The sequence below is a fragment of the Arthrobacter sp. AZCC_0090 genome (genome assembly GCF_014207375.1).
Classification (GTDB): domain Bacteria; phylum Actinomycetota; class Actinomycetes; order Actinomycetales; family Micrococcaceae; genus Arthrobacter.
Genome location: NZ_JACHEE010000005.1, coordinates 282,973 through 339,830, shown reverse-complemented (window position 1 = coordinate 339,830; position 56,858 = coordinate 282,973). Strand labels below are relative to the sequence as shown.

At 63.7% G+C, this 56,858-nt stretch carries 50 protein-coding genes and 1 tRNA gene (2 of these 51 only partly in view); 24 read left to right on the top strand and 27 right to left on the bottom strand.

The window, feature by feature from the left end; genetic code table 11:
• Positions 1–788 carry the 3' portion of a cation:dicarboxylate symporter family transporter gene (locus HNP00_RS10810; protein WP_184738825.1) on the top strand. Its footprint begins 703 nt before the window's first position, so only the last 788 of its 1,491 coding nucleotides appear in the window; its start codon lies off the left edge, out of view; it ends in the stop codon at positions 786–788.
• Between the two features lie 93 nt (positions 789–881).
• Here the strand turns inward: HNP00_RS10810 and HNP00_RS10805 are convergent, their stop codons facing one another.
• Both HNP00_RS10805 and HNP00_RS10800 read right to left on the bottom strand, forming a co-directional pair.
• Complete coding sequence (locus HNP00_RS10805; RefSeq protein ID WP_184738823.1) at positions 882–1,283, bottom strand: sterol carrier family protein; 402 nt, start codon at positions 1,281–1,283, stop codon at positions 882–884.
• Between the two features lie 15 nt (positions 1,284–1,298).
• The gene (locus HNP00_RS10800) at positions 1,299–2,315 is read right to left on the bottom strand and encodes an asparaginase (RefSeq protein WP_184738821.1); all 1,017 of its coding nucleotides are present in this window, start codon (positions 2,313–2,315) and stop codon (positions 1,299–1,301) included.
• A gap of 416 nt (positions 2,316–2,731) precedes the next feature.
• On the opposite strand from HNP00_RS10800, the gene purD reads away from it, so the two are divergent.
• Together purD and HNP00_RS10790 are read left to right on the top strand one after the other, a co-directional pair.
• Positions 2,732–4,042, top strand: a complete 1,311-nt coding sequence (gene purD / locus HNP00_RS10795) for a phosphoribosylamine--glycine ligase (RefSeq protein ID WP_184738889.1) — start codon at positions 2,732–2,734, stop codon at positions 4,040–4,042.
• Between the two features lie 3 nt (positions 4,043–4,045).
• Complete coding sequence (locus HNP00_RS10790) at positions 4,046–4,975, top strand: phosphoribosylaminoimidazolesuccinocarboxamide synthase (RefSeq protein ID WP_184738819.1); 930 nt, start codon at positions 4,046–4,048, stop codon at positions 4,973–4,975.
• A 90-nt stretch (positions 4,976–5,065) separates the two neighbouring features.
• On the opposite strand, the gene HNP00_RS10785 is transcribed toward HNP00_RS10790, so the two are convergent.
• Complete coding sequence (locus HNP00_RS10785) at positions 5,066–6,352, bottom strand: helix-turn-helix domain-containing protein (RefSeq protein WP_184738817.1); 1,287 nt, start codon at positions 6,350–6,352, stop codon at positions 5,066–5,068.
• A 138-nt stretch (positions 6,353–6,490) separates the two neighbouring features.
• On the opposite strand from HNP00_RS10785, the gene HNP00_RS10780 reads away from it, so the two are divergent.
• The gene (locus tag HNP00_RS10780) at positions 6,491–6,751 is read left to right on the top strand and encodes a hypothetical protein (protein ID WP_184738815.1); all 261 of its coding nucleotides are present in this window, start codon (positions 6,491–6,493) and stop codon (positions 6,749–6,751) included.
• A gap of 295 nt (positions 6,752–7,046) precedes the next feature.
• On the opposite strand, the gene HNP00_RS10775 is transcribed toward HNP00_RS10780, so the two are convergent.
• The 5 genes from HNP00_RS10775 to HNP00_RS10755 form a co-directional block, all read right to left on the bottom strand.
• Positions 7,047–7,123 (bottom strand) — tRNA-Pro (locus HNP00_RS10775).
• Between the two features lie 72 nt (positions 7,124–7,195).
• Complete coding sequence (locus HNP00_RS10770) at positions 7,196–9,013, bottom strand: ABC transporter ATP-binding protein (RefSeq protein ID WP_184738813.1); 1,818 nt, start codon at positions 9,011–9,013, stop codon at positions 7,196–7,198.
• Entirely contained in the window at positions 9,010–10,839 is a 1,830-nt protein-coding gene (locus HNP00_RS10765; protein ID WP_184738811.1) for an ABC transporter ATP-binding protein, read from the bottom strand. The genes HNP00_RS10770 and HNP00_RS10765 overlap by 4 nt, the downstream gene beginning before the upstream one ends.
• A gap of 376 nt (positions 10,840–11,215) precedes the next feature.
• Positions 11,216–12,178, bottom strand: coding sequence for a metallophosphoesterase (locus tag HNP00_RS10760; protein ID WP_184738809.1), 963 nt, complete (start codon positions 12,176–12,178; stop codon positions 11,216–11,218).
• Positions 12,171–14,480, bottom strand: a complete 2,310-nt coding sequence (locus tag HNP00_RS10755; protein WP_260404894.1) for a transglycosylase domain-containing protein — start codon at positions 14,478–14,480, stop codon at positions 12,171–12,173. Before HNP00_RS10755 ends, HNP00_RS10760 begins: the two co-directional genes overlap by 8 nt.
• On the opposite strand from HNP00_RS10755, the gene HNP00_RS10750 reads away from it, so the two are divergent.
• Genes HNP00_RS10750 through HNP00_RS10740 form a run of 3 tightly spaced genes read left to right on the top strand, consistent with a single transcriptional unit; the run spans position 14,479 to position 16,102 of the window.
• Positions 14,479–14,634, top strand: a complete 156-nt coding sequence (locus HNP00_RS10750) for a DUF4177 domain-containing protein (protein ID WP_009359196.1) — start codon at positions 14,479–14,481, stop codon at positions 14,632–14,634. The genes HNP00_RS10755 and HNP00_RS10750 overlap by 2 nt on opposite strands.
• Positions 14,635–14,636: 2 nt before the next feature.
• Positions 14,637–15,173: a RidA family protein gene (locus HNP00_RS10745; RefSeq protein WP_184738807.1), complete on the top strand. Its 537-nt coding sequence runs from the start codon at positions 14,637–14,639 to the stop codon at positions 15,171–15,173.
• Positions 15,174–15,190: 17 nt separating this feature from the next.
• Positions 15,191–16,102, top strand: coding sequence for an NUDIX hydrolase (locus tag HNP00_RS10740; protein WP_184738805.1), 912 nt, complete (start codon positions 15,191–15,193; stop codon positions 16,100–16,102).
• A gap of 102 nt (positions 16,103–16,204) precedes the next feature.
• On the opposite strand, the gene HNP00_RS10735 is transcribed toward HNP00_RS10740, so the two are convergent.
• Positions 16,205–16,882 carry a Crp/Fnr family transcriptional regulator gene (locus HNP00_RS10735; protein ID WP_011775987.1) on the bottom strand — a complete coding sequence of 226 codons (678 nt, stop codon included), beginning with the start codon at positions 16,880–16,882 and terminating at the stop codon, positions 16,205–16,207.
• Between the two features lie 247 nt (positions 16,883–17,129).
• On the opposite strand from HNP00_RS10735, the gene HNP00_RS10730 reads away from it, so the two are divergent.
• Positions 17,130–18,314, top strand: coding sequence for a MarP family serine protease (locus HNP00_RS10730; protein WP_184738803.1), 1,185 nt, complete (start codon positions 17,130–17,132; stop codon positions 18,312–18,314).
• A 330-nt stretch (positions 18,315–18,644) separates the two neighbouring features.
• Here the strand turns inward: HNP00_RS10730 and aroQ are convergent, their stop codons facing one another.
• The 5 genes from aroQ to HNP00_RS10705 form a co-directional block, all read right to left on the bottom strand.
• The gene (aroQ, locus tag HNP00_RS10725) at positions 18,645–19,109 is read right to left on the bottom strand and encodes a type II 3-dehydroquinate dehydratase (protein WP_184738800.1); all 465 of its coding nucleotides are present in this window, start codon (positions 19,107–19,109) and stop codon (positions 18,645–18,647) included.
• 80 nt (positions 19,110–19,189) lie between these two features.
• Complete coding sequence (locus HNP00_RS10720) at positions 19,190–21,379, bottom strand: alpha-galactosidase (protein WP_184738885.1); 2,190 nt, start codon at positions 21,377–21,379, stop codon at positions 19,190–19,192.
• 108 nt (positions 21,380–21,487) lie between these two features.
• Positions 21,488–22,840 (bottom strand): sugar ABC transporter substrate-binding protein, encoded by a 1,353-nt coding sequence (locus tag HNP00_RS10715; protein ID WP_184738797.1) that lies wholly within the window; start codon positions 22,838–22,840, stop codon positions 21,488–21,490.
• A gap of 54 nt (positions 22,841–22,894) precedes the next feature.
• The gene (locus tag HNP00_RS10710) at positions 22,895–23,854 is read right to left on the bottom strand and encodes a carbohydrate ABC transporter permease (RefSeq protein ID WP_184738795.1); all 960 of its coding nucleotides are present in this window, start codon (positions 23,852–23,854) and stop codon (positions 22,895–22,897) included.
• Between the two features lie 12 nt (positions 23,855–23,866).
• Positions 23,867–24,808 carry a carbohydrate ABC transporter permease gene (locus tag HNP00_RS10705; protein ID WP_184738793.1) on the bottom strand — a complete coding sequence of 314 codons (942 nt, stop codon included), beginning with the start codon at positions 24,806–24,808 and terminating at the stop codon, positions 23,867–23,869.
• A gap of 218 nt (positions 24,809–25,026) precedes the next feature.
• On the opposite strand from HNP00_RS10705, the gene HNP00_RS10700 reads away from it, so the two are divergent.
• Together HNP00_RS10700 and HNP00_RS10695 are read left to right on the top strand one after the other, a co-directional pair.
• Positions 25,027–26,229, top strand: a complete 1,203-nt coding sequence (locus HNP00_RS10700) for a Gfo/Idh/MocA family protein (RefSeq protein WP_184738791.1) — start codon at positions 25,027–25,029, stop codon at positions 26,227–26,229.
• A 14-nt stretch (positions 26,230–26,243) separates the two neighbouring features.
• Positions 26,244–27,263: a LacI family DNA-binding transcriptional regulator gene (locus tag HNP00_RS10695; RefSeq protein WP_184738789.1), complete on the top strand. Its 1,020-nt coding sequence runs from the start codon at positions 26,244–26,246 to the stop codon at positions 27,261–27,263.
• A gap of 105 nt (positions 27,264–27,368) precedes the next feature.
• Here HNP00_RS10695 and HNP00_RS10690 read toward each other — a convergent pair whose 3' ends face one another.
• The 6 genes from HNP00_RS10690 to acs form a co-directional block, all read right to left on the bottom strand.
• Positions 27,369–28,148, bottom strand: coding sequence for a DeoR/GlpR family DNA-binding transcription regulator (locus HNP00_RS10690; RefSeq protein WP_184738787.1), 780 nt, complete (start codon positions 28,146–28,148; stop codon positions 27,369–27,371).
• A 29-nt stretch (positions 28,149–28,177) separates the two neighbouring features.
• Positions 28,178–30,271, bottom strand: a complete 2,094-nt coding sequence (locus tag HNP00_RS10685) for a beta-galactosidase (RefSeq protein WP_184738785.1) — start codon at positions 30,269–30,271, stop codon at positions 28,178–28,180.
• A 6-nt stretch (positions 30,272–30,277) separates the two neighbouring features.
• Positions 30,278–31,189: a carbohydrate ABC transporter permease gene (locus tag HNP00_RS10680; protein WP_184738783.1), complete on the bottom strand. Its 912-nt coding sequence runs from the start codon at positions 31,187–31,189 to the stop codon at positions 30,278–30,280.
• Entirely contained in the window at positions 31,186–32,190 is a 1,005-nt protein-coding gene (locus tag HNP00_RS10675; protein ID WP_184738781.1) for a carbohydrate ABC transporter permease, read from the bottom strand. The genes HNP00_RS10680 and HNP00_RS10675 overlap by 4 nt, the downstream gene beginning before the upstream one ends.
• Positions 32,191–32,313: 123 nt before the next feature.
• Positions 32,314–33,630, bottom strand: coding sequence for an ABC transporter substrate-binding protein (locus tag HNP00_RS10670; protein WP_184738779.1), 1,317 nt, complete (start codon positions 33,628–33,630; stop codon positions 32,314–32,316).
• 198 nt (positions 33,631–33,828) lie between these two features.
• Positions 33,829–35,865: an acetate--CoA ligase gene (acs, locus tag HNP00_RS10665; RefSeq protein WP_184738883.1), complete on the bottom strand. Its 2,037-nt coding sequence runs from the start codon at positions 35,863–35,865 to the stop codon at positions 33,829–33,831.
• 424 nt (positions 35,866–36,289) lie between these two features.
• On the opposite strand from acs, the gene HNP00_RS10660 reads away from it, so the two are divergent.
• The 3 genes from HNP00_RS10660 to HNP00_RS10650 are packed head-to-tail and all read left to right on the top strand — an operon-like array spanning position 36,290 to position 38,981.
• Positions 36,290–37,501: a hypothetical protein gene (locus tag HNP00_RS10660; RefSeq protein WP_184738777.1), complete on the top strand. Its 1,212-nt coding sequence runs from the start codon at positions 36,290–36,292 to the stop codon at positions 37,499–37,501.
• Positions 37,502–37,512: 11 nt separating this feature from the next.
• Positions 37,513–38,304, top strand: coding sequence for an endonuclease III (nth, locus tag HNP00_RS10655; protein ID WP_184738775.1), 792 nt, complete (start codon positions 37,513–37,515; stop codon positions 38,302–38,304).
• Positions 38,301–38,981, top strand: a complete 681-nt coding sequence (locus tag HNP00_RS10650) for a CoA pyrophosphatase (RefSeq protein ID WP_184738773.1) — start codon at positions 38,301–38,303, stop codon at positions 38,979–38,981. Before nth ends, HNP00_RS10650 begins: the two co-directional genes overlap by 4 nt.
• Positions 38,982–39,053: 72 nt before the next feature.
• Here the strand turns inward: HNP00_RS10650 and HNP00_RS10645 are convergent, their stop codons facing one another.
• The 3 genes from HNP00_RS10645 to HNP00_RS10635 form a co-directional block, all read right to left on the bottom strand.
• Positions 39,054–39,254, bottom strand: coding sequence for a DUF1508 domain-containing protein (locus tag HNP00_RS10645; RefSeq protein ID WP_184738771.1), 201 nt, complete (start codon positions 39,252–39,254; stop codon positions 39,054–39,056).
• Between the two features lie 210 nt (positions 39,255–39,464).
• Positions 39,465–40,328 carry a CHAD domain-containing protein gene (locus tag HNP00_RS10640; protein WP_184738769.1) on the bottom strand — a complete coding sequence of 288 codons (864 nt, stop codon included), beginning with the start codon at positions 40,326–40,328 and terminating at the stop codon, positions 39,465–39,467.
• A 44-nt stretch (positions 40,329–40,372) separates the two neighbouring features.
• Positions 40,373–42,058: a bifunctional 3'-5' exonuclease/DNA polymerase gene (locus HNP00_RS10635; protein WP_184738881.1), complete on the bottom strand. Its 1,686-nt coding sequence runs from the start codon at positions 42,056–42,058 to the stop codon at positions 40,373–40,375.
• A 217-nt stretch (positions 42,059–42,275) separates the two neighbouring features.
• Between HNP00_RS10635 and ssd the strand changes: the two genes are divergently transcribed.
• The 7 genes from ssd to HNP00_RS10600 all read left to right on the top strand — a co-directional run bounded on the left by ssd (position 42,276) and on the right by HNP00_RS10600 (position 47,774).
• The gene (ssd, locus tag HNP00_RS10630) at positions 42,276–43,442 is read left to right on the top strand and encodes a septum site-determining protein Ssd (protein WP_184738767.1); all 1,167 of its coding nucleotides are present in this window, start codon (positions 42,276–42,278) and stop codon (positions 43,440–43,442) included.
• Entirely contained in the window at positions 43,439–44,719 is a 1,281-nt protein-coding gene (locus tag HNP00_RS10625) for a TadA family conjugal transfer-associated ATPase (RefSeq protein WP_184738765.1), read from the top strand. Before ssd ends, HNP00_RS10625 begins: the two co-directional genes overlap by 4 nt.
• Entirely contained in the window at positions 44,716–45,507 is a 792-nt protein-coding gene (locus tag HNP00_RS10620; RefSeq protein ID WP_311770554.1) for a hypothetical protein, read from the top strand. The genes HNP00_RS10625 and HNP00_RS10620 overlap by 4 nt, the downstream gene beginning before the upstream one ends.
• A complete protein-coding gene (locus HNP00_RS10615; protein ID WP_260404893.1) occupies positions 45,507–46,154 on the top strand; it encodes a type II secretion system F family protein in 648 nt (215 codons plus the stop codon). Before HNP00_RS10620 ends, HNP00_RS10615 begins: the two co-directional genes overlap by 1 nt.
• A 161-nt stretch (positions 46,155–46,315) precedes the next feature.
• Positions 46,316–46,660: a DUF4244 domain-containing protein gene (locus HNP00_RS10610; protein WP_184738763.1), complete on the top strand. Its 345-nt coding sequence runs from the start codon at positions 46,316–46,318 to the stop codon at positions 46,658–46,660.
• Positions 46,657–47,292 (top strand): TadE family type IV pilus minor pilin, encoded by a 636-nt coding sequence (locus HNP00_RS10605; RefSeq protein ID WP_184738761.1) that lies wholly within the window; start codon positions 46,657–46,659, stop codon positions 47,290–47,292. The genes HNP00_RS10610 and HNP00_RS10605 overlap by 4 nt, the downstream gene beginning before the upstream one ends.
• Before the next feature lie 104 nt (positions 47,293–47,396).
• Positions 47,397–47,774: an Rv3654c family TadE-like protein gene (locus HNP00_RS10600; RefSeq protein ID WP_311770553.1), complete on the top strand. Its 378-nt coding sequence runs from the start codon at positions 47,397–47,399 to the stop codon at positions 47,772–47,774.
• Between the two features lie 64 nt (positions 47,775–47,838).
• On the opposite strand, the gene HNP00_RS10595 is transcribed toward HNP00_RS10600, so the two are convergent.
• Together HNP00_RS10595 and HNP00_RS10590 are read right to left on the bottom strand one after the other, a co-directional pair.
• Positions 47,839–50,163 (bottom strand): DEAD/DEAH box helicase, encoded by a 2,325-nt coding sequence (locus HNP00_RS10595; protein ID WP_221451408.1) that lies wholly within the window; start codon positions 50,161–50,163, stop codon positions 47,839–47,841.
• A 127-nt stretch (positions 50,164–50,290) separates the two neighbouring features.
• Positions 50,291–50,986 (bottom strand): GNAT family N-acetyltransferase, encoded by a 696-nt coding sequence (locus HNP00_RS10590; RefSeq protein WP_184738757.1) that lies wholly within the window; start codon positions 50,984–50,986, stop codon positions 50,291–50,293.
• Between the two features lie 123 nt (positions 50,987–51,109).
• Here HNP00_RS10590 and HNP00_RS10585 point away from each other — a divergent pair, with 123 nt between their 5' ends.
• Positions 51,110–52,003 carry a rhodanese-related sulfurtransferase gene (locus HNP00_RS10585; RefSeq protein WP_184738755.1) on the top strand — a complete coding sequence of 298 codons (894 nt, stop codon included), beginning with the start codon at positions 51,110–51,112 and terminating at the stop codon, positions 52,001–52,003.
• Here HNP00_RS10585 and HNP00_RS10580 read toward each other — a convergent pair.
• Together HNP00_RS10580 and HNP00_RS10575 are read right to left on the bottom strand one after the other, a co-directional pair.
• Entirely contained in the window at positions 52,000–52,536 is a 537-nt protein-coding gene (locus tag HNP00_RS10580) for a hypothetical protein (protein WP_184738753.1), read from the bottom strand. The genes HNP00_RS10585 and HNP00_RS10580 overlap by 4 nt on opposite strands.
• A 45-nt stretch (positions 52,537–52,581) precedes the next feature.
• Positions 52,582–52,998 carry a hypothetical protein gene (locus HNP00_RS10575; RefSeq protein WP_184738751.1) on the bottom strand — a complete coding sequence of 139 codons (417 nt, stop codon included), beginning with the start codon at positions 52,996–52,998 and terminating at the stop codon, positions 52,582–52,584.
• A gap of 116 nt (positions 52,999–53,114) precedes the next feature.
• Here HNP00_RS10575 and HNP00_RS10570 point away from each other — a divergent pair, with 116 nt between their 5' ends.
• The 3 genes from HNP00_RS10570 to topA all read left to right on the top strand — a co-directional run.
• The gene (locus HNP00_RS10570) at positions 53,115–54,821 is read left to right on the top strand and encodes a methyltransferase (protein ID WP_395893809.1); all 1,707 of its coding nucleotides are present in this window, start codon (positions 53,115–53,117) and stop codon (positions 54,819–54,821) included.
• Between the two features lie 9 nt (positions 54,822–54,830).
• A complete protein-coding gene (locus tag HNP00_RS10565; protein ID WP_184738749.1) occupies positions 54,831–55,472 on the top strand; it encodes a helix-turn-helix transcriptional regulator in 642 nt (213 codons plus the stop codon).
• 141 nt (positions 55,473–55,613) lie between these two features.
• On the top strand, positions 55,614–56,858 hold the 5' portion of the coding sequence (gene topA, locus HNP00_RS10560; protein ID WP_184738747.1) for a type I DNA topoisomerase. It continues 1,482 nt past the right edge of the window; the window shows 1,245 of its 2,727 coding nt (coding positions 1–1,245); its start codon is at positions 55,614–55,616; its stop codon lies off the right edge, out of view.

The following is a 56,858-nucleotide window of genomic DNA, read 5'->3' as shown; positions in this document are numbered from 1 at the left end:
CCTACGCGCTCCTGATCGCCTCCTGTTACGGCGCGGCCATCGTCTTCATCGGCCTGCTGTTCCTCGTCGCCTGGAGCTTTGCCCGGGTGCCCCTGTGGCAGTTCCTCAAATACACACGCGAGGAATTCCTCCTCGCCCTCGGCACGGCATCCACCGAGGCTGTCATGCCCCGCATCATGACCAAGCTGACCAATGCCGGCTGCTCCCGCGCCACCACGGGCCTGGTTGTCCCCACGGGCTACTCCTTCAACCTCGACGGCGCCGCGATCTACCTTTCGATCTCGCTGTTGTTCCTAGCCCAGGCCTTCGGACACCACCTTGATCTCGGGCAGCAGTTGGCAGCCCTGGGCGTCCTGCTCCTGACATCCAAAGGCATGGCAGGCGTACCGGGTTCGTCGTTCCTGGCTCTCTCCGCCACGGCCGCCGCCCTTGGCATCTTCCCCGTTGCCGGCGTCGCCCTGCTCCTGGGTGCCGACCGCCTCATGGACTCCATGCGCGTCGTCGTCAACCTTCTCGGCAACTGCGTGGCCACGTTTGTGGTCGCGAAATGGGAGGGCCAGTTCGACCGTTCCGTCATGGTTCGCGCCTTCCGCGGCGAAATCACCAATGAGGACTCCGCCATCATGCTCGGAGCCGAGGCCGTCTTCGAAGAACAGGAAATCGAGCGCCTCAGCGGCGGGCAGGAGCCGTCTCCGAAATTCCGCGGCGGGCCCAGCTCGGATGCGATCCCGCAGTTCGAGATGACCAAGCCGGGCCAACACCGGAGCCCCTCGGTCAGTCCCGACTAGCTCAGTCCCGACTAAGGCACCACGTTCCAATGCAAGTTGAGCGCTCCACGACACCGTCGTGGGGCGCTCAACTCTGTGTGGATCGCGTGGGGCTTAGAAAAGCGGAAGTAGCTCAGACAGGTCGGCGCGCAGACCCGATGCGGCTACCCGGCCGGCGTCGACGGCTGCGGACCACGCCAAGCGGCCGGTGACCAACTCCAGCCAGGTGGCGGCGTCGCACTCGACGACATTCGGGGGAGTGCCGCGCGTGTGCCGGGGACCTTCCACGCACTGGGTGACACCGAACGGCGGCACCCGGACTTCAACCGAGTTCCCGGGGGCGCGGGCCGTGAGTTCCTCGAGCGAGTAACGCACCGCGGTTGCCAGCACAGTGCGCGACGGCGGCGTCCCCGGCACTGCTTCCTGCCCTGCGGAGGACTGTCCGACGGCGGCCTGCCAGGCGGTCAGTGCCGCGCGGCCCTGCTCAAGGTCGATCCGGCGTCGTGCAATTGCCATTTTTCGGGGCTCCAATCAGTCCAGCAGCGCCGAAACGGCGTGGCCGAGGCGGATTCTGCCGACCGAGTGGCCACCGCCGAGGACGGGCTCCACGACCTTTTCGAGCACGCTGGAGACGCCGGGAATATCCACGGCGCCCGCGACAGCGAGGAGCGTCAAACCAACGAGGGTAGCTGCACGGGGATTCCCGTCCAGGATCTTTACTGCAACGGAGGCACCAGTGGGTGTTGCCAAGACCAAGACACCTTCCGCCCCGCCCTTGGCAAGCACTTCGAGCTCATCCATCACGATGGTGTTCGCCTCGCCGCGGCCCTGCACTGCCCAGGGGTAGTCCAACATGGAGGTGGCAATGGTTGCCGCGCGGGCATTGGAGCTCTGGTCCCGCGGGGCCTGCGCCAGGCGCGAGTAGGCCCGCGCCAGGCCAGTCAGGGAAAGTGCGGCCACGGGTGCTCCGCAGCCATCAATGCCGAGGTGCGCGATCTTCTCGCCGCTGTATTCCTCGATCACGGACCGCACGCGCTGTTGTAGGGGATGGTTGGGCTCCAAGTAGCTGTGCGTGTCCCAGCCGTTCTCGGTGCACGCCCAGAGGAACGCCGCATGCTTTCCTGAACAATTGGAAGCTAACTTCGACTTGCCGTGCTCGGAACGGATCAACCAATTACGGGCAACTTCGTCCTGTGGCCACACAGAGGGGCATTGCAGCTGTTCTTCCCGGACGCCGGCGGCTTTGAGCATTCCTTCCACCACGTCCATGTGGTCCAGGGAGCCCACATGGCTGGCGCAGGCCAAAGCGACTTGGGCGCCTCGCAAGGGCACGCCCGACTGCATCGACGCGAGCGCCTGGAAAGGCTTGAGCGCAGAGCGGGCATAGATAGGGGTCGTGATGTCGCCGAGCTGGGTCACCACGGAGCCGTCACCGGAAAGGACGACCGCGGAACCGATGTGGCGCGATTCGATGAACCCGCTGCGTTCAATCACTGCCAGCTCGACGGCGGAATCAACGCTGAAGGTTTCATGCGAACTCAAGGGCATGATGCAAGTCTAGGGTGCAGGAACCGTCTTCCCGGGCTACTCCACGGTCACCATAACGGAGTGCCAGTGGCGGAGTGGGACATGCCCTGCGTTAGTTCTCAGGGATGGGCATATTGCTGCTATGTCCATTGCTCATCGCCAAGGCTGGGCATGCTCCTCCTCGGCGGTGGCTCCCAGCTTGGTCATGCCCCCTGTTGGCGTTGAGGGATGGGCATGTCAGTGCTATGTCCATTGCTCGTGGCCAAGGCTGGGCATGCTCCTCCTCGGCGGTGGCTCCCAGCTTGGTCATGCCCCCTGTTGGCGCTGAGGGATGGGCATGTCAGTGCTATGTCCATTGCTCGTGGCCACGGCGGGACATGTCCAGTGGTGGAGACAGCTTAGGAGTCCGGCCCTCGCACAAAGTACCCTTGAAGACTGTGAAGGTACTCGTCATTGGCCCCGGGGGCCGCGAACACGCCATTGTCCGCTCTCTGCTCAAAGATCCCAACGTTTCCGAGGTCCATGCGGCTCCGGGAAACGCCGGCATCGCCAAGCTGGTCCCCACGCACGCGATCGACGGAAACGATCCCGCCGCCGTCGCAGCGCTTGCGACGAAACTGGCCGTTGACCTGGTAGTCGTCGGCCCCGAAGCCCCGCTCGCCGCAGGCGTTTCCGATGCTGTTCGCGAAGCCGGCATTCCGGTCTTTGGCCCCAGTAAGGCCGCCGCCCAGCTCGAGGCTTCCAAAGCGTTCGCCAAGGAAGTCATGGCTGAGGCCGGAGTACCCACCGCCATGGCCCGCGTGGCAACAAATGCCGCAGAAGCCGCTGACGCCTTGGATACCTTCGGCGCTCCGCACGTTGTCAAGGACGACGGACTTGCCGCCGGCAAGGGCGTCGTGGTCACGAACGATCGCGAGGAAGCCCTCGCCCACGCGCAGACCTGTTTCGACGCCGGTGGAACCGTTGTGATCGAGGAGTTCCTGGACGGACCCGAGGTCTCCCTGTTCGTGCTGTGCGACGGCCGCACCACGGTGCCGCTGTCCCCGGCGCAGGACTTCAAACGAATTTTTGACAATGACGAGGGCCCCAACACGGGGGGCATGGGCGCTTACACGCCGCTCGACTGGGCACCCGAAGGACTGGTGCAGGAAGTCATCGACCGCGTGGCCCAGCCGACCGTGGACGAGATGGCCAGCCGTGGCACACCGTTCGTCGGCGTCCTCTACTGTGGCTTGGCCCTGACCTCCCGCGGCACGCGAGTCATCGAGTTCAACGCCCGCTTTGGCGATCCCGAAACCCAGGCCGTCCTGGCCCGGCTCAAGACCCCGCTCGGCGCCCTCATGTTGGCAGCCGCCAAGGGCGAACTGGACCAGGCAGAAGAGCTGCGCTGGTCCAAGGAGTCGGCCGTCGCCGTCGTCGTTGCCGCCGAAAACTACCCGGACACGCCCCGTACGGGGGATCGCATCCGTGGACTGAACAAGGTGGACGCGCTTGAAGGCGTGCACGTCATCCACGCCGGCACCAAACTTGACGACGAAGGCAGGGTGGTTTCCGCCGGCGGCCGCGTGCTGGCCGTTGTGGCGTTGGGGACAGATCTCGTGGAGGCCCGCGAGCGGGCTTACGACGGCGTGGAACTGGTCCAGCTCGACGGCGGGCAGTTCCGTACCGATATCGCCGGCAAGGCAGCTCGCGGCGAGATCCACGTGGTCTCCTCGGCCACCGGCTCCATTCCGAACGTGAAGGCCTGAACCATGCCTGAAAACAACACAAACGGCCTGCAAACCGAAACCCTCGACCTCCCGGGGTGGGAGCACTTCTACTCGGGCAAGGTGCGCGATCTCTACGTCCCGGCAGAGGACGCTAGCGGCGCCAGCCAGGACCGCGTCCTGGTGGTGGCCAGCGACCGCATCAGCGCCTACGACCACGTCTTGAGCAGCGAGATCCCGGACAAGGGCAGGATCCTGACGCAGCTGAGCCTGTGGTGGTTCGAGCAGCTCGGCGTGGAACACCACATCCTGGCCTCCACTGCCGCCGAGGGAGTGCCCGCAGAGGTCGAAGGCCGCGCGATGATCTGCAAGCGCTTGGAGATGTTCCCCGTGGAATGCATTGCTCGCGGGTATCTCACGGGTTCGGGCCTCGCCGAGTACCGGAATTCAGGCACGGTCTGCGACATCCCGCTGCCGGAGGGCTTGGTTGACGGCTCGCGGCTGGAACACGCCATCTTCACGCCTTCCGCCAAGGCCGAAGTCGGCGAGCACGACGAGAACATCACCTACGACGACGTCGTCGCGATGGTGGGCGACGACATCGCCGCACGCTTGAGCGAACTGACGTTGAAGATCTACACCCGCGCGGAAGAAATCGCCCGCGGGCGCGGCATTATCCTGGCCGACACAAAGGTGGAGTTCGGCCTGGACACCGCAACCGGTGTCATCACCTTGGGCGATGAGGTCCTGACTCCGGATTCCTCGCGGTTCTGGGACGCCACCACTTACGAGCCGGGCAAGGCCCAGCCTTCGTATGACAAGCAGTTTGTGCGTGACTGGCTGACGTCAGCGGAATCGGGCTGGGACCGCTCAAGCGACACCCCGCCGCCGGCACTGCCGGCCGACGTCGTGGAGAAGACGCGTGCCCGCTACGTGGAAGCCTACGAAAAGCTGACCGGACGTACCTTCGTCTAGCCTGCGATGCTCAGCCTGCAGCTACCAGGCAACAAGCATGGGAAGAGCCCCGGACCGTCTGGTCCGGGGCTCTAGCCGTGTATAGGGCTCTTAGCTTGCGCGGGAAGACTGCGCGCTGCCACCTTGGCCTGCTGCCGCCCGACGTTCCGCCAGCCTTATTTCCAGCACGGAGTCGAGTGCCTGTTGGACCCGGTCTGCCGCTCCCGCGGCGGTGAAGTCACGTTGCGCTTCTTCGAGATGGACCAGGGCATCGGCGTTTTCCCCGGCCGCTTTGAGGGCCTTGCCAAGGAGGAAGGCGACTTCGCCTGCGGTGTGGCGGGCAAGGACGTCGCGGTCTGCGTGGATTTCGCGCAACTTGGCGATGGCGGCCGGAATGTCGCCTGTCAGGTAGAGCCAGCGGGCGCGGATAAAGGCAACCTCCAGCTGGTCCGTCTTGTTTCCCCCCACGATCGACAGAGCCAGTTCAGCCCGTTCGATGGCAGAGAGCGTCTCCGGCTCCACGATTCCCGAGGAGAGGCGTACAGCCGCAGATGCCTTGTTGAAGCGGGCCCACAGCTCAATGTCATTGGCGGGGGAGAGCAGCTTGGCGGCACGCTCGTGGTGCTTGATGCCCTCGATGTAGTCATGCCGCATGAAGGCCACGTTTCCCACCACCCAGGCCACCTCGCCTGCGAGCTGCGACATCGAATGGTCGTCCATCTGGCTGTTCATGGCCTGGCAATACGTCCAGGCTTCATCCAACCTGCCGCTCTCGGCCAGTGCTCCGATCAGCGCCCGATGCGCACCGATGATCAACGTTGAGCCTTTGGGCAACTGCTCGGAAAGCCTCACGGCTTCCTTTGCGTGTTCGACGGCGGTGGCCAGTTGGCCCTGGCCGTGGCAGACTGCGGCAAGCATTTGCCGGGCACGGACTCCCAAGCCCGCGGACTCTGTGGCCATGGGGTGTTCCAGGAGATGCTGGATGATCTGCTGGCATTCCTTCAATTGCCCCTGCTTCATGAGGCACTCGGCCTGCATGTACGTCATGTTCCACCACGCGCTGGTGTTCTTTGCTTCAAGCGCGATTTGGGCTGCGGTCAATGCGTGGCTCGCTGCGAGGGGGTAGTCCCTCAGGTCCCAGGCCTGCCTGGCATACAGCCCCGCGAGCACGTATTCGGCGTCACTGAGCGATACCGGCTGGCTCCAGGCCTCCAGTGCTTTTGGTGCCAACTCGAGGCGCCGGGCGAGTTCTTCAATGACCTCGGCAGTGGGTTCCCGCCGGCCAGTTTCAAGAAGTGAAATGTAGCTTGGAGAGTAAAGGTCCCTGCCCAATTCCGCCTGGGTCAGCCCACGTTCGAGCCGTTCGGCACGGAGCTTTTCTCCGAATCCGTTCCCCACAGGTTCCTCCTAGAGGCTTGTCTTTGCGCTGTCTTTACGCGTAAACCTTGACAGTCGCTGTGGAAAACATTTTACAATGAATGTCAACAGGGACCGCGTAATTTCCGTAACGAATCCGACTCGCATTGAGGAAAAATTATGTTGAAGAAGATTGCTGCAGCAGTCGCCTTGGCCGGCGCTCTTGCATGCTCTGCCGCGGCGCCAGCCGTCGTTTCCGCAGCCCCTGTGGCAGACACCGTCAGCACGGTGCTCAGCATTGGCAACTGGCCTGACCCGATGAGGGTCGCCCAGGCTATCGGCAACTGGCCCGATCCCATGCGGGCCTCGCAGGCTATCGGCAACTGGCCCGATCCCATGGTGGTGAGGCCGATGATCGGTAACTGGCCTGACCCTATGTAGGCAAAGACTGGTGGCGGCTCCCGGGGAACCGGGCAGACGAGGAATAATTCAAATGAAGTGATGAATCCCCGGGGTGTATAAATCGACACGCCGGGGATTTTTTTTGCGCCATGATCCGCCTGCTGTCATGGCCCCGTTCCCCCCATTGCTTCGGGTTGTTAACAACACTTGTCTCTAAACCTCGGGCAGGCTCGGGAAAACCGGTCATAGGAATGTTTTTGAGATTTTACTGGCTCCGCCTAAACCTCGTTAAATAAAGATAGAAGGCCTTCCGACTGGAAGGCCTTCTATCAATTGGTCGGGATGACAGGATTTGAACCTGCGACCTCTTCGTCCCGAACGAAGCGCGCTACCAAGCTGCGCTACATCCCGATCCGCTGCGAAAGCAACTGTTCAAGAATAGCCGATGCCCGCCCGGATGCGAAATCGAACGGGGCGCCGGCGTCAGACAAGCGAGTCCTTCCAAGCGCCGTGCAAGCGAGCGAAGCGCCCTCCGCCGCTGATGAGTTCGGCCGGTGTGCCGTCTTCCACGATGCGTCCCTCGTGCACCACCAGTACCCGGTCTGCGGTCTCTACCGTAGAGAGCCGGTGGGCGATGATGATGGCGGTCCGCTCGGAATCCGATCCCGACAGGAGCCGGGACAACCCGGCCTGGACCAGTCGTTCGGAGGGAATGTCCAACGACGAGGTCGCCTCGTCCAGGATGAGTACCGCAGGGGCGGCAATGAACGCTCGGGCGAAGCCGATCAGTTGCCGTTGGCCTGCCGACACCCGTCCGCCGCGCTTGTTGACGTCGGTATCGTAGCCGTCGGGCAACGCGGAGATGAAGTCGTGCGCACCAACAGCCTTCGCAGCGGCTTCGATCTCCGCACGGGAGGCCTCCGGCCGCCCCAGGGCGATATTGTCCGCCACGGAGCCGCTGAAGAGGAATGCCTCCTGGGTGACCATCACGACGGCGCGGCGCAGGTCCGCCGTCGAGAGTTCCCGTAAGTCAACGCCGTCGAGGGTCAAGGAACCCTCGGTGACGTCGTAGAAGCGCGCGATCAGCTTGGCGAAAGTCGATTTCCCGGCGCCGGTCTGTCCCACAAGCGCAACGGTTTGCCCGGCGGGGATGTGTAGGTCCAACTCGGGGACCACCACAGTCCCGTTGCCGTAGCCGAACTCCACGCCGAGGAAGTCGATTTGGCCGCGGGCATGGGGCAAAGGCACGGGGTTCTTGGGAGGTCGGACGGTGGGGATCTCCTGCAGCAGGCCGGACACCTTCTCCAATGCGGCCTGGGCGCTCTGGAAGGAGTTGTAGAACATGGCCATCTGGTCCACGGGCTGGAAGAAACGCTTCGTGGAAAGGATCAATGCCAGGAGGACGCCCACTGCCAGCTCCCCGGAGAGTACCCGGAAGCCGCCGAACAGCAGGACTACCGCCACGCACACATTGCCGATCAGGACCAGGCCTGGTTGGAAGATGCCGTTGAGGTTGATGGAGCGGACGGTGACCTTGCGGTAGTCCTCGGACAGCTCGGCATAGCGCTCGGCGTTCTCCGGTTCCTTGCGGAATGCCTTGATGGCCCGGATGCCGGTCATGGTCTCCACGAAATGCACGATCAGCCGGGCAGAGACCACTCTGGATTCGCGGAAGGCGATCTGGGAATGCTTCTGGTACCAGCGGGCCAGGAAGAACATGGGCACGCCGGTGGCGAGCATGATGAGCCCACTGCGCCAATCGAGGACGAACACGGTGAATGCCGTAAAGAGCATGAACAGCAGCCCGGAAGCCAGGGAACTAACGCCCGAATCGAGCAATTCGCGCAGTGCCTCAAGGTCCGATGTCTGCCGGGCGATAATGCGGCCCGAGGTGTACTTCTCGTGGAACTCCAAGCTGAGCCGCTGCGTGTGCCGGAACACCCGCAGCCGCAAGTCAAGGAGCATGGCCTGGCTCAGGTTCGCCGTGGACGTGACATAGAGGGCCGTCAGTACAGCTGTTGCGATGGCCGCCGTCAGGTACAGGACTCCGGCAAGGAGCAGTGGCATGTTGTTCCCGGCGAGCAGTGAGGGCAGTGCATGGTCAATGCCGAAAGCGATGATCGCCGGCCCCGCCACGCGGGTGGCCTGCGAGAGCACCACCATTCCCAGCGTCAGCCAAAACCGCAGCCGCACCGGGCGGATGAGCGAGCCCAACAAGGCGACCGACCGCCGTCGTACTGCTTTGCTGTCGCTCCGGCTCAGGTGGGCATTGTCTTCATTGGCGGTTCCGAAATTGCTCATCGGCGGCCCTCCCCGGCTTGGTCCATGTGCTGCTCCGCATCCAGCTCGTGTTCCAGTTCGTCCAGCTCGCGGTCGAGGTCCTTCGGACCCGCGTCCAGGCTCGCGATCACATAGCGGTAGTGCGCATTGTGGGCCAAGAGTTCCGTATGGGTCCCGACGGCGGTGATGCTTCCGTTTTCGAGCAGCGCGACGCGATCGGCCAAGGCCACGGTCGAGGGCCGGTGGGCGACGATAAGGGTGGTGGTGTCCCGGAGGACTTCGCGGAGCCTGGCCTCGACGAGTTCCTCGGTGTTCACGTCCAGGGCCGACAGCGGATCATCCAACACCAAGACTTTCGGCTTGGCTGCGATGGCGCGGGCAAGGGCAATGCGCTGCCGCTGGCCGCCGGAAAGGCTCAGTCCTTCTTCTCCGATGAGGGTCTCGACGCCGTCGGGCAGCGAGTACGCGAAGTGCGCCTGCGCGACGTCGAGGGATTCGTCGAGGGCTTCCTCGGAAGCGTCGGGCGCGCCGAGCAGCACGTTGTCCCGGACAGAGCTGGAGAACAGCGTGGTGTCCTCGAAAGCAACCGCTACAACAGTCCGAAGCTGCTCCACGTTGAAGTCGCGCACATCCACGCCGTCGATGCTCACGGAACCTTCAGTGACGTCGTAGAGCCGCGGGACCAGCTGAAGCAAAGCACTCTTTCCGCTGCCGGTGATGCCCACGAGTGCCATGGTTTCGCCGGGCTCGATGTCCAGGGAGATGTCGTGCAGGAGCCGGGCGCCGTCGTCGAAGCCGAAAGCGGCAGCGTTGAAGCTCAAGGCCCCACGCAGTTCAGCTGGTGTCGTCGGGTTCGCGGGGTCCGTGATGGTGTTGGGCGTATCCATGACCTCGAAATGCCGGTCCAACGCCGTCTTGGCAGTCAGTGCCATGGCCAGGAGCATCCCCGAGAATTCCACGGGCGACGCCACCACCGCCGCGGTGGCGAAGAACGCAACGAGCGAGCCGATGCTGAGTTCGTGCGTCGACACCAGCAGGATGCCCGTCACGAGCCCGATTCCGAGTGCCAGTTCCGGCAACAGGGTGACCACCAGGGTGAACGTCGCCTGATGCTTGGCCTTGGCGATCTCGGTCTGCCTCAGCTCCTCGGCCTGCTCATTGAAGTTCTCCAGTGCTTCGCGGCTCCGGCCGAACGCCTTCAGAACGCGGATACCATGGACGGATTCCTCCACGGTGGTGGCGAGATCGCCGGCCTGGTCCTGGCTGAGCCGGGTCACCAGGCTGAAGCGGCGACGGAAACGGAACGAAAAGACCATGATGGGCACTGCGGCGGCCAGGAAGATCAAAGCCAGCTGCCAGCTCATCGAGAACATCACGACGACGCCGATCACCACTGTCAGCGTGGTCACCACCAGCATGATCGCGCCGAACGCCATCCAACGCCGCAGGAAATTCAAATCGGTCATGGCGCGCGACAGCAACTGTCCGGAACCCCAGCGATCGTGGAAGGACACCGTGAGATCCTGCAGATGCCCATAGAGCAACACCCGCATCCTGGTTTCCACCGTGGTCGCCGGATTGATGACGAACTGGCGCCTTAGCGCCACTAGCCCCGCCTCTGCGATGCCAAGGGCAAGAACCACGACGGCGGCGATCCAGACGGCGCTGCTGGGGCCGCCAGGGTGCAGGGAACCGTTGATCAAAACCCGCAGTACCTGTGGGATGGCAAGAGCTACGATGCTGGCCATCAACGCGCTGAGCAGCCCCATGAAAAGCCGGGGGAGGATCGGTTTGACGTGCGGATAGAGACGTTTGACGGAGGTGAAGAATGAAGTCTGTTTGGCCATGCCCACTTCTCAACAGCTTTGTCCCAGTGTTCCGCGCCAACCCGGCGCGACGCTCGGATGTAGTTTCCTGTAGCAACTACCCTATGCCATCGCGTGACGGGATTCACAGCAGCATTGCGGTGCGTGATGGGAGGTATTGAGAACCTAGTTTACTGAGGACTTGGTTTCCCTGCGGGACCTGTTTTCCCGAGGGACATGTCCAGCTTTGGTAGCCAAGGATGGACATAGTGCTGTCATGCCCATCCTTGGCTCGGTGCGAAGGACATGCTCAGTGGTCAAGGATGGACATGTCCAACCTTGGTCTGGCTGAATGTGCATGCTCAGGGGCGGGGGCGAACTGTGTGCCGCGCTGCTGCTCGCGGGCTCGGCAGAAGGGCTACTGGCGGGCCGTGAGTGTCAGCAACACCGCTTCTGGCTTGCAGGCGATCCGTACGGGGGCGAAGCGGGAGGTGCCGATGCCCCCTGAGACGTTGACCGGCGTCGTGCGTCCGTTGTTTTCCCAGTCATGCAAGCCCTTGGCCCGCCACGTGGGGAGGTCGCAATTGGCAACGAGGGCGCCATAGCCGGGGATGCAGATCTGGCCGCCGTGGGTGTGCCCGGCGAGGATGAGGTCTGCGGAATCGTCCGTGAAATGGTCCAGGACGCGTTGGTAGGGCGCATGAATGACGGCTAGGCGCAGGTGCGGGCGGGAGTCCTGGCCTACCGTGCCGCGAGGCCAGCCGGCATAGCGTTCCCTCTTCAGATGGGGATCATCGACGCCGGAGAAATCGAAGCGGATCCCGTTGATGGGCAGGGATTGATGCCTGTTGGTGAGATCGATCCAGCCGGACATCCCGAAACCCGAACGCAGGCGCGGCCAATCAAGCTCGACGGGATCGTTCTTAACGCGCGAGGGGCCGAGGAAATAGCTGGCCGGATTCTTGAACCGAGGAGCGTAGTAGTCGTTAGAACCAGGGACGAAGACGCCTGGGAACTTCAACAGCGGCTGCAGTGCATCCAATAGCGGTACGACGGCGTGAGGGTGGCTGAGGTTGTCGCCAGTGTTAACCACGAGGTCTGGTTCGAGCGCCGCGAGCGAACGTAGCCATTCGGCTTTCTTCCGTTGGCTCGGGACGAAGTGGATGTCGCTCACATGCAGGACCCGCAGGGGAGCCGAGCCTTCGGGGAGGATGGGAAGGGTTTCCTCACGGAGCACGAACTGGTTCTTTTCCCACAGGCCATAGGCAAGACCCGCCACTCCAGCGGTTGCGCCTGCACCTGCAGCGACGGCGAAGCCGCGCCCGATGCTTCGAACGCGGCTTGCCAGCGATTCAACGGCGGGCTTAGAGCCGTTAGCCATTCTTTTTCCCATTGTCATTTCCGTTGCCGTTGCCGCTCGGCTGGGTGCTTGGCGACGTGTTGCTCGGCGTCGGGGCTCGGAACGAGGGTGCATCCAGAAGGTTGGACGGCGGTGCCGGGAACGGGTTGGTTCCATAGGCGGGCGCAACCTGGGACATGTAGTTCGAGAACTGCGGACCGGCGATCATGTACCCGTCGACGTTCGGATAGAACTTGCCGTTGACGGTGATGTTGCGCCCGAAGCGGTTCTGGCCGCCCAAGGGATCGCCGAACCAGCTGGCCGTTGCGAGTCCCGAAGTGTAGCCAACAACCCAGGTGGAGCCATTGTTGTCATTGGTTCCGGTCTTGGCCGCGATGGGGAAACTCGTCTTGGTGGAGATCCGGGGCTGGATCAGCGAACCAGAACCCTGGTTAAGAACCTCTTGCATGGCGTACGCAACACCATGGGCAACCTCCGGAGTAACTGCGTCACGGCAGTTCGGAGACTGTGCAGGCAGCTTGGCGCCCGCCTGGTCCGTCACGGACGTAATGGCGATGGGCTCGCAGTACTTGCCGTTGTTGGAGAACGTTGCCATCGCACTCGCCATGGTGAGCGGGGCGGTCTGGGTGGAACCAATCAGGTTGGCCAGCGTGGTCATGGGAACCTTGGGATTGGGATCCGTGATTGTCCCGGCCTTGTCACGGATGGGGTTTCCGCCGTGGATGCCCACCGCATCCACTATTTTTTGGATGCCGCACAGGTCCACCTTGGATGCCGAGGCGAAGGTAGCTGTGTTGATGGAGTTCATGAGGCCATACAAGACCGACATAGAGCGGTAGTGAACATCGTCCGAGTTCTGGAGGTCGAAAGTTCCGTTGGTGCTGTCATACCAGCCATCGGTGGGCGTGGGACAGGTGTTGATCCACGGGAAATTCTGCGGGTAGCGCCGGACCGCCGCGTTGATGGTGGTATTCATTGACTTGCCCTCATTGAGCCATTCAGCAAAGGTGAACGGCTTCATGGTGGAGCCGGGCTGGAAACCGCCCAAACCGTTGAGGTCGTTGCCCTTGGAGTCAACCACATCCACATTGAAGTTCTGTGTCTGATCGAACTTCCCGGCGGCGGGCAGCCACACGGTGTTCTGGGCCATGGAAACGATCTTTCCGTTGCCCGGCTGGACCGAGACGATGGTGGCGCCCCACTTATCCGGGTTGGCGCCGGTAGTGGCGTCCACCTGGGCTTGCGCCGCGTTCTGGGCCTTGGGATCGAGAGTGGTCTGGATGGTGAGGCCGCCGCGCGAGACGCGATTGATGCGTTCGTCCTGGGTGGCGCCGTAGGCCGGGTTGTTGTAGAGAAGATGCAACACGTAGTCACAGAAATACGGTGCCGTAGCAGCGTACGCACAGCCTTGGCGAGGCTGCGTCACTTTGGTGGTCACCGGCGCCGCGATGGCGGCGTCGTAATCCGCCTTCTTGATTTTGCCCTGGTCCAACATGAGGCCGAGTACCAGGTCGCGACGCTGCTTCGCGTGGTCCGGGTTCGCAACGGGATCATAGTAGGACGGGCTGTTGACGACGCCAGCCAGCAAGGCGGCCTGCGGCAAGGTGAGATCCTTGGCACTAGTGCTGAAGAAGAGCCTCGATGCGGCCTCGATGCCGTAAGCGTCTTTGTTGAAGAAGACGATGTTGAGGTAACCCTCAAGGATCTGCTGCTTGGAGAACTTCTTCTCCAAGGCGATGGCCAGCTTCATTTCCCGGAGTTTGTCGCCCACGCCCTTGTTGACGCCATTGAGCTTGACGTCGGCCGCCTTGTCCTGGGACACGAGAGACTCGTTGATGACGTTGTTCACGTACTGCTGGGTGATGGTGGAAGCACCCTGCTTCTGGCCGCGCGCCGTGCTGACGATGGCGCGCATGATGCCAGTGGCGTCAACGCCACCGTGCTCGTAGAAGCGGCTATCCTCGACCGCGACGATCGCGTCCTTAATGTATGGGCTCATCTGGTCAAGGGGGACCCGTGTGCGGTTCTCCGAATAGATGGAGGCGATCTGGCTGCCGTCCGCTGCCAAGATGGTGGTCGCCTGGCTGGGCGGGTTCACCTGGAGCTCCGCCGGCAGCGTGTCAAAGAATTGAATGGACCCACTGGCTGCACTGCCCGAAACAGCGGCGGCGGGGACGAGCAAGCCCGCCACCAGAACACCACAAATAGCGCTCACACCAAGGAATCCGAGGATCTTTCCAAGAGTGGTGGCAGTGTCGAATAGAGGGTTCCTACGAGTCACCATGTTCTCCACTTTACCGGCAAGGGCTAGTCTTTCTTTCATGACCAAATGGGAGTACGCGACAATTCCGCTCATCATTCACGCCACAAAGCAGATTCTGGACCAGTGGGGAGAGGACGGCTGGGAGCTCGTCCAGGTTGTTCCCGGACCCGATGGAAACGGACTCGTTGCATACTTGAAGAGGGAGAAGCAGTAACAATGACAACCCCCGCAGAAGCCACCGTTGGCGCGGATTCCACAGCTCCGGCATCCGCCGTTGAGCAGCGCCTTGCCGAACTCGGATTGACCCTACCGGCAGTTGCCGCTCCGGTTGCGGCGTACGTCCCGGCCGTCGTCTCCGGCAACCATGTGTACACCTCCGGACAGCTGCCCTTTATTAACGGCAAACTTGAAGCTACGGGCAAAGTCTCCAGCGGCGAAGAAGGCCTTTCGGATGAGCCGACAGTATCTCCGGAGGACGCTCACAAGTACGCAGCCGTCTGCGCAGTCAATGCCTTGGCTGCCGTCAAGAGTGTCATCGGAGACCTCGACCGCATCACGCGCATCGTGAAGGTGGTCGGCTTCGTGGCCTCCGATACCTCCTTCACCGGCCAGCCCGGTGTAATTAATGGTGCGTCCGAGCTCCTCGGGCGTGTCTTCGGCGACAAAGGGCAGCACGCGCGTTCCGCCGTCGGCGTTGCGGTCCTTCCACTCGACTCTCCTGTCGAGGTCGAGTTGATCGCTGAATTCAGCTAAGGAACCGGTTCACTCAATTGCCACAACTAGCCCGACGCCTGTTTGCGTTGCCCCCCGAACTCGAAGGGGCGGCACGGAACTGGCTTCAGCTCGGCGAACCGACCCCCCGCGCCGCGCGTTACGCATCATCCGTTGTTCTGCTCCGCGATTCACCCACCGGCCTGGAGACATGGATGGGTTACCGTCCCGGCTCTTCGCCGCTGGGAGTCGTCGCGTTTCCCGGCGGTTCGCTGGAACCCAGCGACGACGACGCACTCGGCTGGCTCGGCCCCTCGCCTCAGCATTGGGCTGAGGCGCTGGGGACCGCCGACGTCGGACTCGCCCGCCGCCACGTGGTGGGCGCCATCCGCGAACTGTTCGAGGAAACCGGGGTGCTGCTGGCCGGCACCGACCTGTCGTCCACAGTGGAGGCGACGTCCACGCCTGAGTGGATGAAAGCCCGCGAAGCGGTAGCTGCCCAGGACAAGTCGTTCACGGATGTGCTGGCCAAGCGTGGCTTGTCGCTGCGGACGGACCTGCTCAAGCCGCTCGTTAACTGGCTCAGCCCGGACTTTGCGCACCGGCGCTTCAACACCCGCTACTTCGCGGCCACCCTTCCTGTTAACCAGCAGCCCTCGCTGCTTGCGAGCAAGGGTGTCTGGGGGCGTTGGGTATGCGTTTCCAAACTCATGGCCGAGCGCGAGACCACGGCTCTTGGTGACGAGATCGGTGAGGAAAACACAGTTGGCTTGCCATTGGGCCAATTGCTGGTGCCGGGCTCGGAGATCATCCTCGAAAAGATGGCCGCTGCCCAAGGTTGCATTGCGTACCTCAGCTACAAACGCAAGCCGCACGTGTACCAGCCGCGCCTTGTCGAAGAGGACGGCACACTCATGCTCGAAGTCGAAGCTGCCCGGACGGTTTCAGGGGAGCCGCAGCGGGAGCGCTGACGACGCGCACCCTGGCGACCCGCAAATCTGCTGGCGACACGAAAAATGCCTGGCGATACAGGGAATTCCGGTGTCGCCAGGCATTTTCTGTGTCGCTGAAAATTAGCGGGAGCGCTGGCGGAGGCGCTGCATGTCCAGGATGACTACTGCGCGGGCTTCCAGGCGGAGCCAGCCGCGCTGGACGAACTCGGCGAGGGCCTTGTTGACCGTTTCACGGGAAGCGCCGACCAGCTGGGCCAGCTCTTCCTGCGTGAGTTCGTGGGCCACCAGGACGCCGTCGGTCGCTGGCCGGCCGAAGCGGTCCGCGAGGTCCAGCAGGGCCTTGGCGACGCGGCCCGGAACGTCCGAGAACACGAGGTCGGACAGGGAATCGTTCGTGCGACGCAGGCGGCGGGCAAGTGCCTGCAGCAACTGTGCGGATACCTCGGGACGCGTGCGGAGCAGGGCGTTGAGGCTTTCGTTCTTCAGGCCCGCCAGGCGTGTCTCGGACACTGCAGTGGCTGTCGCGGTCCGCGGGCTGGGGTCGAACAGGGCCATTTCGCCGAAGAGCTCCCCCGGGCCAAGGATGGCCAACAGGGATTCGCGGCCATCCGGAGAGGTACGGCCGAGCTTCACCTTGCCGGACACGATGAAGTAAAGCTGGTCACCCTGATCGCCCTCGCGGAAAACAGACGCTCCGCGTGAAAGGTCCACCTCTGTGAGTTCGTCCGTCAGCAGACGGAAAGCGTCGTCGTCAAGGGTGGCGAAGAGGGGTGCGCGGCGCAATACCTCGATGTCCATGAAATCTCCTGAGTAAAAGTTCGGCTGTGGCGCTTCAGCCATTGTTTCAGAATTTTGTCGCGTCTGTGACGTACTTGGCAGCCGAAACGCCCTAAATCACGCGGAAGAGGCCCAAAATCGCGCCCCAACTGGCCGGGAATGCTCCGCTGAGAGGCGGCTTCGCGATGCGGTTGGCGGCCTGCTCGTGACGGGAAGCTGTCAGGCTGTGCATCTACAATTGGGGCTTACCCGGCTGTGAGGAGCTTTGGTGTTCGGCTTGACCATATTGGACCTGGCGTTGATTCTGACGCTTCTTTCCTACCTGATCTACGGACTGCGCAACGGCTTCTTTGTGACCCTCGGTGGAATCGCAGGCTTCGCGGCGGGAGCCGTGGCAGCCTTCATTGCGGTCCCGCTCGTCGGTGACTGGGTGAAGGACAGTGGCTGGAGGCTGACGGCCATCATCGGCTCAGCTGTAGTGCTGATTGTCTTGGGACACGGCTTGGGCACTTGGATCGGCCAGAAGGTCCGCAGGGCCGTCCGGATCCAACCCTTGAACGTCCTGGACCGCCTGCTGGGTGGTTTCGTCAGCCTTGTGGTCGCGGCGCTGGTCATGTCCATGTTGGCGTTCAGCATCGGCTCCTTGGGTGTGCCGTTCGTTTCGCAACAACTCGCCGATTCCAGGGTGATCCGCTTCATCGACACCATGACCCCCACACCCGTCAAAGCCGGCGTCGCGCAGCTGCGTTCCACCGTCATGGGTAACGGCATTCCTCACCTCATCGAGGGCATCGGACCTGTTACCCCGTTGCCCATCCCGAACACCAGCACGGACACTCCCGCACTCAACAATGCGGCACATTCCGTTCTGAAAATTGCCGGCACGGCCTACCAGTGCGGCCAGAACCAGACCGGCTCCGGATTCGTCGTCTCTCCTGGCCGTGTGGTGACCAACGCGCACGTCGTGGCCGGAGTGCCCCAGCCTGTGGTGGAAATCCCCGACGGCGGCGCGTTGCCAGGCCGTGTGGTCTACTTTGACAGCCAACGCGACCTCGCCGTGCTCGCGGTCGACGGTCTCCCGACGGCGCCCTTGCAGTTGAGCGCCGATCTTCCGGCGGGCTCGCCTGCAGCCTTCGCCGGATATCCTCACGGCGGTCCCTTCCAGTCCAAACCGGCCGCCGTGGAGGGCATCTCGACCCTGCTGGTCCCGGATATCTACGGCAACAACCCGTCCCCGGAACAGGTCTACAAGATTGCCGGCGACGTGCAGCCGGGCAACTCGGGCGGTCCGCTTCTCACGACGGAGGGCCAGGTTGCCGGAGTGGTCTTCGCCAAGACCACTTCAGACGTGGCCGTGGGCTACGCCCTCACCATGGACGAGCTCTCGCCCGTGGCGCAGCAGGCACCATCCTTGAGCTCGGCCGTGTCGCCGGGCCAATGCACCAAAAAATAGCCCCGCCCACCAAGGGACATGCTCAGCGCTGACACTGAGCAGTGGACATAGTGCGTTTATGTCCAGCGTTGGCCTTGAAGAATGGGCATCTCCCCGAGGGGTGGGTGCTTATGTCCAGCGTTGGCCTTGAAAAATGGGCATGTCCAAATAGACAGGTCCTGGGTAATACCCTGCCCACCAAGGGACATGCTCAGCGCTGACACTGAGCAGTGGACATAGTGCGTTTATGTCCAGCGTCGGCCGTGAAGAGTGGGCATGTCCCCAAGGGGTGGGTGCTTATGTCCAGCGTCGGCCGTGAAGAGTGGGCATGTCCCGAGTGGCAAGCCTCTTCTAGACCGCTGTGGCGAGGTAGTCGATGGCCAGCTTGTAGCCCTGGACTCCTGCGCCGACGATCACCGCGGAGCAGACGGGGGAGAGGTAGGAGTGGTGCCTGAATTCCTCGCGCTGGTGCACATTGGTGATGTGGACCTCGACGGCGGGAAGCTGCACCGCAGCAAGGGCGTCCCGCAGTGCCACTGAAGTGTGGGTGTACGCGCCCGCGTTAATGACGATCCCGACGGCGGTGCCGCGCGCGCCGTGGATGGCGTCAATGAGGTCACCCTCGTGGTTGGACTGCACGCAATCCACGGTGAAGCCGTGGGCCTCGGCGGCCGCCATGGCGAGCTGTTCGACGTCGGCCAAAGTGGAGGTGCCGTACTTTTCCGGCTCGCGCGTGCCCAGGAGGTTCAGGTTGGGGCCGTTGAGGACGAGGATGGTGCCGCGACCGGCTTCGGTGGCGGTGGGAGCTTCAGTCATGCCTCCCAATCTATCGGTGTGCGCAGCCGGTCCGGCGTTTCTTACGCTGCCGTGGGCTGGTAAGAAACGCCGGACAGCAGCTACGCCGCAGTGACGCGGAGCAAAAGCGCGTGCTCCGGGTTCAGGACGGGCATGGGAAGCCCCACCTCAGACAGGAAGCGGCCGCTCGCCTGCGCGCCGGAGGGTAGCCACGCCGGCGGCTGCACCTGGGTGAACGTGCGGGCGTAGTCGGCGTCGCCGGGGGCCGGGAAAATGGCCTGCACCGTGTAGGAGCGATCGGGGTCGAGGCCCGGAATCGCCACCCGGCCGGGTTGTTCGGCGAACGACGTCCGAGTACTGACGACGGCGAACAGGGCGGACCCGCCGTCGTCGGACACTACGCCGTGGAGCATCAATGAGTCGTCCGGGACGTCTGCGCGGACCATCCTCCCGCTGTGGATGAGCCCGCGGTGTTCCTTGTAGAGGCCGATGAATCGTTTGAGCTCTTCGCGTTCAGCGCCCTGTACCTGACGGACATCCCATTCCATGCCGAAATGCCCAAACAGCGCGGTGATGGCACGGAAGGAGAGATCATGCGTGCGGGCCGTGGTGTGCGAGGTGGTGGGGCCGATGTGCCCACCCACGAGTTCCGGGGGAACCACGACGCCGGTCCACCGCTGGATGGTTTGCCTCTCCAGGGCGTCGTTGCAGTCCGATCCCCAGATCCGGTCGGTCCGCTCAAGGATGCCGAGGTCCACCCGGGCACCGCCGGAGGAGCAGCTTTCGATCTCGACGCCGGGGTGGGCCTTGCGGAGCTCGTCGAACAGCCGGTAGGCGGCGAGAGTCTGCGCATGTACGGAGGCGCGGCCTGCGTGCCCGTGTTCGCTAAGGTCCCGGTTCTGGTCCCACTTGAGGTAGCTGATGTTGTTTTCCCTCAGCAGGGCGTCGATCCGCTCGAAGACATACTGCCAGGCAGCGGGGTTCACGAGGTCGATGATGTGCTGGTGGCGCCATTCCAGGGGGAGGCGGCCGCCGTCCTTGTGGGACAGCGCCGCAGGGCCCACGATCCAATCCGGGTGCGCCCTGGCAACATCGGAGTCCAGGTTGATCATTTCAGGCTCCACCCAGAGCCCGAATTCCATGCCGTGTGAGTTGACGGCCTCGACCAGTGGCGTCAGGCCATCCGGCCAGAGGGTTTCGTCGACGTACCAGTCGCCCAGGCCGGAGTGATCGTCGCGGCGCCCGCGGAACCAGCCGTCGTCGAGCACGAATCGCTCAACACCCAGCTCGGCAGCGGATTCCGCGAGCTCGATCAGGGTGTCCAACTTGTGGTCGAAGTACACGGCTTCCCAGGTGTTGAGGACCACGGGGCGCGGCTTGCCGGCGGGCAGTCCGGTGGAAGCAGCGGGAAGGACGTGATGCGGGCGGGACCGGAACCAGCTATAGAAGGCCTCGCTGATGCCGTCCAGGCCGCGGTCCGAGTAGGCCGCGAAAAGGGCGGGCGTGGTGTAGCTCTGGCCCGGCTGGAGGACCACTTCGGCCGGTCCCAGGAGTTCCGAGCCGCCGATCATGGTGCGGCCATCGGCCACGGTGTCGGCGAACTGTTCGTGGTTGCCGCTCCAGGCCAGGTGGGTGGCCCAGACCTTCCCGTGGCGATTGCCGAATCCGGCGGTTCCCGCGGCGAAAAGCAGTGAGGAGTCGTGTCCTGTGCGGCCGTGGCGTCCCGTGCGTACCCACGTGCCTTGCTGGACGGGGTGGCGCTGTGGGTGTCGTTCGCGGCACCAGCGTCCGGTGAGGTCAAGGAGTTCGACGGCGTCCGGTCCCACCGGGAGGACGGTGGCCAGTTCGTCGAGCTGGAAAAGGGACGTGCCGTCGTTGACGGCTGTGTGGCGAAGCTCAAGGAGCCCGCCGGTGTGAAGCATCAGGGTGGACGTCACCGTGATTTCGGCGTCGGGATCTTTCTGGACAATCACTGCAGAGGCGACGGCGGAACTGGCGTCAGCCTGTACGTCCGCCACACGAAGCCGGAGCGAAAAGTCCAGGCCAGGAACGCCGTCGGCGATCCTCTGGCCGCGCAGCCCTGGGCGACCCTGCCATGCGGAGGAGCCTTGCGGAAGAAGCGCGGCCGGGACAGTGGCGTCGACGGCGGAGTGGGGGATGGGTTCGCCCAGGATGGCGAGGTCCGGAAGGGCTTCGCCGAGATCGGCGCCCCAGTGGATGACCTCTGCCTCTCCGCTGTTGAAACTGACCACCAGGCTTGTGCCGGTGGAACGGAGGTAGAGCGGGTCCATGAGCTGGTTCACTTTCGAAGAGTTGTTGCGTAAGGAGCGGTGGAGAGTCCGGGCGCCGCCGTCAAAGGAGTGAAGCGGCGGCGCCCGGACTGGTTCCGGGGACTGGTGTTACTTGAAGAGGCTGTTGACCTGGTTGTTGGCGTCGGACAGGGAGCTGGCGGGCTTCTTGCCGCTGAGCACTGCGTCCATTGCGGGCTTCATGATGCCGTCAACTTTGGCAGCCTTGTCCGCGATGGGGAAGAGGAACGTGGTGCCGTCCTTGACTTGGGTGGTGAAGGCGGAGACATCTACACCCTTGGCCGCGAAAGCCTTGGCGGCCAGGTCCGAGGAGGTGGAGATAGCCGGGAAGACCACTGCCTTGTTGGCGACGACGTCTTGGCAGGCGGAGGAACCGAGGTATTCAACCCACTTGGTGGCTGCGGCGGGGTTCTTGGTGCCGGCCCAGATGGAGTCCGCCAGGCCGTTGAACATGGACGCCCGTTTGCCGCTGGGGCCCACCGGAGTGGGGGCGATGGCAGTCTTGATGCCCTTGTAGCTGGTGTACTGGCCGATCATCCATGAGCCGCTGGTGTTGATTGCAGCCTTGCCGGCGCCGAAGTTGTCCGAGACGCTGGCGCCTACCGTCGTTTCAAGTTTGGGCATGTAGCCCTTGTCCGCGAGTCCGGCCCACCAGGCGATGGTCTCCTGGAACTTGGGGTCGTCGTAGTTGAACTTGCTGGCCCACGGGTTCTTGTCCGTGGCGGTCCAGCCGGTGGTGGCGGCCAGGAAGCTCCACTGGGTCTGGCCCTGCCCGGAACCGGAGGACTCCAGGCCCAGGCCGTAGACGGCCACATTGTTCTTGTCGAAGCCGGCTTCGTCTCCGCGCTTGCCGTTCTTATCCAGGGTCAGGTGGGCGATGGTCTTTTCGTAGCTGCCACCGTCCTTGGGATTCCAGTCCAACTTGGCCATTTGCTCGGCCGTGATGCCGGCGGAATCTGTCATGGCCTTGTTGTAGAAGAGGCTGATGGTGTCCCAGTCCTTGGGAAGGCCGTAGCGCTTGCCGTCCTGGCCCACCCAGAGATCGGCCAGGCCCTTGTTGTAGCTGTCCAGCTTGACACCGTCTTTTGCCACGGCGTCGTCGAGGGCCAGCAGTTGCTTCTTGGAAGCGAACTCCGGGTACTTGGAAAGGTGGTCGGTGAAGACATCAGGGGCGGTGCCGGACACGAATCCGTTGGTCAGGGTGGTCCAGTAGTCGTCCCAGCCGCGCTGGGTGATCTTGACCGTGATATTCGGATTGGCCTTGGTGAAGTCGCTCGCGCACTGCTGGTAGGCCGGGAGCTGGTTGGCATCCCACAGCCAGTAGTTGATCTCGCCCTTGGCCTCGCTGGAGGCAGGGGCGGAGCCGCCACAAGCGGAGAGTGATAGCGCGGCTGCGGCAGCTACGGCGACGGCAGCTGCGACGGTGCCGATGGATTTCTTCATGGTGGACCTTTCAGGGGTTGCGATAGAACGGGGCGGGTGCTGCTGGAGGAAGAACTATTTGATGCCGGAGAAGCCGATGGAGTTGACTACTTTCTTGCCGAAGGCGATGAAGAGGATCAGGACGGGCAGCGCTGCCACGAGCGTGGCGGCCATGAGCCCGCTCCAGTCCGGTGCTCCCTGCGGGGATTGGGACTTGAAGACGCCCAGGCCCACGGTGAGGACGCGGACACTTTCGTCCTGGCCCACCAGGAGCGGCCAGAAGTACTCGTTCCATTGACCGATGAAGGTCAGCAGCGCGAGGGTGGCGAGGGGCGCCGCGGCGTTGGGGATCACGATCTGGAAGAAGATCCGGAGGTGCTTGGCGCCGTCGAGCATGGCTGCCTCTTCCACTTCGCGGGACATGCTCAGGAAGAACTGGCGCAGGAAGAAAATGGCGAATGGAGTCATGAACATGAAGGGCAATGCCAGCCCCGCGAAGGTGTTGAGCAGGCCGAGGTTCTTGATCATCAGGAAGTTGGGCAGGGCTGTGAAGATCGGCGGGACCATCATGGTGGCCAGGAAGATTGCGAAGACCTTGTTCCGGCCCGGCCAGCGCAGCCTGGAAAAGGCGTAGGCGGCCATCGCGCTGAAGAACACCTGGCCTGCGGTGGTCAGGGTGGCGAAGATGATCGAGTTGCGCAGGTAGAGCCAGAAGTTGATGTCCGCGCCGGAGCCGCCTTCGGCGATGGCTTGCTCGGGGCTTTGCAGCCCGAAGACTCGCTGGAAGGCACCCCAGCTGAAGTCCGCAGGGAGGAGATTGCCGGCGTTGGAGGCCAGCGAGTGATTGCTGGATAGGGCCGTCCGGAGCATCCAGAGGAACGGGGCGATGGTGACCACGACGGCGATCACCACGAGGACCCAGGCGCCGGTGCGGCGCCAGTTGACGGGTTTAGTGCCGGGGCGGCGGGACTGCGGGGAGCCGACGACGGCGGCAGCGGACTCGCGCGTACGGCGGGAATTGGTGGAGGTACTCATGGCGGGGTTTCCTTAGTCCAGGTCCGTCTCGTTGCCTTTGAGGAACTTCATCTGGATGAAGGCCACCAGGGCGAGAATGATGAAGAGAATCACGGACAGCGCCGAGGCGTAGCCGAAGTCCGACTCGCCGAAGGCCTTCTGGTAGATGTACATCTGGATGACGCGGGAGGCGTTGACCGGTCCGCCGCCAGTGGTCACGGCGACCGTGTCGAAGACTTGGAACGAACCAATGACGGTGACCACCAGGACAAGGACCAAGACGGGGCGCAGGAGCGGCATGGTGATGCTCCAGAACGTCCGGGTGGGGGACGCGCCGTCAAGGTTGGCTACCTCGTAGACGTGGTTGGGGATGGACTGAAGACCTGCAAAAATCAGCAGGGCTGTGTAGCCCATGTGCCGCCAGACATTGACGAAGGCGATGGTGGGGATGGCCCACTGTTCACTGCCGAAGAATGCGATGCGGGGCAGGCCCATCCAGCTGATGATCTCGTTGACGATGCCCAGTTGGTAGTCGAGCATCCAGAACCAGAGCAGAGCGACGATCACGTTGGCCACCAGGAACGGGAGCAGCAGCGCGCCGCGGATGAACGTCGATTTGGCCACGCGGTGCATGAGGAGTGCGAGTCCGATGGCGATGACGGTCTGGAAACCGATGTTCAGAGCCACGTACTGAACGGTGACGGCCATGGCGTTCCAGAACAGATCGTCGCTGAATATCGAAGTGTAGTTCTTGATGCCGATCCAGGTGGGATCGCCCAAGATGCTGTACTCGGTGAAGCTGAGGTAGATGCCCCGGATGGTGGGGACGAGGAAAAAGAGAACGAAACCGATCATCGCCGGGAAGATGAAGAGCAATGCGATCTTCAGGTCACCGATCCGTCGGATGCCGAACCTGGATGGTTTGCCCGATTGGGGAGGTGCGGCGGGCTCCGCATGTTTGGCAAGGATGGTCATCTTCGACCCTTTCCTGACTGTGATGTGGGTTACAACTGATGGAAATCTACACGAGTAGATCTGGAGGGTCAAGGGGTTTTGTTAAGTTTTGTTCGATTATTTTGGATTTATTGCGTTTTGTTGACTCGAGTAGATCCTAGTGATTCACTGGTCTGGACCCCTCGCCGGGCCTCTTCCGGCGCAGCGAGAAGCCACCCACACAAATCGAAGGGCTAACAATGACGTTTTCAATGGGAGTAGTAGGACTTGGCCAGTTTGGCGGCCAATTTGCCCACCTCTTCAAGCTCCACCCGGGGGTTTCCGCGGTCTACGCCGTGGACGAGCTCCCTGAACGGGCAGCCAAGGCCGTAGAGCAATTGGGCTTGGACGGATCAATGGGCAGCTTCGACGAGTTGCTGGCCTCCGACGTCGACGCCGTCGCCATCTTCACGCAGCGCTGGACGCACGGGCCGTTGGTGATCAAGGCGCTGCGCGCCGGAAAGCACGTCTACTCTGCGGTGCCAATGGCCGTTTCGGAAGAGGAAATCGGGAACATCATCGACGCCGTGCGTGAGACCAAGCTTGTCTATGCCATGGGGGAGACCAGCTACTACAACCCCGCCACTGTCTATGCCCGCGAGCAGCACGCCGCCGGCAAGTTCGGCCGCATCTTCTACACCGAAGGTGACTATGTCCACGACATGGACCTGGGTTTCTACGAGGCCTACCAGTACAGCGGCGGCGAAAACTGGAAGGAAACCGCCAGCTACCCGCCCATGCTGTACCCTACGCACGCCATTGGTGGCGTCCTGGGTGCCGTGCCTGGACATGCCGTGAGCGTCAGCTGCATCGGCGTCAAGGACGATCGCGGCGACGGCGTCTTCGACAAGGAAGTCAGCATGTTCGACAATGACTTCTCCAACGCCACGGCGCTGTTCGAAATGAACGACGGCGGCGTGATGCGGACCAACGAGATGCGCCGCGTGGGCTACCCCTCGCACATCCGCGAATCGCGCTTCCGCTTCTTCGGCACGGAGGCCAGCTTCGAGCAGTTGGCCACCACCACGCTGTGGCAGGACAAAAAGGGTGTCCTGGACGTCTCGGACCAGGTGGAGACCAAGCCGAGCATGTCGGCGGATGACCCCTCGTTGGCGGACGTCGCGCCCGAACTTCGCGGCGCGTTCATCTCCGGCCTCGCTCCGGTGCACGACGCCGGGCGGCTGCCTGCGGAATTCCACGGAGCCCCCACGGGTCACGAAGGAAGCCACCAGTTCCTGGTGGATGACTTCGTCACAGCCGTGAACAAGGGAAGCCTCCCACCGGTCAACGCCTGGGTGGCGGCCCGCTTCACGCTTCCGGGCGTCGTGGCACACGAGTCTGCCCTCCGGGGCGGCGAACGGCTCCCCATCAGGGACTTTGGAGATGCCCCCGAGGCTTTGTAGCTAGCATGATCACCATGACTACTTCGGCAGTGCACACCCCGCGCGGACCCGTGACCCGCAAAGACGTGGCCCGGTACGCCGGGGTGAGCACCGCCGTCGTGAGCTATGTGGTGAACGGTGGTCCCAAGAAAGTGGCGCCGGCGACGGAAGCGAAGGTCCAGGACGCCATCCGGATCCTGGGGTACAGGCCGAATGCCGCCGCGCGCGCACTCAAAATGGGGTCCAACCAAACCCTCGGCCTCGTGATTCCGGACTCCAGCAATCCGTTCTGGGCGCTGCTGGGACACGCCGTGGAAGTGGCCGCAGCCGAGCGCGGATATGCCCTGTTGTTGACGAATTCCGACAACAAGCTGGACTCCGAACGCCGCCACATCCGAAACCTCGCCGCGCGGCAGGTAGATGGAGTGGTCCTGGCAAGCGTCATGTTTGAACCCGATTTACTGGAGCTTTTCGGCGCGGAAATCCCCTCGGTCCTGTTGAACCATGCCTCGGTTGCTCCCGGATTCAACAGCGTAGGCGTGGACCTTGAAGCCGGAGCCCGCCTGGCCGTGGAACATTTGATCGGCCACGGCCACACCAACATCGGACTCGCCATGGGCATCACGGCCGACAACGAGGCCGATGGGCGCGAGGAGGGGTGGCGGCGGGCGCTGGAAGCTGCCGGACTCCCTGTTGGGCCGCTCGCCCGCGGCGGGTTCGACCGCCCTGGGGGCTACGCCGCCGGACAACGCCTCCTGACCGCGGACAACCGCCCGACGGCGATCTTCGCCAGCTCCGATATGCAGGCAATCGGGCTCCTCCGGGCAATCCGCGAGGCCGGCCTGTCCGTTCCGGACGATGTCGCCGTGGCGGCCTTCGACGGTTCGATCGAGGCCGAGTACAGCTGGCCGGCCCTGACCACCGTGGAGCAGCCCGTGTGGGAGATGGCAGAGGCGGCAGTATCCGCGCTGGTGGGTGAAACCCGCAACGAACCCCCGCAGCACAGGGTCTTCCCCACCCAGCTCCGCATCCGGCAATCGTGCGGGTGCCCGTAGCGCGGTGCCTGCCCAACTAACTCGCATTAGGTGTCGTTTTCGGGGCTGATAACGACAACAAGTGCGAGTCAGTTGGGTTCCGGGCAGGGAACTCGGGCCGGCCCCTTAGGCCTTTGCGATCCTCAGCTTCCCGACGCCTTCAGCGAGGATGCGCCGGGCATCCTCGCCGAGATGCGAGTCCGTCACGAGCACGTCGGCCTCTTCCAGCTGGGCAATCGAGGCGATGCCCACTGTTCCCCATTTGCTGTGGTCCGCCAAGACCACCACGTTGCGGGCCGCGCTGATGAAGGCCCGGTTGGTTTCGGCTTCCTGCAGGTTCGGGGTAGTGAACCCTGCGTCTGCATCCATGCCGTGGACGCCCAGGAACAGTGTGTCGAGGTGCAGCTGCTTCAGCGCGGCCGTGGCGATGGGACCCACCAAAGCGTCCGACGGCGTGCGCTCACCACCGGTCACGATGACCGGGAAACCCTGACGGGAACCCGAGGCATTGTGGAACAGATCCGCAATCCTGATGGAGTTCGTCACCACCGTGATCCGCGGGCCGTCGAGGAGTTCCTTGGCGAGCTCGTAGGTGGTGGTTCCGGCGCTCAGGCCAACAGCCATGCCTTCGTGGACCAGGGTGGCGGCCTCGACGGCGATCGCATGCTTTTCCTCGATCAGCTGCGTGGACTTCAGCTCGAAGCCGGGCTCGTGGGTCCGGGCGTCGCCGGGTATCTTGGCCCCGCCATGGATGCGCTCCACAAGTCCTGATTCCTCAAGCGACTCGATATCGCGCCGAACGGTCATGGCGGAGACGCCCAGCTGTTGCGCGAGATCCGAGACTCGGACAACCCGTTCGCGCTGGACGGCGTCGACTATGGCGGTGTGGCGCGCTGCCTGAAGCATCGGAGCCTTTCTGGAGGGTTGGCGGTGGGTTAGGCGGGAGCTGCGACGACCGCGACGCCCCCGGCAGTAAGGTTTAGCGTACCTCCGGTGGGGGTTCCGCTCAGGAGCTCGACGCCGTCGAGCGGCACGTCCACGTCCTGGGCGCTGTGGTTGATGACGAAAGTCCAGTCCTTGCTGCCGTTGCTCCTGCGGACGATTTCCACGTCCTCCGGCGGCTGAACGCCCAGGACCGGCTCCACCCCCGCGTCTGAGCAAAGCAGCTGGACCAATTCGGCCAGCCCTGCGCGGCCCAGACTCGTGGCGACGTAGTACGCGGCGCCGCGTCCGGTCGATCCCGCCCGGCGGGTCACCGCGGGAGAGCCACCGACGCCGGACGCGCCCCGGCTGCCTATCGCCGTGCCGTCGAGCGCTGTGCCGCCGTCGAGCGGGCCGCCGTCGAACGTGGCGAGAACCTCAGCGCCGGTCGCCTTCCCGAGCTCGCTCCACAGCGTCCCGGAGCCGAACTGGCTCAAGCCCACCGTGTCTCCGGAACGCAAGGGGAAGAATTCCTCCATGCTCACGCCCAGCAGTTCGGAGAACGCTCCTGGGTAGCCGCCGCCGTTGACCGGGTCCATCCGGATGTGGTCGTTCTGGTCAACGATTCCGGAGAAATAGGTGATCACCAGGGTTCCACCGGATTCGACGTACTCGTGGAGCTTCGCGGCGCCCTCATTGGTGACGAGATACAGCATGGGCGCGATCACCAGCTTGTAGCCGGAAAGGTCATCGGTGCTTTGCCTGATGTCCGTGGTGACGCCGGCGCGGTAGAGGGCATCGTGCCAGCGCCGCGTTTCGGGGAGGTTCCGGGCATCCTCGCTGGGGTGCGAGTCCAGTTCGGTGCCCCAGCGGGCGTCGGTGTCGTGGATGATGCAGGCCTCGGCCTGGACCGTGGAGCCGGCCACCTCCGAAATGCTCTCGAGAGCCCGGCCCAGCTCCACCACTTCGCGCCACACCTTGCTGTCGCGGCCAGCGTGGGGGACCAGCCCGGAGTGGTATTTCTCGGCGCCGGCTCGGGACGCCCGCCACTGGAAGAACAGCACGCCGTCGGTTCCGCGGGCCACATGCTGCAGGGAGTTGCGGAGCATTTCACCCGGCGCCTTGGCAATGTTGCGGGGCTGCCAGTTGACCGCTGACGTGGAGTGTTCCATCAACAGCCACGGCTTGCCTTGCGCCCACCCGCGGGTGAGGTCCGCCGTCATGGCCAGGTCCTGGAAGTTCCGCTCGTCGGCGGCAATCAGATAGTGGTCATTGGACACAACGTCCATGTGTCCGGACCAGCGCCAATAGTCCACTGGAGCGCTCAAACCCATGTTGAAGCCCATGAAATTAGTGGTCACGGGGTGCTTGGAATGCGCCCGGATGATGTCCGCCTCGGCCTTGAAGCACTCAAGGAGCGCATCCGAAGAGAATCTTGCGAAGTCCAGTTGCTGGGTGGGGTTCACCCAGGTTCCCGAGCGGCGCGGCGGGAGGATCTCGGCCCAGTCGTAGTAGTGCTGTGACCAGAACGCCGTACCCCACGCCTCGTTGAGCGCCTCGAGGTTCCCGTACCTGTCTTGGAGCCACTTCTGGAAGCCACGCTCCGCATGCGGACCGAAGTCCGGTTGGTTGTGGCAGCCGTACTCGTTGTGGACATGCCACATCACGACGGCGGGGTGCCCGGCGTAGCGCTGCACGATCGCCGTCGTCAGGGCTGCTGCCGCCCGGCGATAGTCCGGGGAGCACGCAGCGAAGGCCTGGCGAGAACCGTAGCTTTGCCGCACGCCGTCGGCATCCACCGGGAGCGAATCGGGGTACTTGCGGCTGAACCACGGCGGGGGAGAGGCGCTCGCATTGGCGAGGTCAACGCAGATGCCGTTGGCGCGAAGGAGCTCAAGGACCCTGTCCAGCCAGCCGAACTCGTAACGGCCTTCCTCCGGCTCCAGTAGTGCCCAGCTGAAGATCCCGACGCTCACCAGGTTCACGCCGGCTTCCTTCATGAGCGCGACGTCGTGTTTCCAGACCTCTTCGGGCCATTGTTCGGGGTTGTAGTCCCCGCCGAAGGCGATCCGGCCGCCCAGCTTGTCGACGATGTAATCCATGGCCATGCGTTTTTATCCTTTGCTGGAACCGAGCGTCAGGCCGGCTACGAATTGCCGCTGCAGCGCGAGGTAGATGATCAGGGTGGGTATCAGGGTGATCATGGCGCCCGCGGCAATCAGGTTGTAATTGCTGAGGAACTGGCCCTGGAGGTTGTTGATGGCGGTGGTGATGGGCAAGCGGTCTCCACTTTGGATGAAGAGCAACGGCCAGAAGAAATCGTTGTAGATGAAGATGACTTCCAGGGTGCCAAGCGCTGCGAGGGCGGGCCGGCACAGCGGAAGGATGATGTTCCAGTACTGCCGCCAGATTCCGGCCCCGTCCACCAACGCGGCCTCCGTGAGGTCGGACGAGAGTGCCTTCATGTAGTTGGAAAGCACGAAGGTGCAGAAACCGATCTGGAAGGCCGTGTCCACGGCGATCACGGAAATGTAGGTATTGAGCAGGTTGCCGGAATCGCTGAAAGAGTACGGGAGCGAGAGATGCTTGAACATTTCGAACAACGGGGCTGCGAGGACCTGCGGTGGCAGGAGGTTGCCCGCGGTGAACATGATCAGCAGCGTGATGTTGAATTTCCAGTTCACCCTGGAGACGGCGAACGCCATCATCGAGGCAAAGAACAAGGTCAGGAGCACCGCCGGGACAGTGATGAGCACGGAGTTCAAGAGATACTTCGAGAATCCGCCTTGGGTCCAAGCTTGGATGAAGTTGTCGAAGCTGAAGCTGCCACCAAAACTGAAGTAGCCGTACTTGTCCGTGTCGGCTTTGGGGCGCAAGGCGGTGTACAGGGACCAGCCGAGCGGAATCAGCCACATCACTGCCATGACGGTCAGGAAGATGTGGGTTCCGTAGTGGCGCTTGCCGGAGTTCCGCGACACGGCCGCGGCTCCTGCTGTGCTGGGGATGGGGTTGGCGAGGGTGCTCATGCCTTGCTCTCCTTGCCGAAGGTGCGGATGAGGTAGAAGACGATGGGAATCAGCGAAATGACCAGGAGGATGACCGCGAGGGCGGAGCCGACGCCGATTACTTGGCCTTCACCGACGAGGTTCTGGATTACGAGGGCGCTGATCAGTTCAAGGCCGTTGGTTCCTCGATTGATGATGTACACAATGTCAAAGGCACGCAGCGACTCGATGATGGTGATCACCACGATCACGATGTTGACCGGGCGCATGGCCGGGAAAACGACGCGGAAGAACGTCTGCACGGCGTTGGCGCCGTCAATCGACGCGGCCTCCCGCAGGGACGGGTCCACACCCTTGAGCCCGGCCAAGTACAGGAGCATGACGTACCCGGCATGACGCCAGGTAGCTGCGACCATGGCTGCCCAGATATTGACGTTGGAGTCTCCGAACCAGTCGACGGCCCGCGGAGTGCCGGCCGTGCCGAGGAGGTAGTTGAGCAAGCCGCTGTCGCGGTTATAGAACAGTTGCCAGATCACGCCGATGAGGGCCAGGGACAGCATGACGGGTGTGAAGAAGATGCTTTGGTAGATCTTGCTGCCACGGATTTTCTGGTCCAGGAGCACAGCCAGCAGCAGTCCGAGAGGTGTTGCGATCAGGGCCAGGAAGACCAGCCACAGAATGTTGTGCTGCATGGCGGGCCAGAATGGGGGATAGTCCTGGACCACGAAGCGGTAGTTGTCCGTTCCGGCGGGCTTGATGTCCTTGAGGTCCAAGCCGTTCCAACGGGTGAAGCTCAGCGCGATGGAAAAGAGCGTGGGCAGCCAGACCAGCAGCAGCTGGATCAGGGTAGGCAAACCCACCATGATTGCGAGGACGAACTTGTCACGCCGCGTGAGGCGGCGGACTTTGCCTGCCTTGCCCGGCCGTCTCCCGGCGCCAGAGTGGCCCTTGCCGGCCGTGGTTCGCCCGGCAGCGCCGGGCTCGCTGTCCGGTGCAGCCGGTTTTTCGGCGGTAGTACTCATGGGGATTCCTTCAGTTTGCAAAAGGTGGCCCGACGACGGCGGGCGGTACCGCCGTCGTCGTTCCTTTCCTTGGGATGCCGATGCGCTTGGCCTGCGAAGCAGGTCGCGGCGCTGACACGACAACTACTGGGCGGCGTAAAGCGTCTTGGCCTGCGCTTCAAGGTTCTTGACGTCCACGGTGCCGTCCTTGATGAAGGACTGGAGTGCGGGGATCATCACGTTGTTGGCCATGGCGGGAAGGGCGTCGCGGTCCAGGAACTGGCTGATGTACTTGGCGTTGGCGATGGTGTCTGCGCACTTCTTGTTCAGCGGGCTGAACTTTGACGTGTCGGCGCCCTTGACGGTGGCGATGTTGGAGGTGTCAACGGCAGCGTAGGCGTTCTGGCCCTCGGCGGAACCCATGAAGGCAAGGAAATCGTGGGCTGCCTTGTTGTCGCCGCCCTTCTTGGACAGGAGCAAGCCGTCGATGGGGGCCTCGACGGCGTCCGTGCCTTCCACGGCGATTTCCGGGAACGGGAAGAAATCGATGTCGGCCAGCACCGCGGGATCGGTGAACTGCTGGGTCACGAAGGAGCCCAGCAGGTACATCCCGGTCTTCTTGGCTTCGAGGGCCTTCGCGGCGTCCTGCCAGGTCTGGCCGAGGGCATTGGGGTCTTGGAAGGGCAGGAGGGCCTTCCAAGTGTCGAAGACATCGCTGACCTTCTTCTGGTCCCAGCTTTCCTTGTGCGCTGTCAGGTCAATGTGGAATTGGTAGCCGTTGAGGCGCATGTTGATGTAGTCGAACGTGCCCATGGCCGGCCAGCCGTCCTTGTCCGCGAAGCCGATGGGGATGATGCCGTCGGACTTCATCTTGGTGGCCAGGGTCTTCAGCTCGTCGAACGTCTTGGGGACTGCGTAGCCCTTTTCGGCCCAGAAGCTCTTCCGGTAGAAGAAACCCCAGGGGTAGTTGTAGTTGGGGACCAGGTACATCTTGCCGTCCGGCCCGGTGGAGGCCTTCTTCATGGCGTCCGAGAAGTTGCTGCCAATGGTTGCCCATACATCGTCCACCGGGGCCAGGAGTCCCTTTCCGGCGTAGTACTGCATGCGGTAGCCGGCGAACCAGGTGAAGGCATCGTCCGGACTGCCTTGGAGGTAGGAGTTGATCTTGTTCTGGAAGTCGTTGTGCGGGACGACGTTGGTGGCCACGGTGACGCCGGTCTTCTTGGTGAAGGCATCGGTGACGGCTTTGTAGGCGTTCTTGGGCACGTCGTCCGAAGAGCCGGAGCCGAAGGTGAGGCTGTTCGATGAGGCTCCCGGAGCGGGGCCGGAGCCGCCCGTGCAAGCAGCCAGCAGCGGAATGCCAGCCAGGCCGGCGGCACCGATACCGAGCGTCTTCAGGATGGTGCGGCGTCCAGGCCCAGCGTTGTGCGCCGACTGGAACGGGTCAAGATTCGCTGCCATGTTCTCTCCCTTGAAAAGCGTGGTGCTTGTGAGTTATCTCACGTAGAACTCGACTATAACCGCTCAAAAGAGAACATGAAAGAACTAAATATAACATTCTTGCGACGGTGGGTTTCATGACAAAGGCGGCGGTCCTCGTGGGAGGGGACCGCCGCTTTTGCGTGGTGGCTTGTCGCCGTGCGTCGCTTGGCGAAGTGCCTACTTCTTCAGGGACTCCGCGATCTGGGCCATGATCGTGGGGTCGGACAAAGTGGTGGCGTCGCCTACTTCGCGGCCTTCTGCGACGTCCTTGAGGAGGCGGCGCATGATCTTGCCGGACCGGGTTTTGGGCAGTTCGGGGACCACGAGGATGTGCTTGGGTTTGGCGATGGGGCCGATTTCCTTGCCAACGTGGTTGCGCAGTTCCAGGACGGTGGCGTCGCCGTCGTTCGCGGCATCCCCACGCAGGATGACGAACGCGACCACGGACTGGCCCGTGGTTTCGTCGGCGGCTCCGACGACCGCGGCCTCAGCCACGGACGGGTGGGACACCAACGCTGACTCGATTTCGGTGGTGGAGAGCCGGTGCCCGGAGACGTTCATGACATCGTCAACGCGACCCAGGAGCCACACGTCCCCGTCTTCGTCCTTCTTGGCGCCGTCCCCGGCGAAGTACATGCCCTCGAAACGGGACCAGTAGGTGTCCTTGAACCGCTCCGGGTCCCCCCAAATGCCGCGCAGCATGGCGGGCCAGGGTTCGCGGACCACGAGGTAGCCGCCGTGGCCGTCCGGGACGGATTCGCCTGCCTCGTCCACGACGTCGATTGCGATGCCCGGCAACGGGACCTGTGCGGAGCCCGGTTTGGTTGCGGTGACGCCGGGCAGCGGTGCGATCATCTGGGCGCCGGTTTCGGTCTGCCACCAGGTGTCCACGATCGGTGCGGGGTGTTCCTTCTTCTCGCCGTTCTTGCCGGCATTGCCGCCGATGACCTCGCGGTACCACATCCAGGCCTCGGGGTTGATGGGTTCACCCACGGAACCGAGGACCCGGATCGAGGACAGATCGTACTTGGCCGGGATGTCTCGGCCCCACTTCATGAAGGTCCGGATAGCGGTGGGGGCCGTGTAGAGGATGGAGACCTTGTACTTTTCCACGATTTCCCACCAGCGGCCCTGGTGCGGGGAATCCGGGGTGCCTTCGTACATGACCTGGGTGGCGCCGTTGATAAGCGGGGCATAGGCGACGTAGGAGTGGCCGGTGACCCATCCGACGTCGGCGGTGCACCAGAACACGTCCGTCTCCGGGTGCAGGTCGAAGACCGCCCTGTGCGTGTACGCGGTCTGGGTCAGGTAGCCGCCGGTGGTGTGCAGGATGCCTTTGGGCTTGCCCGTGGTCCCGGAGGTGTAGAGGATGAACAACGGGTGCTCGGAGTCGTGCCCGACGGCGGTGTGTTCCGTTGAGGCTGCCCCGACAGCTTCGTCCCACCACTGGTCCCGGCCCTGGACCCAGTCCACGGATTCCCCGTTGCGCTTGACCACCACGACGTTCCGGACGGAATGGCCTGGTGCGGACAAGGCTTGGTCCACGGCGGGCTTGAGTGGGCTGGGCTTGCCGCGGCGGTAGGTACCGTCCGCGGTGACCACGAGCTTGGCCTCGGCGTCATCGATCCTGGAGCGCAGCGCGTCGGCGGAGAAGCCGCCGAACACCACGGAGTGCACGGCCCCGATCCGGGCACAGGCCAGCATGGTGATCACGGCTTCGGGGATCATGGGCAGGTACACGGCCACGCGGTCACCCTTGGCCACGCCCAGGGACTCAAAGGCATTCGCAGCCTTCTTCACCTCCTCGGTCAGCTGCGCGTACGTGTAGCTCCGGCTATCCCCGGGCTCGCCCTCGAAATAGATCGCCACCCTGTCCCCGAGCCCGTTCTCCACGTGCCGGTCCAGGGCGTTGTACGCAGCGTTGACCTCGCCGCCGACGAACCACTTGGCGAACGGCGGGTTGGACCAGTCCAGGGCCTCGGTGAAGTCCTTGTCCCACGTGAGGAGTTCGCGTGCTTGCTTGGCCCAGAATGCGGGGCGGTCCGCATTTGCTTCCGCATAGACCTCGGCGCCGACTACTGCGTTGGCGGCAAATTCAGCGGTGGGCGCGAACTTCCGGTTCTCGTGGAGAAGGTTTTCGAGGGCGTCGCCGTTGCGTATCCCGTCAGGTGCGGGTGCAGCGGTGGTCGTCGATCCATTGGCGTCCTGGGACATGTGAACCTCATCATTCATCGATCTCTGCTGCGCGGGTCCCGTGGCGGTCCGCCCGACCCAAACGCGCCAAGCATGCACGGCGTTGGGCTGCGGCGCCTCACGGGATTCCGCAAGAGCTTTTCCGGAACCCACCTTAGCGTTTTGCGCCGACAACAAGTGTCTGCGGTCACACTCCGGACCGTGAACGGCGTCTGATTCGCGCCGAACGGCTCCGACGTTCTCAGGGTAGCTCCAAAAACGGGGAGATGACGCGGCAGCCTCCGAGTCTCCGCGCATGTGCCAGCTAGTGGACTGTGAGAAGGGTGGCATAGGCTGAAGAGGTCTCGAGACGCGAAAGACCTGGTGCCCCCGCCTGGCCCGAAAACACTGGGTGCAGCCTTGGGCGGCAGCGTCCCGGGCACCGCCGTACAAAGGAGATTTGCACATGAACCAGACGAGCCAAGGTCCGAAATACGGTGCGCTGGCGCCCGGATCGGCCCCCGAAGCAGCTGGAGCCGGGGCGCCAGAGCCCGGAAGCAAGACCTCCCCGAAGTACCAAGCTGTACTGGGTCCTTTCACCATCCGGGACTTGACTGTTTTCGGTTCCACTTTGCTGATGTTTGTAGGTTCCCTCCTGCCGATGTTCGGCGGAGGGTACAACCTGTGGAACCTGGGCAACCTCTTTTTCCTCGCCTTGGGCATCATTCTTCCCTTGGTAGTGACGGCTTTGTTCGTCGCACGGCGCCTGCAACCGGGGAATGTTGTGAGAATCGGTTCGCTTTCGATCGACCAGTTCGCTTCCGTGGTGGCGTCGTTCGCGGTGACCATGTTCTTCCTCTCCACGGCGGGCGCGTTTACTGTTTTCGCGCTCGTGGGCCTGATCGGATCGGTGGGCCTTCTCGCTGCGACGGTCCTGGCACCGCATTTGCCGGTGCTCCGCGAGGACTTCAAGGACCGGGCCGAACAGCCCGCGCACGTTGTGGCCAGGGAACCGGCCATCCCGTCCCGCAAGCCCGTTGCGCCGAAGCCCGTGGTGCCCAAGCCCGAAGCCTCTCCTGACGCTTCCGCGCCGGCAAGTACGCTGCCCGCCACTCCGGTGACCGCCCCCGCGGCAGCACCCGCCGCCGTCGTACCTGCCGAGCCCGCCGAGCCCGCCGAGCCCGCCGAGCCTACCGAAGTTGCGGAAGGCGACGCCGTGAAGCCGCGGGAAGCGCAGGCGGCAACCCCCGCAGAGCCCCAGCACACTGCTGCCGCCACTATGGCGACGCCGCTCGTCGGAGGCGCGGACACCGGAACCGCCACCCAACACATTGGGACAGTTAACAAGGCAAACGCGGAGAACCAACCCGACACGGAGCAACCTCATCTCGAACAGACCAATCTCGAGCAGACCAGGGCGCATCAGATCATCGGGGCAACCGTAGATCCGGCGACGCGAAGGGGCGACGATGAGGAACACGGAGGGTACGAGGCCTTCTGGTTCGCCGTGGCCCATCCACGTGCCGTGGTCGACGAGCACACAGGAACCCCCGTCTTCACTATCGAACCGGGCGCCTGGGTCCTGGCCCTTGAGGACCGCGGCGAGGAATTCCTGGTGCAGGATACCGATGGCAAAGTGGGCGTCCTGCGCGATCTCAGCCACATCGAACGCGGCTAGCCAGGCCCTCTGTGGACACCATCGTCGAAACCCCGCTGGCTTTGAAGCGGCGTGCGCGCAAAATCAACAAGGCACTCGCCGAGCTCTATCCCTACGCCCACGCGGAGCTTGATTTCCGGAACCCCTTTGAACTGGTGGTGGCCACCGTGCTGTCCGCCCAGACCACCGATGTGCTGGTCAACCAGGTCACCAAAATCCTGTTTGCACGCTACCCGGATGCCCGGAGGATGGCCGAGGCCGAGCCTGCGGAGCTGGAGGCGATCCTGCAACCGACCGGTTTCTTCCGCGCCAAAGCGAAGAACGTCCTGGCCCTCAGCACACGCTTGGTGGACGAGTTCGACGGCGAGGTCCCCGGCAGGCTGGAAGATTTGGTGACGCTCCCCGGCGTCGGGCGTAAAACTGCGAACGTGGTGCTCGGCAACGCTTTCGGCGTCCCGGGAATCACCGTGGACACGCATTTTGGCAGGCTGGCGCGCAGGTTTGGGTGGACGACGTCCGAGGATCCGGTGAAGATCGAGTTCGACGTCGCCGAACTTTTCGAGCCCAAGGACTGGACCATGCTGTCCCACCGGGTGGTTTTCCACGGTCGGAGGGTCTGCCATGCGCGCAGGCCGGCGTGCGGAGCGTGTCCGGTGGCCAATTGGTGTCCCAGCTACGGTGAAGGCGAGACCGATCCCGTCAAAGCCGCGAAGCTGCTCAAATACGAACTGGCGCCCGGCAACGAAGCGCTTTTGGCAAAGCTGCTCGCCGAGACCCACCGTGCTGCGGAGATCCGGATGGAATCGCAAAGGAGACCGCGATGACCGCGCTCGAAGACCTAGTAAGTCTCATCACCAAGATTGATTCCGGCCTGCATGCAGGCCCCGACCCGCGGATTGCCGCCGCAGCGGTGGATCCGGACAAGGCGCGAAAAGCGGCCGTGCTCATGCTCTTCGGCGTCTTGGACGATGTCCCCGCGGCGTCGGGGAAACCTGTGGCCCCCGCCGACTTGGATGTCTTGCTCCTGGAACGCGCGCACACCCTGGACGATCATCCGGGACAGGTGGCGTTCCCTGGCGGCAGCATCGATCCAGGGGATGAGTCTGCCGTAGCGGCAGCGCTCCGGGAGGCAGTAGAGGAGACCGGCTTGGACAGTGGAGGCGTACAGGTACTGGGGGTCATGCCGGAACTCGGACTGATTCGCAGCAATTTCGTCGTCACGCCCGTCTTGGCATGGTGGGCATCGCCCTCGCCCGTCCGCGTTGTGGACTACGCCGAGTCGGCGCAAGTGTTCCGTGTCCCGGTGCGGGATCTCCTGGACCCCGATAATCGCTACACGGGGACGCTCACCAGACTTGGCCGGACTTTCTCGAGTCCTGTCTTCAAGGTCAACGGACTAGTGGTCTGGGGTTTCACCGGGATGGTGCTCAGCGGCCTTTTCGACGCCTTGGGGTGGACGGTTCCGTGGGACGCGGAGCGCCTGCTTGAGATAGAGATTTAGCCTCGCGCCGTAGGCGCGCCGCCGGCCGCCCCGCACCGGCGCCGCTGATCCGCCGAGCGCCGCTGACTCGCGCTACGCTGCGCGTCGGGCTGTTTTTGAGTAATCCACGACGATGCCCGTGGCGGCATTTTCACGTACCGCGTTGATGCCGGCGACCACAGCTTTCAGGTGCTTGAACTGCGGAGACTCCGCCACAAGCGTTCCGTCGGCTGCGGTCAGCCGGAATCGGTAGCCGTCTTCGCCGTCCTTGAGAATTTCGAATCGTCCAGCCATCCTTGCTGTTCCCCCTTGTTTGCTGCCCGCACAGTGAGTGCGTCCTTGCACTGTGGCGTCCCTCACTTCGGTCCGCCGTGAACGAGCCTATCCGGAAGGTCGGGGAGGGTTGAAGTTACTTCGGGGTACATTACTTGGCAGGGTCATGCCAAGTTCGTTTCCGCCATATGACTCGCTTTCGGACCTGCCGGGGGTCTATGGTTCCGGACTTCAGAAGATCAGCGCTCGCCTCGGGGCCGGCACTGGGTATTCCGCCATCGCCATCCGGAATTCCTCCTCCGCGTTGAGTCGCCGTCGGGATTCCATTGCCTCCAGCCTTTGGGCATCTTCCGCGTCGACGCCTGGAGTGTTTGCCAGTTCCCTGATCCAGTCTCCGGCCACGACGGCGTCGTGTTGCTCGCCCAGCAATCGTTGCAGGCCAATCGCCGGTTGGATCACTCCGGCAGCGTGGTGGCTGAAGGCGTCCGCAACTGACTCCGCGGAGTACCGGAGGCACTTGACGTCTTTGCGGGCTTGGTGGAGCGCGGCGTTGCGCACGTCCGGGTCGCCACTGCCCGCTTCCTCCGCGAGGCTGTGCTGCAGCCGCTCCCACTGTACTTGGAGGCGCTCCGCAAGGTCCGCCGTCGGGGGCTTGTATTCCTTGGCGTCGGGGGCTTCCAGTAACGCTGCCCTTGCAGCCCGCACCGTCCGCTTGCTGCGCTTGCGCACGCCCAGGGCAGTCGCCAGCCGGGAGCTGGACGATTCCAGCTCCTCAACGGCCAGCCGCAAGGACTCGGGAGCATTCCATGAATCCTTCGTGTCAAGAGAGAGCCGTATTCTCTGGGCCAGGACATAAGCATCCCGGGACTCACCCAGGGACGTTGCCAGCCACTTGACTTCCTCGCGGGCCGGCCGGGGGAGCTCCGGGACCAAGCCGCGATAGCAATTGAGGACGGAACGGAGCCGGCGAATCGCGAGCCTGGCGTTGTGCACGGCTTCCGGGTCAGCCGCCCCGATCAAGGGCAATTGGCCCTCCAGCTCGGTCAGCTGGAACGCGATGTATGCGGCCAGTAGCGTCCGGCCTTTGCTTCCCACGGGGCAATCGTCCTCCGCTGTTGAGCCGGGGGCAATAGCGGTGCCTACTTCGCCTTGTCGTACGAATCGACGACGGCGATACTCACCGGAAATTCAACCGGAACCCGCCCGAACAGCAGCTCCTTCGCAGCAGCGGCGGCCTCCTCGATGGCACTGATGCAGGCATCCACCGACTCGAGGGGGGCATGAACCATGACTTCGTCGTGCAGGAAGAACACCAATTCCCCGGCGGGCAGGCCCTTGGCACGCACAGTGCGCAACCGCCGTCGAAGTTCGGCAAGCCAGCACGATGCCCAGTCCGCTGCGGAACCTTGCACCACAAAGTTCCGCGTGAAACGTCCCCGTGACCGGGCGATGCCGTCCGCTCGCCTCTGCTCTTCCGCCGTCGTGGACTGCTGGCTGCGGATCCAGCGTTCCGACGGCGGCGGGCTGCTGCGGCCCAACCTGGAGGTCACGGTCCGGCCGGCTTCGCCGTCTCGGGCTGCCTGTTCGACGAAGCCGACTGCTCGCGGGTAGGTGCGGGCCAGCTGGGGCATAAGCCGCCCTGATTCGCCCGTGGTGGCGCCGTAAATTGCACCCAGCAACGCGATCTTGGCCTTCGCCCGGTCACCACCGAAGCCTTGCGCGGCGATGCCGGCGTACAGGTCCTTGTCCCGCGCAGCCTCGGCCATCTTCGAATCCTGAGCAAGGGCGACCAGAACCCGCGGCTCAAGCTGCGAGGCGTCGGCGACGATCAACTTGTGGCCCGGGTCGGCATGCACTGCGCCCCGGATTTGGCGGGGAATCTGCAAAGCCCCGCCTCCCCGGGAAGCCCAACGGCCGGACACCACGCCACCCACCACGTACTCGGGACGGAACCTGCCTTCGCTCACCCACGCGTCCAGCCAGGACCAGCCATTGGCCGTGAACAAGCGGGAGAGCTTCTTGTATTCCAGGAGGGGTCCGATGGCCGGGTGCTTTGATTCCTTGAGTTCCCATTGGCGCGTTGTCTTCACTTCGATGCCATTCCGGTGCAGGGCGCGCATGAGGTCCTGGGGTGAATCCGGGTTCAGCCGGGGAGTCTGGAGGATCCCGCGAAGCTCGTTGCAGAGCGCCTCGAGCCGGGCTGGACGGTGGCCGGCCAGAGGACGGGGCCCGAGGTGGCCTTCGAGGATTTCTTCGTGCAGTGTCTCCTGCCATGGCACACCCGTGAACTGCATTTCCGCGGCAATCATGGCGCCGGCGGATTCCGCTGCAACCAAGAGTTTCAGGCGATGCTGGCGGCCTTCTTCCGTGGAAGCCTGGCCAAGCGCGTGCTGCTGGGCCGCGAACTCGGTACGTATGTCGTCGAGGCCGGGCTGTGCGCTACGCGGGACAATGTGGTCAAAGAGCGCGCCTTGCTCGGCGGGGGCCGGGGGAGGCTGGAGGATGCGCGGAATTTCATCGTCCTGTGTGAGCTTTTCGGCGCTGCGGGCGTAGTCAGTGTGTGCCGTGAATTCCGAGTGGGCCAGGATGGCGCGGCTGAGTGTGAGGTCATGGCACCGTTCCAGCTCCACTCCGGCCTGGAGCATCGCCGGGTACCAATCCTGCGTCCGGTTCCAGACCCAGCGCGGCCGCCTCTTTTCCAGCCCGCCCACGACGCCGGGAAGATCGGCTTTGCTCACGACGCTCGGCTCTGCCAGGGCTGCTCCAGCCGCATTGGTTTCCTGAATAGCTGCGCCGTCTGGATGGGCGGCGAGCAGCAGGTACATGATCACCATTCTGCCTTGCGGTTCCGCTGAAACTTGCACTTCGCGGACAACTGCCGTCCGCAATGCTTTGGTGCGCAATGCTGCCGTCCGCAATGCTGCGTCGCATTGCTGCCGTCCGCATTGCGGACTCCTCCTCCACAGGGCCTTTTGCGGTTGCTTGTCCACATACGCAAAGAGAGTTCTTCAATGCTCCCGGGAAACCGGGGACAGTGGCTTCATGAGCGGGCAACATCTCCAACAGCGCGATGACGGTGGCGGCGCTGTCGGTGGCAAGGGCGGCGCCGACAGGGCCGGCAGCGGACCGGATCTCGGTCCGGTGCCGGGCGAGTCGTGGCTTCCTGTCGATTCCGGCGAAGTCCTGTTAGTGACGGGCAATAGCCGGCTGCAGGCTGAGACGGAAAGGATCGCAGCCGCTGTCGGTGCCAGTCTTCGGACAGCGGTCGATTCGTCTGAGGCCTTGTCGGTATGGGACTCCGCGGGGACGGTGCTTCTCGGTAGCGATATCCGCGAACTACCGCCCCGCCGTCGTGCACCTTCCGTTTTGCTAGGACTCAACGGTGAAGGGGACTCTTTGTGGCAGTTAGGAGCGGCATTGGGGGCCGAACGCGTCGCCGTATTGCCGGAGGCCGCGGCATGGCTGGCGGAGCACCTCAGCCGTTCCCACGCCCCTGAACCCGGTGGCATGGTGCTCGGAGTGACAGGCGGATGCGGTGGTGCGGGCGCCTCGACGGTCGCAGTCTGGCTGGCCCAGGAAGCGGCCGGCCACGGGGTGCGGACCCTGTTGGTTGACGGTGACCCCCGGGGAGGCGGCCTGGAGCTTTGCCTTGCTGCTGAAGGCGCGCCTGGGCTGCGCTGGCCCGATTTTGCCGGCGCCAGTGGCAGCATCGGTCCCGCGCAGCTAAGCGACTCACTGCCCGTAGCGGGCGGATTCTCTTTTCTGTCCTGGCCGGGCGGCCGCGACCATCCCCTGGATGTCGGGGCTGGTGCAGTGGCAGCTGTTCTGGATGCGGCCAGACGGGGTTTTGAGTTGGTCATTGTCGATATTGGCCGCGGAACGGAATCGCTGAGCAGCTTCGGATGGGACTGCGACAGGATCCTCCTGGTAGCACCGGCGCAGCTTCGAGCGGCCGTCGCCGCGGCCCGGCTTCTCCAAGAGCTACCCGCCGTGGACACAGCACTTGTGGTCCGCGGGAACACCAGTTCCGCAGTGGATGGACCGCTCATTGCCGAATCGCTTGGCCTACCCCTCCACGGTGTTCTGCCCGAGCTTCGCGGAACCACTGGGGCCGCTGAGCTTGGACGCCTCCTGGAATTCGGTAAACGCAAAGCTGTGCGTCGCTTTGCGGGATCCGTCCTTCAACTACTCGACCACGCAGCAGCATGAGTACGCCCGGATTCCCAACCGGCGGCCGCCGACGTCGGGCCCAGCGCTTGGACGCCGCGCTCCTTGAAACCGTCAGGGAAACCGTCATGTCCGACGCCGGACCTGTCACTCCGTCACGGGTGGCCGCCGCCGTCCACGCCACGGGCCGGCTGCTCGGAACCGCTGGCGCGCTCGCGGCCGTCGAATCAATCAGCGCCGAACTGAGTGGGCTGGGACCTCTCCAACAACTTGCACGGGATGCTTCGGTGACGGACATCTTCGTGAACGGCCCGGACTCCGTCTGGTTCGACCGCGGCAAAGGGCTGGAAAGAGCCCAGCTCCACTTCGACGGCGAACCTCAAATCCGTGCCCTGGCCTCCCGACTTGTGGCAGCGGGCGGACGCCGCTTGGACGACGGCTCACCGTGCGTCGATGTCCGGCTTGACGGCGGCTACCGGGTGCACGCGGTGCTCCCGCCGATTTCCACCGCGGGAACGTTGTTGTCAGTGCGGATCCGGCGTGAGGAAGTGTTCTCCATGGACGAGCTCCGCGCCGGCGGAATGTTTGGACCACCTGTACAGCATGTGCTGCAGGCGATGGTTGACCGCAGGCTGAGCTTCCTGATCAGCGGTGCCACCGGTTCCGGAAAGACCACCTTGCTGTCCACGATGCTCGGGCTGAGCAATCCCCATGAGCGCCTTGTACTGATTGAAGACGCCTCGGAGCTGAACCCGGTACACCCGCACGTCGTGTCCCTTGAGTCCAGACACGGAAATCTTGAAGGTGGCGGCGCGCTGGACCTCGGCGAACTTGTCCGGCAGGCGCTGCGGATGCGGCCGGACCGGCTCGTCGTGGGCGAATGCCGCGGAGCCGAGGTCCGTGAACTGCTGACCGCACTTAATACCGGCCATACAGGTGGGGGCGGCACGATCCATGCAAACACTGCCGCCGCTGTTCCTGCCAGGCTAGTGGCCTTGGGCGCGCTTGCAGGGCTGAGCAGGGAAGCCGTCCGCCTGCAACTTTCAACAGCTTTGGACGCAGTGGTACATGTCGAGCGGACTCTCTCCGGAAGGAGGGTTTCGTGCATCGGACTATTGGCGGATGACGCGACAGGCCAAGCCGTAGTGCCCGCTGTAGAGCTGCACGCAGGCGACGCTGTTGCCGGTCCTGCGTGGAGGGAGCTTGCACGCCGCCTTGAGCTTGACCCGGGGATCTTGCGCGAGCCACAGGCTACGTCCGAATTGCTCGAGCCGCAGGGATGGATTGCCGGTTCGGATCATCTTGGAGCTGTCGCGTGACCGGACTTCTGCTGTTCGTCCTGGCAGCCGCTGTGTGGGTGACATTCCAACCGTCCCGGCGACGCGGCAAGCGAGTGGTGCGCGCTCTCGCGCCCGCTCTGTCAGCCCCGGCTATCCCAGGCAAGCTGCGGAGACGCGCCCGCGTGGACGCGTTGCCGCTCACGGTGCTCGTGCAGCAACTGGCTGCACTCCTCCGAGGCGGCCGGTCGCCGTCGAGGCTTTGGGAGGAACTGTGCATGGTACACGCGGACAAGGACCAGGGCGATGGTTCGAGCGACGCCGGGGTACCCAAGGCGCACAGGAAAGCTTCGGGATTCCCCCGGCTGTCTTCCGGGTCTCTTCGCGTTCTTGCGGCTGCGCGGGCGGCCTCGATGATTGGGGCATCCGTCGCCGAAGCCATCAGAATGTCGGCAGCGAAGGATCTTGCTGGTGGAAATCCCGCAGAACGGCGAATCTGGGGAGAACTTGCTGCCTGCTTGGACGTCGCCGAGGCAAGTGGTTGTCCGTTGGCGGACGTGCTTGCCAGGTTTGCCTCCCAGCTTGAGGCAGAGGACGACGCCGGTGATGCCCGGCAGACTGCGCTGGCCGGTCCGAAAGCCACCGTGCGTCTTCTGACATGGTTGCCCGTGTTCGGGCTGGGACTGGGCATGGTGCTGGGGGTAGACCCTTGGGGGATCTTGTTGGCCAACGGGGTCGGTTTGGCGGCGCTTGCGGCTGGGATCGTCTTGACGGTGGCGGGCAGGATCTGGTCATCGCGATTGGTGTACGCGGCGGCGGGCACCGACTGATGGACTCCGCTTTCCCTGCCATCGCAGTGTCTGTGGTGTTGGTTTCCGCAGTAGTCCTGGGGCTGGCAAATCCGGGAAGAACCCGGCGGCGTACGGCTCTGCGGATGCTTCGCGGCTCACCCAATGGCATTGACCCGCTGAAGGACCTTAATGCGTGCCGGGCCCCTGACGTGCCCGGGAAATCCCAGAAGGGGAAATCCCAGGGACAGGAAGGACTGCGTAGCGTGCCCATGATTCTTGAGTTGGTGGCCGCCATGCTCGATTCTGGGGCGGGACTTGGACGGTCCCTTGAATTGATCGCTGGCTGCGCGGGCCCGCAGCTCAGCCGCTCGCTGGGATCTGTGGTTGCCGCCCTGGACATCGGAACGGACTGGGAGACCGCGTGGCGGAGTTCGGGCCAGCAATGCGCTGAAGCACGCAAGCTCAAGGATGCCCTCGCCTTCGCGGCCCTGACGGGCGCGCCATCCTCTGCCCTCCTTTATGCCCAGGCAGCCCGCCTGCGGCGCGAGCAGTTCAGGGCTGCGGAAAAGCGCGCTGCGGCCCTTGGGGTGAAACTCGTGGTCCCACTGGGCTTGTGTTCCTTGCCTGCTTTTATCTGTCTCGGAGTCGTCCCGGTGCTGTTGGCCATGCTTCCCTCAGCGGGATAGTCGGCAGCGGCGCGTGAGGCGGTCGATCGAGTTTTCCTCCACATGGGGCGTCAGAAGCCAGTTTTCCACTTAGAAGAGTTGGGTCCTTTTGAAGACCAGACCCCAACGGGAGAGTCGAAGTACGGCCGGCAGCCAAGCCGGTTCCAGCGAAAGGAATTGAAATGAATGCAACCGCGGATACCCTGGTCCAACCGGCCCCTTCCGGGCCGGATGCCGAGGTTCTTGAACTGTTCCCCGCCTCACAGCGAAACCAGCCCGGCCGGCCGCCTACCCGCCCACATTCTTCTGGTGAAACGGGCCGTGCGCGGTCCGACGACGGGTCTGCTGCAGCCAGACCGTCGAAGAAGCGGCTCATGGGGTCCGAGCTTGGGATGGCCACAGCCGAGTACGCCATCGCCACGCTTGCCGCGGTGGGCTTCGCCGGACTTTTGGTGGTCATTCTTCGAAGCGAGGAAGTGCGCGGTTTCCTCCTCAACCTCATTCGTAGTGCACTCGCCCTGCCATGACGGAAAGGGATCTCTCCAAGAGTCGTGCTGAGAGCTCGATACGCCCGTGGGCACGGGCTGCGAGCCGTGCGACGCGCAGGCTCGCGCGGCGGCATCCTTCTACCGGAGGGCGTTCGGAGGAGAAACTTCCTGGCTCGGGGAAGGGCCGTCGTAGCCAGGCTCTCTCCGGGAGGGACCAAGGTGCAGTCACTGCGGAGTTCGCCGTGGCACTGCCGGCTGTCTTGCTTCTTTTGGCGCTGCTTCTCGCCGGTTCCGCGGCCGGAATTACCCAGCTGCGTTTGGAGGAAGCAGCTAGGGCAGGTGCTCGGGCCTTGGCCCGCGGTGATGGAAATTCGGCCGTGGAAGGGATTGTCCGGAGATTGGCAGGGGATGCCGCCTCGGCCGTTGTTTCGGAAGACGGCGATTGGATCAAGGTCACGGTCTCCGCCCCGGTGACGGGTCCGCTGGGGTCCCTCATCCCATGGAAGCTTTCCGCTGCGGCTTCGGCCAGGGGCGAGACGCCACGGGCATCAGTGGCCACCTTGCCCTTTCCTGATGTTGGGGACGGGGTTGTTGACTTCAACGGTGCCGTGCCAGTCGCGGCCGTGGCGAGACTGGGACTCCCGGAACCTGCGCAAGAGGTAGCGGCGTGAGGGCAGGTATCGCCCGCGCCAATGCCAGTCGCTGCTTGGCTGAGCGCGGCGTGAGGGCTGGGGTTGCCAACACAAATGTGATCCGTAGCGATGGGGAGCGTGGCGTGAGGGTTGGTATCGCCCGCGCAAATGTGATCCGTAGCGATGGGGAGCGTGGCTCGGGGACCGTGATGGCTGTTGCCTTGGGTCTAGTCGTCATGATCTGCATGGCAGCAGCACTTATGCTGGCCCAGGCGGCAGCGATGGCCCAACGTGCCGCCACCGCTGCCGACCTTGCGGCGCTCGCGGGAGCGGATGCGGCCCGTGTCCTGACAGCAGGAGATCCTTGCGTCGTCGCCAGTGAAACCGCGGCGAGGCATGGAGCGTCGTTGTCGGACTGCGCGGTCAGCGGAGGTGAGATCGTGGACGTCCGCACGCAGTTGGCTCGCGGCACGGTTTTCGGGACCGCAACCGCGCGTTCAAGGGCGGGTCCACCGCCCTAAACGGCTGCCCGGCCAGCTGCCCCTGGACCGGGTCTAGCAGGCACTGCGAGCCGGGTGGCGGTCGCTAGACTGCATCCCGCAGGAGCACGTCGATCAAGGTGACTGCGGCGTCCTTGTCTAGGGGGTTGTTCTTGTTGCCACATTTGGGGGACTGGACACAGGAAGGGCAGCCGTTCTCACACTCGCATGCTTTGATGGCGTCCCTTGTGGCGGTCAACCACACTTTGGCTTTCTCAAAGCCACGCTCGGCAAATCCAGCACCGCCTGGATGGCCGTCGTAGACAAAGATCGTGGGAACCCCGGTATCGGCGTGAAGCGCTGTTGAGACACCACCGATGTCCCAACGGTCACTTGAAGCCACCAAGGGAAGAAGGCCGATGGCGGCATGCTCAGCTGCGTGAAGCGCACCCGGGAACTGTGCCTCGATAAGGCCCGCGCTTGTCAGAGAGCGGTTGTGGACCACAAACCAGACTGCCTTGGTGAAGAGATCCCTGGCCCCGAGTTCCAGCGGCTCCTCTCCTAAGACCTCATTGGAAATCAGTGCCTTACGTTGGAAGGAAACCACCTGTGTTGTTACTTTCACTTCCCCGAAGTGGACCGCGATGTCACCCCATTCCATGGTCCGGAGAGTCTGGAGGACCTCGATCTGCGTTACGTCCCGGGCTGTTGTGTAGTAGTCCGGGTTGGTTCTCCGAACCATCACGCAATGGTCTTCTTCGTTTAGTTCTTCAACCAGGTAGCTGTCTCCCTGGTGCACATAGATGGCGCCGGTGTGGGCCTGGTAGTGCGTCTGGGGCGAATCCATGGTGCCCAACAGGGAGCCAGTCTCGGAGTCCACGATGCTCACGGGGCCGCCGCCGTCTGCGCGAAGGTTGACCATGGCCGCGGCGCTCTCGGGGTGGGTCCAGAACCAACCTGCGGGCCGTTTCCTCAGGTACCCCTGCTCCACCAGCTGATTCAGCAGCGGCTCGGACGTTGGTCCAAACAGGCCAAGTTCCGCCACCCCGATGGGGAGCTCGGCAGCCGCTGCGCACAAGTGGGGGCCCAGTACGTAGGGGTTCCCGGGGTCGAAGACGGTGGCCTCGACCGACACATCAAAGATGGCCTCCGGATGGTTGACGAGGTAGGTGTCGAGGGGATCGTCGCTGGCCACGAATGCAGCGATGGCGTCTTGGCCCGCGCGGCCCGCTCGTCCGATCTGTTGGAACAGGGAGGCCCTGGTCCCCGGCCAGCCGGCTACTAACACCGCGTCCAGTCCGGAAATGTCGATTCCCAACTCCAACGCGGACGTGCTGGAAACTCCTAGCAGTTCGCCCGAGCGCAGGGCCTTCTCCAAGGCGCGTCTCTCCTCGGGGAGATAGCCCGAGCGGTACGCAGCAACCCGCTGGGGCAGGCTGGGGTCTACCTCGTCGAGGAGGCGCTTGGTGATGGACGAAATTGTCTCTGCGCCACGCCTGGATTTGATGAAGGCGATGGTCCGGACACGGGAGGACACCAGGTTGGCCAGCATGTCCGCGGTCTCGGCTAAGGCGGTCCTGCGGGCTTTTGCCCCGTTTTCGCCCTTCAACTCGGTCAGGGCAGGCTCCCAAAAAGCCACCGTGGTTGAGCCATGCGGTGAACAGTCCTCGGAAACTTCTCGGACGGGAGTGCCGATGAGCCGGGCAAAGGACGTACCAGGGTCCGAAGCCGTAGCGGACGCCGCAATGAACACCGGTTCAGGAAAGGAGGTGCCGGCACCGTAGTATGCGCAGATCCGCCGGAGCCTTCGCATGAGGTTGGCGACGTGAGACCCGAACACTCCACGGTAGCTATGAGCCTCATCCACGATGACGTACCGCAGCCGGCGGAAGAAGCGGGCCCACCACGTGTGGTTGGGCAGGATCCCGAAGTGCAGCATGTCCGGGTTGGCCAGGATGAAGTTGGCGTGGTCGCGGATCCAGCGGCGCTGCGATTGGTCGGTATCGCCGTCATACGTTTCGGCCCGGACCGTCGGGAGCTTGAGTGAGCGGATCGCTGCCAGTTGGTCGGCGGCAAGGGCTTTGGTGGGGGCGAGGTACAAGGTGACTGCGCCGTCGTCATGGATCTTGCCCGGTTCGGACAGCACACGCAACTCGGAACGATGGATCGCGTCGAGGGCAGGCAACTGATAGGCAAGGGACTTCCCGGAGGCAGTGCCCGTGGCAATGACCACGTGTTGGCCGGAATGGGCGAGCTCGGCTGCTTCGATCTGGTGGCGGTACGGTTCGTGGATGCCCAAGGTTCCGTAGGCGGCAACGATATCGGGATGGGCCCAGCCCGGCCATGCCTCATGGATTGCCTGGCGTGCAGGAATGGTTCGGACATGTCGCAACTGCTCCGGGTCCGGGCTCCCGCCCAGCAGGGAGATCATCGATTCAGTTGCATTCACTTAAACATTCTGTCATCGCGCCTGAAACCGACCATTGTTGACGCCGCTGCGGATGCCGAGGACGCCGCTGCGGATGCCGAGGACGCCGCTGCAGACGCCGAGGAGGCTGCTACGCGACAGACAGGTCGGTCTCGTCGACCCGCTTGGTAGACATCATGAGTACTTGGCTGATGTCCTTCCACCCTAGGTGCGAATACAGATGCTGTCCGTCCAGGGAAGCCAGGAGGAGACCGCTTTCAACGTCGTGCTCAAATGCCTGTGCAGCGAGGGCTTTCATGATGAAGCTGCCCAGTCCCCGGCGTTGGAAGTTGGGTTCTGTGACGATTTTGTCGAACACGGCCGTGTGCTCGACCACGAATACCTGGCCGCTTGCCGCCACCTTTTCGCCGGCGTGGACCACCGCATAATGGACGCCCTTGCTTTCGGAGGTCGCGAGTTTGAGATCGTCATCTGAGAGCCATGGGTCTTCGGCGTCTTGGGTTTCCATGTCCACGATCATCATGGTCTGGGAATCGGAAGTGATGTTCAGCCCGTGCGCCCTCGCCAGTTGGTCATAGCGGGCCACGTCGTTCGTGAGGATCGTCAGGATGCGGGTGTCCGCTTGGCGGGTCTTGGCGGCAAGTTCCGCGAACTCGGCATCCGATGGGTCGTGCGCGAAGTACTCCCAGTCGCCGGTCTTGTCCGCACGCAGTGCAGCCGGGAACCGGCCTTCCTTGCGCGTCTCGTAACCACGGGAACCAGACCAACCGGCCACCCAGACTTCCAGCAGATCAGCGATGTCTTCAACCAAGGCGTCGTGACTCATGTAGAGAGACTATGTCAGCAGTCTGGGAATCAACAGGGGCCGCCAGTAACAGCTCAGTTAACACTTTGGGTGGGCGGACGGAACCTCGAAACAGGAATTTGGCACCACAAAGTACCCTTAAATGTGGCTTTGAACCGAATTGTGCTCTTTTACGGCTTTACTCCGATCGCGGACCCGGACGCGGTGCGGCTCTGGCAGCGTGCCCTGTGCGAGAAGCTCGGCCTCACAGGCCGCATCCTTATTTCGCGGGACGGCATCAACGCCACGGTTGGCGGGGAGCTGAATAACGTCAAGCAGTATGTGAAGACCACCAAGGAATACAAGGGCTTCCACGGCATCGACTTCAAATGGTCCGAAGGCGGGGCCGCAGACTTTCCCCGGCTCAGCGTCAAGGTCCGCGATGAGATCGTGTCCTTCGGTGCTCCAGGGGAACTGAAGGTGGACGGGAACGGCGTGGTCGGAGGCGGCACCCACCTCCAGCCGGAAGAGCTCCACGCATTGCTGGAGGAGAAGAAGGCCGCCGGGCAGGAAGTGAAGTTCTTCGATGGTCGCAACGCCTTCGAAGCCCAGATCGGCAAGTTCAAGGACGCAATCGTTCCCGACGTCGCCACCACCCACGATTTCATCAAGGAACTCGACTCCGGGAAATATGACGAACTCAAGGACCAGCCCGTGGTCACCTACTGCACCGGCGGAATCCGCTGCGAAGTCCTTTCCAGCCTCATGGTGAACCGCGGATTCAAAGAGGTCTACCAACTCGACGGCGGGATTGTCCGCTACGGCGAAACCTACAAGGACCAAGGCCTATGGGAGGGCTCCCTCTACGTCTTCGACAAGCGCATGCACATGGAATTCAGCGAGGAAGCCAAGACCATCGGCCAGTGCGTCCGCTGCCAAGTGCCCACCAACAAGTTCGAGAATTGCTCCAACCTGAGCTGCCGCAACCTCACCGTGTATTGCGCCGAGTGTGCCTCGAGTCCGGAAACGTTGCGCTGCCCGGAAGGCTGCGTGGCTTAGATCCGGCTCACCCGGTACGCGAAGTTCGCCGAGGCGTTTGCCGTCACCGTAATGCCGAGGACGGCATCCTTCTCCAGTTGCAGGACGTTGACCCGCGTGGTCCCGCACTGCAGCATCAGTTCGATGAGGACCTCGCTCCCGTTTCGCACCGTGAATTCGGTGCTGTGCGACCCTCGGCACGCGAGCGTCACGGCGTAAGAACCGCCGGGAAGTTGCGTTGTTTCTTCGGCGCGGGATTCTCCACGTGACAACAGTCCGTAGCTGCTATAGAAGGACTGCCCGTTCACGTCCGGAAGGACGTCCCTAGCCCAGGCCTTCAGCGCATCGCCCGTGACAGTTTGGCTCAATGCCGGATCGCGGGGCAGTACGGGATCCGTGATAACTGCCGACGGCGGACTGCTCACCGGCGCACGGCCGTCGTCGTAGGTGTATTCGCACGACGCCAGCGTGCCGCACGCGAGCACACCACAAAGCACGACGGCGGGAATCGCCACCCGCGTCGCCGGCACCTTCAGGGCGTGTACCCACCCCATAGTCCGACTCTACGCCGGGCCGCCACAGTAGGAACGATGCAGCAGTTACGAAGCCGGCACCAGCAGGTACGCGTAGATCACCGGCGCGTCCACGCTGCTTGCGCTGATGCTCAAGGGGCCGGTCGAGGTTACCTTGATGCGGGAGGTCTCGCGGCTACCATTGCACGCCGCCCCGGCTTCGGTGATCTGCGTGCCGCCCGACGAAACGTCGAAGAATGCCTTGCCGCCGCCGTCGCAGGCAACAGTCAAGACGTAGCTTCCCGCAGCGATGCTGGGGAAAGTCTTGACCAAGGGGTCGCGGCTAGGGATTTTCCCGGAGTCCTCCAAGACGATCCCGGTCGCCGATGGCATGGTGGTTGCCTTCCACGAGGGGATGTCGGCGTTGGAAACGGATCCCCCTGGTGAGCACGCCGTCACCGCCAGGGTGCCAGCGCCAATGACGAGGAGTGCGGCGCGTCGCAAAGTGGAGGAGTGAAATGCCGTGATTCAACGCTACCGTCTCAGACGCCCACGCCGGGACGCGGGCGCCCACCCAGAAACGGCGGGTACCCACCCGCCAGCCCCAATAGACTTGCACGGTGACTGATCCCGCAACGCCCACCATCTTTGGGACCACCCCGAACACCCTCGATGCTCCCCGCAGCGATCTCCCGGAGATGCTCACGGCGCTCGCCGCAGACCTGCGAATGGTGGGCTACACCGTTGATGGAGTGGCGGAACTTCTCGGGGAGTCCGCACACGCGGCGCTCGCCCGGGATCAGCTCATCCCTGCCCTGATCGTCACCGAACCGACTGCCCGCACCACAGACTCGGCGACGGACCGCGCAAAAGCCGCGCTCGCCGTCGTCGTCCGCTTGTGGCTTCTCGCTGTCCCCCAAACTAAAGACGACATCGACGCCGCGTTGCCGCGCATCCGCACTTCGGGCCTGGTTGAGCTTGGCTTGGTGGAGAAGAACGACGCCGGTGCCGTCGCTGCCAAAGTGGACTTGCGACCGTACGGTTGGGAAGGTGACTCCGGAGCAGGCAACAGCGGAAGCGGTGGCGCGGAGCTATGGGTTTCCAGCGATTTGGCCGCCCATCAGCAACCCGGCGTGCTCCGGCATGATCACGTGCTGGGCATCGGGCAGGCTTCCACCACGCTCGTCCAGACCACCATCCGGCGGCACTCGAAACGCGCCCTGGACCTCGGGACGGGCTGCGGAATCCAGACCTTCCACCTCCTGCACCACAGCGAGCACGTCACCGCAACGGACATCTCCGAACGGGCGCTCGCGTTCACCCGTTTCAACTTGATGCTCAACGCCGAGGCCTTGCACCTTGACCCGGCCAATCTTGAGGCGCGCGTGATCTTGCGGCTGGGATCCCTCCTGGAACCCGTGGCGGGCGAGGCCTTCGACCTCGTGGTGTCCAACCCGCCTTTTGTCATCACCCCGCGAAGCGCCGGCGAGCGCGCTTCGGATCAGTTCACCTACCGCGACGGCGGGCTGCCCGGCGATGACATCGTCGCGAACCTTGTCCGCACGCTGCCCGACGTCCTCACGCCCGGGGGCACGGCGCAGATGCTCGGCAACTGGGAGATCCCTGCGGGCAGCGGATGGAACGAGCGGCCCGCCTCATGGCTGGCCGGTTCCGGCGCGGAAGCGTGGTTCATCCAGCGCGAACAAGTGAGCCCTGAGCTTTACGCGGAGACGTGGCTGCAGGACGCTTCCGAGGGCCGCGACCGCGAACTCTACAGGGATGCCTACGCCGCCTATCTGGAGGATTTCGCCTCCCGGAACGTCGAGACCATCGGCTTCGGAATGATCTGGCTGCGCAGGCCCAAGCGACCCGTAGGTGCCGGAACCGCCGCACCGGCCCGCTTCGAGGAAATCACGTACCCCATCGAGCAGCCGATCGGTCCGCACCTCGCTGCCGCCGTCGAACGCGCGGACTGGCTGGATGCCCACCAGCTCCTCGACGCCCACCTGGTGGTGGCTGAGGACGTGACCGAGGAACGCCACCAGCGGCCCGGCGCCGAACACCCGGGCGTCATCCTGTTGCGCCAGGGCGCGGGGCTGCGCCGGACGAATCTGCTAAGTACCGAGCTGGCCGGCTTCGTCTCAGCGTGCGACGGCGATTTGTCCGTCCGCCAGCTGATCGGCGCCCTGGCCGCCCTGCTGGGTGAAGGGGACGACTTCGACGACGATGCTTTCCGCTCCGGATTGCTCTCCGACGTCGGGAACCTGGTGCGCGACGGTTTCTTGCTGCCCGTGACATCGGACAATCATGTCGACGATGCCGGATAAACTGTTCCGGTGAATGAAGACAACGGGGTATCCAACGGGCTGGCATCCTCGAAACGCCGGAAACGGCCCGAGAAAACGGTGGAGATCACCGACCCCAAAGCCATCCGGGCGCTCGCCCATGCGGCCCGGCTTGAGGTCATCTCGGAGCTGTATTCCACGCAGCTGAGCCGCACGGCAACGGAGCTCGCAGTACAGACCGGACTCACGCCCAGCGCCATGAGCTACCACCTGCGGGCCCTCCAGAAATGGGGGATCGTGACTCCTGCGGACAACGAAGGCGATGCACGTGAACGCCGTTGGAAGGCAGCCGGCTCGGACTTCACCATCAAATCCGGCGGCAACGCACCGAGCCCGGAGATCGCCGTTGTCGAACTCGAACTGGATGCTTTCCGGCGTCGGGCGACTGCCTTCACCCGCGCCCGTGGCGAGCGGCGCCAACGCGGCGAGTCCGCGAACGAGGCAGCCGCGATGGTGCTGTCCAGCGATCTGTTGTACTTGACTCCGGCGCAGCGCGCGGATCTCAAGGGGAAATTCCAGGACCTCATCAGGTCATATGAACTCGAAGATCCCACGCAGATTCCCGAAGACGCGGTGCGGATCGCTACGATGTGGTCGATGATTCCGGACGATCGGACGCCGTCCGTCAGCTAGTCCCCACCCTGGCGGCGTGGGCCCCAACGCACTGTTCCTCCACAGCACTTGTGCACATAGAAACGCACGATTCTGCAAAATATGGTGAACTAGGCCAATATGGGCAGGAGCCCAAGCAATTCTTTTTTCTGTAGGAGAACCGTGCCCAGCAAGGCAAAAACCGGCAAGAAACTCGTGATCGTGGAGTCTCCGGCCAAGAGCAAGACCATCGCCAAGTACCTGGGCGAAGGCTTCATTGTCGAGGCCTCGATCGGCCACATCCGCGACCTCCCGCAGCCTTCGGACCTCCCTGCAGAACTGAAGAAGACCTCGGTGGGCAAGTTCGCCGTCGACATCGAAAACGACTTCAAGCCGTACTACGTCGTGTCTCCGGACAAGAAGAAAAAAGTCGCCGAACTCAAGGCCCAGTTGAAAGACGCTGACGCGCTCTATCTCGCAACCGATGGGGACCGCGAGGGCGAGGCCATCGCGTGGCACCTCCTGGAGGTCCTGAAACCCAAGGTTCCCGTCTACCGCATGACCTTCGGGGAAATCACTAAGGAAGCCATCCACCGCGCCATGGACAACCTGCGCGACGTGGACAGTGCTTTGGTGGACGCCCAGGAAACGCGCCGCATCCTGGACCGCCTGTACGGCTACGAAATCTCCCCGGTGCTGTGGCGAAAGGTTGCCCGAGGCCTGTCGGCCGGCCGTGTGCAGTCCGTTGTGACCCGCATGGTGGTTGACCGTGAACGCGAACGCATGGCCTTCAAATCCGCGTCCTACTGGGACCTGACCGGCCAGTTCGGTACGGGCTCTGCGTCTTTCAAGGCGAAGCTTGCTGCCGTGGACGGCGCCAAGGTGGCCAGCGGCCGCGACTTCAACGACGACGGCGTCCTCACCTCCGCGAACGCCGTGCACCTCAACGAGGAACTCGCGACGTCGTTGGCGGCCGGACTGGAGAACGCGGACTTCCGCGTCCGCTCGGTCGACACCAAGCCGTACACGCGCCGTCCCGCCGCGCCGTTCACGACGTCGACCCTCCAGCAGGAGGCCGGCCGTAAGCTGCGTTTCTCCTCCAAGAGCACCATGCAGATCGCCCAGCGACTGTATGAAAACGGCTACATCACTTATATGCGTACTGACTCCTCAGCGTTGAGCGACGAAGCCCTCACGGCTGCCCGCCGCCAGGCCGCAGAGCTGTACGGTCCCGAGTATGTGCCGCAGTCTCCCCGCGTCTACGCCAACAAGGCCGCCAACGCGCAGGAAGCCCACGAAGCCATTCGCCCCGCGGGTGACTCCTTCCGCACCCCGGCCCAGGTGGCCAGCCACTTGACCGGCGACGCCTTCCGCCTCTACGAACTCATCTGGAAGCGCACCATCGCCTCCCAGATGGGCGACGCCAAG

What these genes read in the sequence shown, in the direction of transcription:
- HNP00_RS10715 (WP_184738797.1), bottom strand. Translation starts at nt 22,840, where the DNA reads ATGAAGAAATCCATCGGCACCGTCGCAGCTGCCGTCGCCGTAGCTGCC.
- HNP00_RS10670 (WP_184738779.1), bottom strand. Translation starts at nt 33,630, where the DNA reads ATGGCAGCGAATCTTGACCCGTTCCAGTCGGCGCACAACGCTGGGCCT.
- aroQ (WP_184738800.1), bottom strand. Translation starts at nt 19,109, where the DNA reads ATGACTGAAGCTCCCACCGCCACCGAAGCCGGTCGCGGCACCATCCTC.
- HNP00_RS10705 (WP_184738793.1), bottom strand. Translation starts at nt 24,808, where the DNA reads ATGACCATCCTTGCCAAACATGCGGAGCCCGCCGCACCTCCCCAATCG.
- HNP00_RS10610 (WP_184738763.1), top strand. Translation starts at nt 46,316, where the DNA reads ATGAATGCAACCGCGGATACCCTGGTCCAACCGGCCCCTTCCGGGCCG.
- HNP00_RS10695 (WP_184738789.1), top strand. Translation starts at nt 26,244, where the DNA reads ATGACTACTTCGGCAGTGCACACCCCGCGCGGACCCGTGACCCGCAAA.
- HNP00_RS10590 (WP_184738757.1), bottom strand. Translation starts at nt 50,986, where the DNA reads ATGAGTCACGACGCCTTGGTTGAAGACATCGCTGATCTGCTGGAAGTC.
- HNP00_RS10780 (WP_184738815.1), top strand. Translation starts at nt 6,491, where the DNA reads ATGTTGAAGAAGATTGCTGCAGCAGTCGCCTTGGCCGGCGCTCTTGCA.
- HNP00_RS10805 (WP_184738823.1), bottom strand. Translation starts at nt 1,283, where the DNA reads ATGGCAATTGCACGACGCCGGATCGACCTTGAGCAGGGCCGCGCGGCA.
- HNP00_RS10615 (WP_260404893.1), top strand. Translation starts at nt 45,507, where the DNA reads ATGGACTCCGCTTTCCCTGCCATCGCAGTGTCTGTGGTGTTGGTTTCC.
- HNP00_RS10580 (WP_184738753.1), bottom strand. Translation starts at nt 52,536, where the DNA reads ATGGGGTGGGTACACGCCCTGAAGGTGCCGGCGACGCGGGTGGCGATT.
- HNP00_RS10700 (WP_184738791.1), top strand. Translation starts at nt 25,027, where the DNA reads ATGACGTTTTCAATGGGAGTAGTAGGACTTGGCCAGTTTGGCGGCCAA.
- HNP00_RS10605 (WP_184738761.1), top strand. Translation starts at nt 46,657, where the DNA reads ATGACGGAAAGGGATCTCTCCAAGAGTCGTGCTGAGAGCTCGATACGC.
- HNP00_RS10650 (WP_184738773.1), top strand. Translation starts at nt 38,301, where the DNA reads ATGACCGCGCTCGAAGACCTAGTAAGTCTCATCACCAAGATTGATTCC.
- HNP00_RS10690 (WP_184738787.1), bottom strand. Translation starts at nt 28,148, where the DNA reads ATGCTTCAGGCAGCGCGCCACACCGCCATAGTCGACGCCGTCCAGCGC.
- HNP00_RS10635 (WP_184738881.1), bottom strand. Translation starts at nt 42,058, where the DNA reads ATGTACCTGCTGCTCGCCGCCCATCCAGACGGCGCAGCTATTCAGGAA.
- HNP00_RS10685 (WP_184738785.1), bottom strand. Translation starts at nt 30,271, where the DNA reads ATGGCCATGGATTACATCGTCGACAAGCTGGGCGGCCGGATCGCCTTC.
- ssd (WP_184738767.1), top strand. Translation starts at nt 42,276, where the DNA reads ATGAGCGGGCAACATCTCCAACAGCGCGATGACGGTGGCGGCGCTGTC.
- HNP00_RS10595 (WP_221451408.1), bottom strand. Translation starts at nt 50,163, where the DNA reads ATGATCTCCCTGCTGGGCGGGAGCCCGGACCCGGAGCAGTTGCGACAT.
- HNP00_RS10675 (WP_184738781.1), bottom strand. Translation starts at nt 32,190, where the DNA reads ATGAGTACTACCGCCGAAAAACCGGCTGCACCGGACAGCGAGCCCGGC.
- HNP00_RS10765 (WP_184738811.1), bottom strand. Translation starts at nt 10,839, where the DNA reads ATGGCCAAACAGACTTCATTCTTCACCTCCGTCAAACGTCTCTATCCG.
- HNP00_RS10770 (WP_184738813.1), bottom strand. Translation starts at nt 9,013, where the DNA reads ATGAGCAATTTCGGAACCGCCAATGAAGACAATGCCCACCTGAGCCGG.
- HNP00_RS10660 (WP_184738777.1), top strand. Translation starts at nt 36,290, where the DNA reads ATGAACCAGACGAGCCAAGGTCCGAAATACGGTGCGCTGGCGCCCGGA.
- HNP00_RS10750 (WP_009359196.1), top strand. Translation starts at nt 14,479, where the DNA reads ATGACCAAATGGGAGTACGCGACAATTCCGCTCATCATTCACGCCACA.
- HNP00_RS10625 (WP_184738765.1), top strand. Translation starts at nt 43,439, where the DNA reads ATGAGTACGCCCGGATTCCCAACCGGCGGCCGCCGACGTCGGGCCCAG.
- HNP00_RS10755 (WP_260404894.1), bottom strand. Translation starts at nt 14,480, where the DNA reads ATGAAAGAAAGACTAGCCCTTGCCGGTAAAGTGGAGAACATGGTGACT.
- HNP00_RS10710 (WP_184738795.1), bottom strand. Translation starts at nt 23,854, where the DNA reads ATGAGTACCTCCACCAATTCCCGCCGTACGCGCGAGTCCGCTGCCGCC.
- HNP00_RS10790 (WP_184738819.1), top strand. Translation starts at nt 4,046, where the DNA reads ATGCCTGAAAACAACACAAACGGCCTGCAAACCGAAACCCTCGACCTC.
- acs (WP_184738883.1), bottom strand. Translation starts at nt 35,865, where the DNA reads ATGTCCCAGGACGCCAATGGATCGACGACCACCGCTGCACCCGCACCT.
- HNP00_RS10735 (WP_011775987.1), bottom strand. Translation starts at nt 16,882, where the DNA reads ATGGACATCGAGGTATTGCGCCGCGCACCCCTCTTCGCCACCCTTGAC.
- HNP00_RS10760 (WP_184738809.1), bottom strand. Translation starts at nt 12,178, where the DNA reads ATGGCTAACGGCTCTAAGCCCGCCGTTGAATCGCTGGCAAGCCGCGTT.
- HNP00_RS10745 (WP_184738807.1), top strand. Translation starts at nt 14,637, where the DNA reads ATGACAACCCCCGCAGAAGCCACCGTTGGCGCGGATTCCACAGCTCCG.
- HNP00_RS10680 (WP_184738783.1), bottom strand. Translation starts at nt 31,189, where the DNA reads ATGAGCACCCTCGCCAACCCCATCCCCAGCACAGCAGGAGCCGCGGCC.
- HNP00_RS10645 (WP_184738771.1), bottom strand. Translation starts at nt 39,254, where the DNA reads ATGGCTGGACGATTCGAAATTCTCAAGGACGGCGAAGACGGCTACCGA.
- HNP00_RS10800 (WP_184738821.1), bottom strand. Translation starts at nt 2,315, where the DNA reads ATGCCCTTGAGTTCGCATGAAACCTTCAGCGTTGATTCCGCCGTCGAG.
- HNP00_RS10720 (WP_184738885.1), bottom strand. Translation starts at nt 21,379, where the DNA reads ATGGACCCGCTCTACCTCCGTTCCACCGGCACAAGCCTGGTGGTCAGT.